The following is a 57,671-nucleotide window of genomic DNA, read 5'->3' as shown; positions in this document are numbered from 1 at the left end:
GCCCGGACCAGCGGGTGCACAATGCCGTTCAGCACGGCCAGTTGCGAGGGATTGCCGAACACCACGGAACCCAGTCTGGCCCGATCCAGCCGGCCGTCGCCGTCGAGCATTTCCGCTCCAAACGCTTCCACCACGCTGGCCAGCCCGGGCGTTCCCGGCTCGACCACGTCCCGGGCCAGCGCGTCCGCGTCCACCAGCACCGCACCGAGCTCGGAAAGGCGTGTGGCGACCACTGACTTCCCTGAGGCGATGCCGCCCGTCAAACCGATCTTCAGCATCCAACCACCCTACTAGTGGGCCCACTCCGCCAGGGTTCCCTGGGTGAGCGCAGCGAAGTCAGGGAGTCGGTGGGGCCTAGACTAGGGCGGTGCAAGAGCAAGACAGCCGGGCCACCGCCTACACCACCCTCGCGTCGGGGCCGGAGTTCCGGCACGAGATCGAGATCAAACGCTCCAGGTTCATTACCGTGCTGCGCCGCGCCGACAATGAGGACACCGCGCGGGACCTGGTGGCCGCCCTGCGCCGCGAGTTCCACGATGCCCGCCACCACTGCTCGGCGTTCGTCCTGGGGCCGGACCGGGACATCCAGCGCTCCAATGACGACGGAGAGCCCTCCGGCACGGCCGGCACCCCCATGCTGGAGGCCATCATCAAAAGGGAAACGGCGCCGGGCGTGACGGACCTCAGCGACGTCAGTGCCGTCGTCGTGCGCTATTTCGGCGGGATCCTGCTGGGGGCGGGTGGGTTGGTGCGTGCATATTCCGAGTCGGTTTCCGCGGCCCTGGAACGGGCCCCACTGGTTCGCCGCAGCCGGCTGCGGATCTGTTCCGCGTCGGTGCCGCACTCCGCCGCGGGACGGCTGGAGAACGACCTTCGCGCGGCGGGGTTTGTGATGGCGGAAACCACCTACGGAGCGCAGGACACGGTCCTTCGCCTGGCTGTGCGTGACGAGGCTGCGGAAGTTTCTGCCGCCACCGATCGCGTGTTGTCGCTCACCGCCGGGAGAACCGTGCTCACGGCGGCCGGAACGGAGTGGATCGATGTCCCGCTGCCCTGAAGTCCGTCTGGCAGACGTCGACGACCCCATGCTGGAGCGGCTGCTGGGGCTGGCGCAGCTGGACGCGGACCCTGACGAAGTCACCCCGCCGCTGGGCAACGGGACGGGCTGGAATGCCGAACGGATCGAATGGTTCCGGAAATACCACCGTGACGCCATGGCGGGCCTCGACGGCGCGTCCCAGGAGAAGAGCTGGGCCATCGTGGACGGTGGCAGGATCGCCGGCTCCATCAGGCTGAAGCGCACAAGACCCGGCGTCGTGGAGACCGGCATCTGGCTGGGCCGGAGTTTCCGGGGCCAAGGCCTCGGCGGCCTGGCCCTCAAGCTCGTGGCCGCCGCGGCCGCAGCCGCTGGTGCCACCGTGCTCGAGGCGGCAACGACTCCCGCCAACCGGGCGGCCCAGGCGCTGCTGCGTTCGGCCGGCGCGACCCTCTCCGAGGAACGTGGTTCGGTCCGCGCCCGCCTTGGGCTCCTCCAGCCTCCGGAACGTCATCAGGCCAGTCTTCCCGCAGGCATTCCGCAGGAATAGCATCAGGGGATGGACGCTGCTGTTCCTCACCCGGTCACCGAACAACAGGTCTCCCGGCTTCGTTCGGCCCTGAGGCTGCCCGTCACAACGCCCGGGGAGGCGGACTATGCCGGACAAAGCAGGGTCTGGAACGCGATGATCAACCGCCAGCCTTCACTCATCGCCACCTGCACGGACGCAGCGGAAGTCCAGACCGCGGTCCGCTTCGCGCGCGAGCACCAGCTTGAGGCTGCCGTACGTTGCGGCGGTCACAGCCTGCCCGGCTTCGGCACCAGCGACGGGGGGATGGTGATTTCTTTGGCGGGGCTAAAGGACATCAGTGTCGACCCTGCCTCCCGGAGGGTCCGGGTGGGAGGCGGCTGCCTTCTCGGAGAGATCGACCAGCACACGCAGGAATTCGGTCTCGCGGTTCCGTCGGGAGTCGTCTCGCATACCGGCATTGGAGGCCTTGCCCTCGGCGGCGGGGTCGGACTGCTTATGCGCAGGTACGGGCTGACAATCGACCACTTGATCTCTGCGGAAGTGGTGACCGCTGACGGCAATCTCCTGCACGCCTCGGCAGATGACAACACCGGGCTGTTCTGGGCACTGCGCGGAGGCGGCGGCAACTTCGGCATCGTCACGGGATTCGAGTTCCAGGCCCAGGAGGTACGCCGGGACGTGCTTGCCCTGCTGCTTGCCTGGCCTCTTGAGCAGGTCCACGAGGTTTTCGAGCGCTACCTTGACTTCGCTGCAGACGCGCCTCGCGAACTCACATCCCTGATATTCCTCTTCAACGTCCCCCGGAGCGATCCGTATCCGGAAGCGATGCATGGAGCGCCAGCCGTCGGCGTGGCCGGGATGTGGTGCGGGGACATTCCTGACGGTTTGGCGGCCGTGCTGCCCCTGCGCGAATACGGTCCACCGAGCATTGATCTCAGCGGCCCGCGGCCGTTCCTGTTCATGCAGTCGATGTCTGACGAGGAGTATCCGTGGGGCCGCCGCTACTACATGAAGACCGGCCTGATGGAAGCACTGCCACGGGCCGCCGTCGACCTGTCAGTGGAGGCCTTCGCCAATGCACCCCACCCGGCCCTGGAGATCGATTTCCACCATCTGGGTGGAGCGATCGGCGACGTGGCCGGTTCTGCTACCGCCTTCGCCCACCGAACAGCCCAGTTCGCGTACGACTTGCCGACGTCGTGGGACAACTCCGTAGACGACCAGTCCATGATCGAGTGGACGAAACGAACGGCACAAGCTCTGGACGCCTATGTGCCGGGTGGCAGCTACCTCAACGTTGAAGCGGACACGGGGCCGGAGGTGAGCCGGCGCGGCTGGGGGGAAAACTGGCAGCGCCTCGTCGCCGTCAAGAGGCAGTACGACCCCACGAACTTCTTCCACCTCAACCCGAACATCGACCCCGCCCGCGGCTGACCCTGGCGCCGGTTGGTTTGGTGCTGGCTGGGCCCCAAGCTGTCGGACAACGCCTACGCGCAAAAGGACCCCCGCCAAACGGCGGGGGTCCTTTCGTGGCTATTCAGCTGTTCCCGGTAAAGGGAGAGGCGGAATTAGTTGCCGGTCAGCTTCTCGCGCAGAGCTGCAAGAGCCTCGTCCGAAGCAAGGGTACCGGCCCCGGCGTTGGACTCGGCAGCAGGCTCGGAGGAGTAGCTGGTGGTGCCGGAATCGCTGTCACCGGACGTTGCAGCTGCAGCGTCGTCGGCAGCGTGCTGGGCAACCTGCTTCTTGTGTGCTTCCCAGCGGGTCTGGGCGTCAGCGTACTGCTGCTCCCAAACGGCGCGCTGGTTCTCGTAGCCTTCAAGCCACTCGTTGGACTCCGGGTCGAAGCCCTCCGGGTACTTGTAGTTGCCCTCTTCGTCGTACTCAGCGGACATGCCGTAGAGAGCCGGATCGAATTCGGTGGACTCGGCGTCAACGCCCTCGTTGGCCTGCTTGAGGGAGAGGGAGATGCGGCGGCGCTCGAGGTCGATATCGATGACCTTGACGAACAGCTCGTCACCAACGGAGACAACCTGCTCAGCCAGCTCCACGTGGCGGACTGCCAGTTCGGAGATGTGCACGAGGCCTTCGATGCCGTCTTCGACGCGTACGAACGCACCGAACGGAACGAGCTTGGTGACCTTACCCGGAACAACCTGCCCGAGGGCGTGGGTGCGGGCGAAGGTCTGCCACGGATCTTCCTGCGTAGCCTTGAGCGACAGTGAAACACGCTCGCGGTCCAGGTCGACTTCGAGAACCTCGACAGTGACTTCCTGGCCAACTTCGACAACCTCGGACGGGTGGTCGATGTGCTTCCAGGACAGCTCGGAAACGTGAACGAGGCCGTCTACGCCGCCCAGGTCCACGAAGGCACCGAAGTTGACGATGGAGGAAACGACGCCGGGACGGACCTGGCCCTTTTCCAGCTTGTTGAGGAACGTGGAGCGGACCTCGGACTGGGTCTGCTCGAGCCAGGCACGGCGGGACAGCACAACGTTGTTGCGGTTCTTGTCCAGCTCGATGATTTTGGCTTCGATCTTCTGACCGATGTACGGAGCGAGGTCGCGCACACGGCGCATCTCGACGAGGGATGCGGGCAGGAAGCCGCGCAGACCGATGTCGAGGATAAGACCACCCTTGACAACCTCGATGACGGTACCGGTGACAACACCGTCTTCTTCCTTGACCTTCTCGATGTCGCCCCAGGCGCGCTCGTACTGAGCCCGCTTCTTGGAGAGGATCAGGCGGCCTTCTTTGTCTTCCTTGGTGAGCACCAGGGCTTCGACGAGATCGCCAACGGAGACAACGTCTCCGGGATCAACGTCGTGCTTGATGGACAGCTCGCGGGAGGGAATGACACCTTCGGTCTTGTAACCGATGTCGAGCAGAACTTCATCGCGGTCGACCTTGACGACGGTACCTTCGACGAGGTCTCCGTCGTTGAAGTACTTGATGGTGGCGTCGACTGCTGCGAGGAAGTCCTCAGCGGTACCGATGTCGTTAATGGCGACTACGGGGGTACCGGGCTTCTCGGTGGAGGTGATGGTCATGTAGTAGGGGCTCCGTTGTGGATAGTTAGTCGGTCAGGCAGACCGCCGCGCCCACGTTATGGAACGCAGGCGCAGGTCTTCGGGCGATCGCAGGGATCTTCCGGGTCTTCCTGATTTGTGGATTCTAGAAACGCGCACGTAGTACGCGCCCACTTATTCTAGTCGCAGCGGCCAACGAGGGTCAAAGCGCATGGCAACGACCGGCCCTGGCCGAGCGTGCCTGCAATGCCGGGGCTCAGAAGTGCGTGAGGCAGTGCGTGGCGCGTTCCACCGCGAACATCCCTCGGGCCCGGAGCGCCGCGCCCCGGGTGTGTTCACGGATCCGGCCCGCCGCCGTCAGCGTCACCGGGCTGACAGCACCGAGGTAGATGGATGACAGCGCGGAGACATCCAGCGTCAGGTCCGGATCCTGCGCAGCTTCCAGACGCACGACGGCGGCCTCGCCGCCGCTGACCTCCACGGCAAACGTTCCCGCCGTGAGACCAAGCGGGTCCTGCACCTCGAGCAGCAGTCTGCCGTCCAGCGGGTAATGCCGGGCTTCCAGCGCCTGGGCCACGTCCAGGATGCGGAGCCAGAGCATGTCCCGGCTGTCTGAGGAGTCGATGCAGCGGGGATCGGCCAGTGCCCACGTGAGCGGGTCATCCAGCGGTGCTTCGTCCCACGTGATGCGTTCCACCAGGTCGATGGCGGCCAGGAACTGCCAGAGCTCCAGGTACGCCTCGTTCGTGGCCGCCACGAGGTCCACCACCTGCATGGTGTAGGGCTCGGTGTCCCAGCCAAGGAATTTGTAAGAGACGTAGCCGTCCACGGCGCCGTCGGGGCCGTAGTGCAGTGCCGCCTTGACGGCAGGATCTTCCTTGCCCTCGCGGCCCAAGGACCCTGAAGCAAGCTGGCGATACCAGTCCTGGCGGCCGATCGATCCCGGCGTCAGGCGGTGCACGCGGTCGAAAACCACCGGCGCCAGATCCAGCAGCACTCGCGGGTCCGCGACGTCCACGGTACCGACGGCGTGATGGTTGAGCCGGAACCGGGCGGTGGTGTCCACTTTCACGGTCCGTTCGAAGCTGGCCACGCCGTAGCCAAAGCGCCCATAGATGGAGCCTTCTGACGCTGTCAGGGCGGCCATTGCCAGGCCATCGTTTTTCGCCATGGCCAGGTCCTCGGACATCATCCGGCGCAGCAAGCCGCGCCGCCGATGTGAGGTCCGGACCGTCACGGCTGTGACCAGTTGCGTTTCCAGCAGCCGGCCGAAGCCGATGTTGAGTGTTTTGCGCAGGGTGCCGAAGGTTGCCACCGGTACGTTCGCGGGGAGCGACCCAGGCGCAACTTCCCGCGTCTGGTAGGCGCCGGTGAAGATCCGCCGGTCAGCTGCGTAGGTCTCCAAGGACTTGGCAACATGCTCCGGTGTCCGCGTGGATTCATGGAAGCCAAATGCGACCGCCTTCACCCATGATTCGGCGTCCGGATAACCCGCCTCGCCCTTGGATGCCGCTGGGAAGCGCCGGATTTCGTAGTCATCACTCAGTTCAGCCACACCGCCGAGCCTAACCAATGAATCCGGGGCCTGGCCAGCAGCAACACGCCCGCAGGCAGGAAGTTCCGCAGAGCCGCAGGGACATGCCTCAGAGCCGCCGCACGGGTTGCCGGAGGATGGTTTTGAGCTTTTCCGGTGCCACCTTCCGCGCGTCACTGAGGTAGATCTCGTGGTGCAGGCCGGCAAATCCGAAACCGTTGGCCGGCATGTACTCACTGTGCAGGCGGCGCAGCGTGGGGGCCTCGTCGTCGTAGCTGCCGATGTGCAGGATCTGCACCGAGAGGCCTTCATCGAGGGTCTCAAGGCGGAGCAGGTCCAGCCCCGGAGCGTTTTTCGCCGCCGCCTCCGCGATACCCTCCTGCACATCGGCGGCGCCGATCCAGCCTGGCTGATGGATCATCATGGTCCACTTCCAGCTGTCCTTCTCACCCCTGGTGAAGGCGTCCGGATCGTCTGCTGTCCACAGGCCCTCCAGCGGCCCGACGACGTAGTCCCGGCCCGCGTGCTTGCTGGCGAACTTGACGGCGTACGACACCGAATACAGGGCCTCGAGGGCGGCGGCGTAGGCGGGGGCCGTCCCCGGATTACCTTGCCCGTCCAGCATCAGGTAGCTCAGCGGAGGGACGGTAACCACCTCGAAGTCCCGGGCCCGGGGCGCGTACAGATCCTTGAACTGTTTCTTGACGTCGTACTTGTCCATCGCGCCCCGCCCATTCGTTCCCGGCAGCTCATTCGTTTCCGAGCAGCCCGTTCCAGCAGCCTAGTGGCCGGCGTCGTACCAGCTGGGGCCCACGCCGATCTGGACATCCAGCGGGACGCTGAGGTCCGCGGCGGAGCCCATCTGCTCGGTGACGAGCTTCTCCACCGCAACACGTTCGCCGGCGGCGACTTCGAGGACCAGTTCGTCATGGACCTGCAGGAGCATGCGCGACTTCAAGCCCTGCGCCGCCAGTTCAGCGTGCACGCCAAGCATGGCGCGTTTGATGATGTCCGCGGCCGATCCCTGGATGGGTGAGTTCAGTGCGATGCGCTCCGCGTTTTCGCGCAGCTGCCGGTCCGTGCTGGTGAGGTCCGGCAGGTAGCGGCGTCGCCCCTCGATGGTGGCCGTGTAGCCGTCCACCCGGGCCTGGTCCACCACTCCGCGGAGGTAGTCGCGGACGGCGCCGAACCGGTCGAAGTACTCCTTCATCAGGGTGCGGGCCTCGTCCACGGAAATTTCCAGCTGCTTGGACAGGCCAAACGAGGTCAGGCCGTAGGCGAGGCCGTAGGACATGGCCTTGACCTTGGAGCGCATGGCACTGGTGACTTCTTCGGTGGGCACGTGGAAGATGTTCGAGCCCACAAACCGGTGGAGGTCTTCGCCGTCCTGGTAGGCCTGGATCAGGCCTGCGTCGCCCGAAAGGTGCGCCATGATCCGCATTTCGATCTGTGAGTAGTCCGCGGACAGCAGGCACTCGTAGCCGTCACTGACCACAAAGATGCCGCGCACGCGACGGCCTTCCTCGCTGCGGATGGGGATGTTCTGCAGGTTGGGGTTGTTGGAGGAGATCCGGCCCGTCGCTGCCACGTTCTGCGCGTAGGTGGTGTGGATCCGGCCGTCTTCCGTCACGGACTTCTTGAGCGACTCCAGCATCTGGCGCAGCTTCGAGGACTCCCGGTGCGCCATCAGCTGGACCAGGAATTCGTGGCCGGTCTTTTCCAGCAGGTTCTTCAGCGACGCGGCATCGGTGGTGTAGCCGGACTTGATCTTCTTCGTTTTCGGCAATTCGAGTTCGTCGAAGAGCACGGTCTGCAGCTGCTTGGGCGATCCCAGATTAACCTCGTGGCCGATCGCGGCGAAGGCAAGTTCCTGTGCGTTGTCGATCACCTTGGCCAGATCGGCGATCTGCTCGTCCATGCGCGGCAGGTCAATGGCGATGCCCGCGGTTTCCATGTCGGCCAGCACGCGGCTGACGGGCAGTTCCAGGGTGGTCAGCAGGTCCCCAGCCTTGCGTTCGGTGAGTTCTGATGCGAAGTGCCGGCTCAGGGCCTGGACCACGGCCGCCACCTGGACCAGCGCGCCGGCAGCGGCGGCGTCGTCGCCGTCGAACGCCAGCTCCAGCTGGCCCGCCTTGGAGGCCTCGGACGGAACACTGACGTTGAGGTGGTGCTGGGCCAACTCGGCGAGTTCATAGGTGCGGCGGTCCGGCTGGATGAGGTATCCGGAAATTGAGGTGTCATCCACCACGCCTTCCAGTCCCAGGCCACGGCTGGACAGGGCCTTCAACGCAGCCTTGTAGCCGTGCATGACCTTTGGCGAGCTTTCATCGCGCAGCCAGTCCGCCAGGACGTTTTCGGCCGCGGCGTCCTGCGTGGCGAGGTCGACATAGACGGCGGCATCGTCGCGGACGATGGCCAGTGCGGCGGCGTCCTCGCCGATCCGCCCGGGCACCAGGTCGACGGCCACTGCGGACGTCTTGCCAGCGCCGGCCGCCAGGAAGGCACCCAGCTCGGCGGCCCCTGCGGGAGTCACGAAGTCCGGCGCGGCGATGGTTTCGCGCTCCGCAGATTCCACCTCTTCACTGCCGTACAGGGCAAAGAGCCGGGTACGGATGGTCTTGAATTCAAGTTCGTCGAACAAAGCCTCCAGCGCGGCTTCGTCCGGCCGCGGTTCCGCGAGATCGTCCAGGGTGAGCGGAAGTTCGAGATCCGTGTGGAGCCTGTTCAGGCGTCGGTTGCGTTTGACGTCCTCCACGTTTTCCCGGAGGGCATCGCCCACCTTGCCGCCGATCGCATCCAGGTGCTCGAGGACGCCCTCAAGACCGCCGTAAAGGTTGATCCACTTGGCCGCGGTTTTCGGGCCGACGCCCGGCACACCCGGGAGGTTGTCCGCGGTCTCCCCCACCAAAGCGGCCAGGTCCGAATACTGGGCGGGCGTCACAAAATACTTTTCCTGGATGGCTGCCGCGTCCATCCGGGGAATGTCGCTGACGCCCTTTCGCGGGTACAGCACAAAAACGTTGTCCGTGATCAGCTGGAAGGCGTCACGGTCGCCCGAGACGAGCAGCACCTCGAAACCGGCCTTTTCCCCCATGGCGGCGAGGGTGGCCAGGATGTCATCGGCCTCATAGCCGGGCAGTTTGATGGTTTTGATGCCCCAGGCGCCCATGACCTTGTCGATGAGGTCGATCTGGCCGCTCATCTCACGGGGCGTTTCGTTGCGTCCCCCCTTGTACTCGCTGTACTCGGCTTTGCGGTGCGTGGTGTCATCCGAGACGTCGAAGGCGACACAAATGTGGGTGGGCTTCTGTTCCTTGATCAGGTTGATGAGCATGGACGTGAAGCCGTGGATGGCGTTCGTGTGCTGACCGTTGGCGGTGGAGAACTTGTCCGCCGGCAAGGCGAAGAACGCGCGGAACGCCATCGAGTGGCCATCCAGCACCAGGAGCCGCGGCTGTCCGGTGATGGGAACCACGGGGGCTTCCGTGGCGGAAACCTGGCCTCCGGCCGGCAGGACGTTGATGTCCTGCAGGGCAGCATCAGCGTCAAGCACTGCGGTCTCGGACGGGAAAGGGGCCGGTTTGGTAGTTTCACTCACAAGTGCCAGCCTAGTTCCCATGATGGACAATTTCACGCCCGGGCCCTTCACTGAGGAATTGGTCACAGCAGGCATCCCGGCGCACCTCCACGACTGGCTCGGCAGCCTGGGCATCGGTGCCCTGGTGGTGAAGATGGGGATCCACTTCCTCGAGATGAGCCCGGAACGAACGGTGGCCACCATGCCGGTGGAAGGGAACACCCAGGTGGCAGGCATCCTGCACGGCGGCGCCCATGTGGTGCTGGCCGAAACCTTGGGATCCTTCGCCGCCGGGATGCACGCAGGCGCAGGCAGGCACGCCCTGGGCATCGAAGTGAGCGCCACCCACCACCGTGCAATCGCCGCGGGCACCGTGACAGGTACGTGCACCGCGATCCACCTGGGCCGGACACTGACAACGCATGAAATCGTGATGACCGACGAACAAGGCCGCCGCCTCTCCACCGCACGCATCACCAACATGCTGCGGGACAACGGGTCCGCGGTGGCCTAAGCGCCTCAGGCGGGAAGCTCCTAACCGGCCGGGTCCGGGGAGGTGAAGGTGTAGCGGAGCTCCACTATGCCCCGTCCCAAGGTGCGGGACGCCGTCAACTCAAGTGGCGACGTCGGGCCCTCCAATGGCAGCAGCCGTTTGCCGTCGCCCAGGACCACGGGGATGACAGAAAGGATGAGGTCATCCAGCAGTCCCGCGTTGGCGAACTGCGCAGCGAGGTTGCCGCCGCCCACCACCCAGACGTTCAAGCCGCCGGCGTGGTCCCTGAAATCCTGGATGAACTCCTCGACGGGTCCGCGGACGAACGTGATGTCCGTGCCGGCCGGGGCAACGTGCTCGTGCCGGGTAAACACATAACAGGGTGTGGAAGGGTACGGCCAGTTGCCGGGTTCGTGCTCCATCAGCCATGCATACGTCTCGCCGCCCATAACAATGCAGCCGACGCCGGCCATGAAGGTTTCGTAGCTTTCCTTGCCGCCCTCGAAGCCGTCGAACTCAAGAAGCCAGGCGAGATCATCCTTCGTTGTGGCGATGAACCCGTCGATGGAGGCCGCGACAAAATACTGGATCCTGGACATGGAACCAGAGTAGCCCTGCGGTGTGGACGGGCTGAAGGGCTACTTGCTGAAGTAAGGAATGATCAGGTACAGCCCGAACATCACAGCCATGCCGCAGAGGCCAAAGCAGGCGTAGGCGAAGTAGCGTTTGGCGCGGGGTGAGGCCTGCCGGGCGTCACCGGCGATGGCCGTCAGCCGCACGCCCAGCGAATACAGGACCACAACCGTTACTGCGGACACCAGGGTGGCACCTGCCACTGTCAAGAGTTCCAACCACTTCATCGCTGAACATCCTTGTGCTGGTTCGCCTTGGCGCGGGCCCGGGCGAAGGCTTTCTTCTTAGCAAAGCGGACGGCCTGGCCCGCTTCTTCGACTTCCACGGCGTTGTGGTGGCCCACCGCGGACTTGCGGGAGTAGGCGAACATAAACAGCACCGCAGCGGTGCCGGCGACGGCGGCAATCACCACACCCACCACGCCGGTCTTCACGAGCAGCGCGGTCAGCGCGCCCACAACGCCGGCGGCGGGAAGTGTAAACAGCCAGCCCAGGGCGATCTTGCCCACCATGTTCCAGCGCACCGTGGTGCCCTTACGGCCCATTCCGGACCCGATGACGGACCCGGACGCCACCTGGGTAGTGGACAGGGCGAAACCCAGGTGGGAAGACGCAAGGATGGCAGAGGCGGTGCTGGTCTCGGCTGCGAATCCCTGGGCAGGCTTGACCTCGGTGAGCCCGGAACCCATGGTCCGGATGATGCGCCAGCCACCTGCGTAGGTGCCGACGGCGATGGCCAGGGCGCATGCCGTGATGACCCAGAACTGCGGGCCCGAACCCGGGGACTGGGTGCCGGCGGAAATCAGCACCAGGGTGATGATGCCCATGGTCTTTTGTGCATCGTTGGTTCCGTGGGCCAGCGCCACGAGGCTGGACGTGAAGATCTGGCCGGTGCGGAACCCGCCCCGCTTCTGCGTCAGCTTGCTGCCGGTTTCAGGATCGTGCCGGGACGTCAAGGCATACGCGAGCCGCGTGCAGAGGTACGCCACAAGGCCGGCAATGAGCGGGGCGAAAATGGCGGGCAGGATGACCTTCTGCAGCAGGGTTTCCAGGTTCACGGAATTGAACCCGATGCCGGCGATGGCCGCGCCGATCAGCCCGCCGAAGAGTGCATGGGATGAGCTCGACGGCAGTCCCTTGAGCCAGGTGATCATGTTCCAGAGGATGGCACCCATAAGGCCGGCGAAAATAATGTCCGGCGTGATCTGGACACCGTCGGAGCCTTCCCGGATGATGCCGCCGGAGACTGTTTTGGCCACTTCCGTCGAGAGGAAGGCACCGACCAGGTTCAGGATTGCGGCGAGCGTCACAGCGGTCTTCGGTTTAATGGCACCGGTGGCGATGGGCGTAGCCATCGCATTCGCGGTGTCATGGAATCCATTTGTGAAGTCGAAAAATAATGCCAGTCCGATGACCAGCGCCACCATAAAGGTGATATCCACCTGTTGCCCAATCTGCAGAGTCGACGTTCAGCAGTTCCGCTACCCGCCGTGCCCTGCAACACATTATTCACCTGCAGTTCATGTGAAATGACCTGTGGAGTTAACAGAACCGGCGCGAAACCCTATCGATCGTACGCGTCCCTGGCATCAGGTCAAAAACAGATGCTCCGTGACAAACGCACCGACGGCGGCCAGTTCGGCGGGAGAGATTCCCCGGCGCGGATCGGGCGACACCGTGAGGATGCGTGGGCCCAGGAATCCGGCCCACGCTAGTGCTTCCTGTTCATAGCGGAGCTGATCGTCAATCCACACGATGCCATCCGGGGCGTTGGCCACCAGGTCCTCCTGGAGGGCGGCAAGCTTCCACCACCCCTCCCCCGTTCCGGCACCATCCGCTGTCAGGCAGGGCCAGTGGCCGCCTGCAAGTCCGATGGCGGGGCACAAGTATTCCGCGGCCATCTCCTCCCAGCTGGTGAGCCACACGCACCGGACTCCAGGCAACCGGGAAAGCCAGTTCAGCCCGTCAACCAGCTGGCCCGCATACGCCACTTCGAGCACGCCGGCGTTCGCAAGTATCCAGCCGGAACCCCATGGCGTCTTGCCCGTTGCTCCGAACGGGCAAACGACGCCGTCGACGTCCAGGTACAGGGTGACGTTCCGCACTGCCGCTCCCGGTCAGGCCGGCAAGCCCGGAGCGGCCCCTAAATGATTGCGGGGCTGCACGCATCAATGGTTGCATTGCGTGCAGCCCTTGCTCAAGGACTCGCGGATAAGCGGTGTCTCCTAGGCAGAGAAGGCCTTCGGTCCGTCGTTCTATGCCCTGGTTTGACGTGGGAGCCTAGGACGCGGGAGCGGCCTGGGGGTTGTTGACGTTGACCAGCCAGGCGGTGCCGAACTTGTCGGTGCACATACCGAAGATATCGCCCCAGGGCGCCGGTTCCAGGGGAACGGTGACCGTGCCGCCGTCGGCGGACAGCTTTTCCCAATAGCCGCGCAGTTCGGCTTCGTCGTCGCCGCTGAGCGAAACCGAAATGGAGCTGCCGGTCGCGAGGTCCATACCGTTCGGCGTGTCCGCCCCCATCAGGACCAGGCCGTTGCTGGAGGTCAGCATGCCGTGCATGATTTTGTCGGCTTCCGCCGGATCTTCGCTGGCGTGAAACTCCCCGAACGTGCTGAGGGCCAGGTCGCCGCCGAAGACGGACTGGTAGAAGGTCATCGCCTCGCGGGCGTTCTCGCGGAAGCCAAGGTAGGGGTTGAGCGTCGTTGGCATGGCCGGTTCTCCTTGAAGTACAGAACGGATTCGGATTCGGAACAGTCAACATCCTGCCGCACTTCCCGCCGCCTTCATAGGGGTTCACGGCAACCTGATGCCCCGCAGTTTTCAGGGCATAAAGCGGTATCCCACACCAGGTTCGGTGAGGAGGTGGCGGGGTTTCCCGGGATCGACCTCCAGCTTCCGCCGCAACTGGGCCATGTACACACGCAGGTAGTTGGCTTCCGTCTGGTAGGCCGGTCCCCAGACGTCCAACAGCAGCTGCTGCTGGGTCACCAGCCGGGCAGGGTTCCGGACCAGCAGTTCCAGGATGTTCCATTCGGTCGGCGTCAGCCGGACAACGTCCCCGTCCCTCGTGACCTGCCGCTGGGCCAAGTCCACGGTGAAGGAGGTAGCGGCCACCGTGGGTACCGACGCCGGATCCGGAACGCGGCGCAGGAGCGCCCGCAGTCGGGCCAACAGCTCATCGAGTCCGAACGGCTTGGTGATGTAATCATCCGCACCGGCATCCAGGGCGTCGACTTTGTCCGATGAGCCGTGGCGTGCGGACAGCACCAGTACGGGCAGGTTGCTCCACCGACGGAGTTCCCGCAGGACTTCCGCTCCATCCAGGTCCGGCAGTCCGAGGTCCAGGATGATCACGTCCGGCGGACGGTGGGAAGCGGCACGCAAGGCCGTGCCGCCGTCGGACGCTGACTCCACGGCGTAGCCGTGGGCCTGGAGCGTGATCCGGAGTGCCTTCAACAGGTGGGGATCGTCGTCGACAACCAGCACACTGGTACGGCGGCCGCCCTGCGTGCCGGAAGAATCAGCCTGGTCCGTGTTCATATGGCCTCCTGCCGCGGCTGGCCGGCCGCGTGGCGCGCACCCGGCGAGCCGGTGGAAAGGGCCAGCCTGATCACCATGGTCAGCCCGCCGCCGGGAGTTTCCTGTGCAGTCAGCGTGCCGCCCATGGCCCTGACGAACCCGTCGGCGACGGCCAGGCCAAGTCCCACTCCGGTGGCCTGGGGCCGGTCGTGGAGCCGCTGGAACGGCTGGAACATCTCCAGCACCTTCCCGGCGGGCACACCGGCGCCGTGATCGATGATCCGCAGTTCGCCGGACGGATAGCCATCCAGCGTGGCTGCCCCCATGCCGTCGGACGTGCCGGTGATGGTGATCCCCGAACCCGGCGCGTATTTGACGGCGTTTTCCACAATGTTCGCGATCACGCGGTCCAGCAGCACCGGGTCGGCTTCCACTGTGGGCATGTTGGCGGGCAGCTCCACCCGGACTGTACCGTCCGGGAGCCCGCGCAGGGCCGGGGCAACAACCTCGCTCCACCGCACGGGTCCCAGCAGCGGCCGGACGGAATCGGCGGTGATCCTTGACATGTCCAAGAGGTTTCCCACCAGCTGGTCCAGCCGGTCCGTGCATTCGTCAATGGTTTCCAGCAGCTCCCGTTCTTCCGCGGGCGTATAGGTGACGGTCCGCTGCAGCAAGCCACCGGCGGCGAGCTTGATCCCCGCCAGGGGCGTCCGCAGGTCGTGGGACACCGCCCGCAGGATCGCCGTGCGCATGGAGTTCCCTTCGGCCAGCCGCAGCACCTCGCGCCGGCTGACGGCCAGCTGGCGGCGTTCCAGCTGGGCTTTCACGTGGACCGCAAACGCACCCAGCAACCGGCTTTCCACTGCCGGCTCCTCCCTGCCGAACAGCACGAGCCGGGTGTCGGCGTCGACCGGTTCCGCGGTGCTGCCCGGCAGTCCGGTGACGCCACGCTCCCACCCGGGGATATCCCCCGCGCCGGCCACTAGCGACCAGATCCTGCCGTCTGCGCCGCGGACTCCGGAGGGTCCCGACGTCGGACCCGAACCTTGCGCTGTGCCCTCCCGGCTGCTGTACACGCCGGCACCGGTGGCACCAAAAACGTCCAGGGCCTCCGCCAGGATCCCGTCCAGGGTGTCCTCCGAACGGGAGGCGCCCAGGGCGAGGTCGCCCAGCGTCGCCGCCTCCGCCTGCGCGCGGGCAGCCTCCTTGGACCGGCGGGCAGACCCGTCCACCACCCCGGCGACCGCCACCGACACTCCCACAAAAACGGCCAGGGAGAGGAGGTCCTGGGGATCACTGATCGCCAGGTCCCCCAGGGGCGGCGTGGAAAAGTAGTTCACCAGCACGCTGCTCCACAGCGCGCCGACCACGGCAGGCCATAACCCGCCCACCAGCGCCACCGCAACGGCGCCGGCAAGCTGGATCAGGACGGCGGTGGCAACGCTGTGGTCGAAGGCTGCGAGCATCAGCTGCAGCAGGGCGGGCAGGGCTGCTGCGAGCGCAAAGCCAATGGCAACCCTGGTGCGGCCCAGGTCAGGCCGCCGGCGTGGTGCGTTCCGCTGGGGCGGGACGCGGGGAACTACCTGGACATCAACGTCGCCCGCACCGCGGACCACCCGGGCTTCCACGGTGCCGCCGGCGAACAACCCTGCCAGCACACCGGCAAGCGGTCCGCGGCGGGACTGCCCCACAACAATATGGGTGGCACTGGACTTGCGGGCGTAATCGAGCAGGGCCCGGGCCGGATCCGTCGCGGAAACGGTGTGGTAGGTCCCGCCCAGGTCTTTGACCAGCCGCCGCTGTGCCTCCAAAACCTGGGGAGACTCGCCCGCGGTACCCCCCGTGGTGCGGACGTGGACGGCCACCAGCTCGCCGCCGTCGGTCCTTTCGAGAATCCTGGCGGCGCGCCGGATGAGCAGTTCTGCGTCATCGCTGCCGTTGAGGCCAATGACTATCCGTTCCCGTGCCATGCCGCCATTCTCCCACCCGGATCCCCGCGTCCCGTGCGGGCCTTTCCCGGGGTTGGTGGCTTTGGTCATACGGACGTTAAGGATGCGTCAAGATCCGCCCGAATCCGGCTCCAGGGCGAGTGGGCAGTACTAGATTCGGCTGTGCCCGCGGTGCTGTGCCGCAGACTGAAAGGCTCCCATGACCACCATGAGCAGACCCCCTGCCGATCCCTCGGAACTCCGTGCGACGCGGAAGGCGGCCCTTGGCAGTTGGCTGCTGCATGGATTGGAGGATGCCAAGGGCACCCATCAGGGGCCGGGCGGGCTCGCGGACAAACAAAAGAAGCACCACTGGTGGCAGGTGATGTGCCTGACCGGCGTGGACTACTTCTCCACGCTGGGCTACCAGCCGGCCATCGCGGCGCTCGCGGCCGGTGCCATCTCCCCCTTGGCAACGCTTGTCCTGGTGGCCGTGACTCTGTTCGGCGCCCTCCCCGTCTACCGCCGGGTTGCCGGCGAGAGCCACCGCGGCGAAGGGTCCATTGCCATGCTGGAGCGGCTGCTCCCCAAGTGGCGGGGCAAGCTCCTGGTTTTGGTGCTGCTGGGTTTCGCGGCCACCGACTTCATGATCACCATGACGTTGTCCGCCGCCGATGCCACGGCACACCTGATCGAGAATCCGTTTGCACCGGACGCCCTGCACGGCCAGGAGGTGGCCGTAACGCTGGTCCTGCTTGCCCTGCTCGCTGCCGTTTTCCTGCGCGGGTTCAAGGAGGCCATCGGCGTCGCCGTTGTGCTGGTGGTCCTGTACCTGGGGCTCAACGTGGTGGTCATCGCGAGGTCGCTCGCGGAGGCAGCCGCCCATCCGGTGGCCGTCGGTGACTGGTGGCAGACTCTTAACACCTCCCACGGAAATCCGCTGATGGCGGTAGCCATCGCCCTGCTCGTCTTCCCCAAGCTGGCGCTGGGGCTGTCCGGCTTTGAAACCGGCGTGGCGGTGATGCCGCAGGTCCGCGGCGGCGCGGCCGACACCCAGGAGAACCCGGCCGGGCGGATCCAGGGGACCCGGCGGATGCTGACCACCGCCGCCGTGATCATGAGTTCCTTCCTGGTGACCAGCAGCTTCACCACGGTTGTCCTGATTCCCGAGGACGAGTTCCTGCCGGGCGGACAAGCCAACGGCAGGGCACTGGCGCTCCTGGCGCACGAATACCTCGGGCCGGGCTTCGGCACGGTGTATGACGTGAGCACCATCGCCATCCTGTGGTTCGCCGGAGCGTCGGCGATGGCCGGCCTGCTGAACCTTGTCCCCCGGTACCTGCCGCGGTACGGCATGGCCCCGGCGTGGGCGAAGGCAGTCCGGCCGCTAGTGCTTGTCTTCACGCTGATCGGGTTCCTGATCACCTGGCTGTTTGAGGCCGACGTCGATGCCCAGGGCGGGGCGTACGCCACCGGCGTCCTGGTACTGATGACCTCGGCTGCAGTGGCCGTGACACTCTCGGCCCGCCGGCTTCAGCAGCGCAAGCGGACCATCGGCTTTGGCATCATCACGGTGCTGTTTGTCTACACAACGGTCGCCAATATCTTTGAACGTCCCGAAGGCATCCGGATTGCCGGCTTCTTCATCCTGGGGATCATCAGCATCTCGCTGCTCTCGAGGGTGCTGCGGTCCTTCGAACTGCACGCCACGCACGTCCGGCTGGACACGCAGGCCCTGGAGTTCATGGCGGAGAACCTGAGCGGGCCGATCGGGATTATCGCCCACGAGCCGCTCCGCCAGTCGGCGGACGCTTACCGGCAGAAACTGGCCTCATCCACCGAAGCAAGCCATTTCCCGTCTGATTACCGGCCGCTGTTCCTGGAAGTCACTGTGGACGATTCCTCCGACTTCGAGACGGCCCTGGAGGTCCGGGGTGTGGTGCGGCACGGGTTCGCCGTCCTGGAAGTCCACGGACCGGTTGTGCCCAACACCATCGCCTCGGTGCTCCTGCACATCCGCGATGTGACCGGGCTGATGCCGCACGTCTACTTCCGCTGGACCGAAGGAAATCCTGCCGTGAACCTCCTGCGCTTCCTGGTGCTGGGCGAAGGCGAGATCGCCCCCGTGACGCGCGAGATCCTCCGCGAAGCCGAACCGGATGTCACCAAGCGGCCGTGGGTGCACGTGGGCTGACCGTTGACGACGGCGGGACGTCACCCCGCGAGCTGGTGGACTGTGAAGGCCGTCAGGAACCCGACGGACGCGGTCAGTCCGGTGAGGTTGTGGTGCTCTTCGAACGCCTCGGGGATCATGGTGTCGGCGAGCATCGCCAGGATCCCGCCCGCCGCGATCGCGGTAATGAAGGCGATGACGGCGTCCGGAGCGTTCTCCAGCGCCACGTACCCGAGCAGTGAGGCGAACCCGCACATGACGGCTATGCCTCCCCACACTCCAAAAATGTAGCCGGTACTGCGTCCTGCCTTCTTCATCCCGGCAGTTCCGGAAAGACCCTCGGGAACGTTGGAAATGAAGACAGCCGCAAGCATGGCCGGACTGACCGATCCCGCCGTGACGAGTCCGACGCCGAGCACTATCGACTCCGGGATCCCGTCGAGGAGGGCGCCGAAGGCGATGGCCGTGCCGCTGCCCGGGCTGTCCTGCTCCGACGGTTGCTGGCCGCCTGAGCGTTTGCGGTGTTTTGCGCCGGCCCGGGTGAGGAGCGTGTTCGCACCCACGTAGACCACGGAGCCGGCCAGGAATCCGGTCACGGTGGGCCACAGGCCCCCGCCATCAACCGCTTCGGCGACGAGCTCGAACGCCAGTGCCGAAATCAGCACGCCCGCCCCGAACGACATGATCGAGGAAACAAGTTTTGACGGGATGGCCCATTTCCACGACGCGGCGGCCCCCAGCACCAGGGCGGCACCGGCCACGGTTCCCCACATCAACGCCTGAAGCCACACCGGCATGCTGCCACCTTTCGTTCGCCCCGCACGGGACTCACCCTGCTGACTGAACCCATAGGTCCTGAACCTATCCTCCCTCGGCGTTGCACGTGCGGCGCCGTGCCTGTCTACTGGCCGGGGCGCCAATTGTCGTAGGCTCAGGAGCATGGCCAGATACTTTGATGTTCATCCCCAGGATCCCCAGCCCCGCGCCATCACGCAGGCCGTGAAGATCGTGCTCGACGGCGGGCTGATCGCCTACCCCACGGACTCCTGCTACGCCCTCGGGGCCCAGCTGGGCAACAAGGATGCGCTGGACCGGATCCGGAATATCCGCAAGCTCGACGACAAGCACCACTTCACGCTGGTGTGCAAGGACTTCGCCCAGCTGGGCCAGTTCGTGAACATCGGCAACGACGTCTTCCGCGCCATTAAGGCCGTCACGCCGGGAAGCTACACGTTTATCCTGCCGGCCACCAAGGAAGTGCCGCGCCGGCTGCTGCACCCGAAGAAAAAGACCGTAGGCGTGCGCATCCCGGACAACCGGGTGGTCCAGGCGCTGCTGGCCGAACTCGGCGAGCCCCTCCTCTCCAGCACCCTGCTGCTCCCGGACGAGGAAGACCCGCTGACCCAGGGCTGGGAAATCAAGGAACGGCTTGAGCACGAGGTGGACGCGGTCATCGATTCCGGCGACTGCGGGGCAGAGCCCACCACGGTGATCGACTATTCCAGCGGAGTGGCCGAGGTGGTGCGTCGCGGCACCGGCGACCCGTCCCGGTTCGAGTAGGCCCTTCCTCGTACGCGAGGACCGGCTGGAACGGACTCAGTCCTGTTTGCGGGCCCGGCTCGGCTGCACCCGCGGGGGCTCGCCGGGCATCTTCGGGTAGTCCGGCGGGAACGGCAGTTCGCCGAGCCCGGCCTTGAGGTCCCGCTCCCACCACTCCAACAGCACGTCGATGGTGCCCGGATGCGCCTTCATGTCTGCCCAGGGATCGCCCACGGTCCTGAGCCGCTCGGGGACCGTCAGGATGGTGAAGTCCTTGGGATCCGCGCTGCCCAGTTCGTCCCAGCTGATGGGGCAGGAGACCGGCGCATGGGCCAGCGCGCGGGGGCTGTACGCGCCGGCGATGGTCCGGTCCCGGTTCGCCTGGTTGAAGTCCAGGAACACCTTCACGCCGCGTTCCTCCTTCCACCAGGCCGTGGTGACCTTGTCCGGTATCCGCCGCTCCAGCTCGCGGGCCGCAGCGATCACCGCGTGGCGGACGTCCAGGAATTCGTGGTTGGGCTCGATGGGAGCATAGACGTGCAGGCCGCGGTTCCCGGATGTCTTGACGAACGTGTCCAGCCCGGCCTCCGCCAGCACCTCCTTCAGCGCCAGGGCAGCCGGGACGGCGTCGTCGAAGTCTGTGCCCGGCTGCGGGTCAAGGTCGATGCGCAGCTGGTCCGGGTTATCGGTGTTCGCTGTAAGGGACGGCCACGGGTGGAACACCACCGTATTCATCTGCACCGCCCATACAGCCGCGGCGGGTTCGTCCAGGACCAGCATGGGGTGCGAGCGTGCGCTCGGAAAGGTCACATTCACTGAGCGGATGAAGTCAGGTGCTCCCTTGGGCGGGTTCTTCGAAAAGAACTGGTCCCCCTCGACATTGTCCGAGTACCTCTGCAGCGCCACCGGCCGGTCACCGTTCGCGGCGATGAACGCCTCCCCCACATCCACCATGTAGCGTGCGAGGTCCAGCTTGGTCAGACCGAGATCCGGCCAGAGCACCCTGCTGGGGCTGGAAACGCGCATCTCGCGCTCGCCGTGCGGTCCCGGGACAGTGAGGGTGGTCTGTTCGCTCGCCATGGGGACAACCTACCCTGCGCCATGCGTGGCGTCAGCACCCCGGCACCCAGCGCTGCCGGTGATCCGGCATCATGGACCTATGGCCGTAGCTGAATCCCCTGTCACCTTTCCCGTCGGCGACGTCGAGGTCTCCGGCGTCTACGCCCGCCCGGACAGCCCCTTCGCCACCCTGGTGCTGGCGCACGGGGCAGGCGCCGGTATGGAGCACCCGTTCATGAGCGGTTTCACCCGTGGACTGAACGACGACGGCGTTGCCACCCTGCGCTTCAACTTCCCCTACCGCGAGGCCGGCCGGAAGTTCCCGGACCGGCCGCCGGCAGCCATCGCCGCCTGGCGCGCCGCCATGGACGAAGCCGCGCGCCAGGCGCAGGCCCACGGTGATACGGGACCGGTGTGGGCTGCCGGCAAATCGTTTGGTGGCCGGATGGCGTCCATGGCAGTTGCCGAGGGAATGGACACTGCCGGACTCGTCTACCTCGGCTATCCCCTCCACCCGCCCGGCAAGCCCGAAAAGCTCCGCGACGAGCATCTCTACGGGCTCACGCTGCCCATGTTGTTCCTGCAGGGCACGCGCGACACCTTCGCGACGCCGGATCTGCTGGAGGGTGTCATCTCCCGGATCGGTCCGTCCGCTGTCCTGGACTGGATCGACGGGGGTGACCACTCCTTCGCCGTCGCCGGCAAGAAGCGCGACGCTGCAGAGATCGGAGCGTCGCTGGCGCCCAAGGTGGCCGAGTTTATGCGGAGCCGCGGCTGACCGATCCGGCCAGCCGTAACGGCCACGTGCCCCGACCAGCTACGCAGCGTCCTCGTGCCACCAGCCTTCCCAGGCGGTGGAGGTCAGCAGGCCGGTGGGGAAATCGGTCTTACCGATCCCGCCATTGTGCGGGCGGCTGCCCTCTCCGCGGCCGGCGTCAAAGAGGAGGTTCAGGCTACTCAAAAGCAACATTATGTGTGTCCTTTCGTGTGGTGGTCTGGACCACGTTGTCCAAGTAGGAACGAGCCTAACTGCGCCATGTTTCAGCGGGTCGACGTAACGTTTCGGCGACGTATCGGACTTCTCACCTGTGCAACCAACGCAAGAAAGGCCGCCGGCGGTCCTGCGCTACATGCGGGCTTTGGTCCGGGCCGTCGGCAGTGCCGTCCAGGGATCCTCCGGCCAGGGATGCCTGGGGTAGCGGCCGCGCATCTCGGCCCGCACCTGCGCGTACGGCCCGGACCAGAACGATGCCAGGTCGTCCGTCACGGCAAGCGGCCGCCGCGCAGGCGACAGCAGGTGGAAGAGGACAGGAACCCTGCCGTCCACCAGCCGTGGGGTCTCAGCCCAGCCAAAGCACTCCTGCAGCTTGACCGCGACAACCGGCCGGCCGCCGTCGTCCGCGCGTGCCTGCCGCGGTGCTTCCTGCCCGGGTCCTGCCTGGTCCGCCGCGGCACCATCTGACCCGGCACCGCCTGGCGCCGCTCTGTCCGACACCTCGGGGTAGTCGATCCGCACCATCGATCCGCTGGGTACTTTCAGTGCCTCCGGTGCCAGCTCCGCCAGGCGGACCGCCTCCGGCCAGGGCAGCAGCCGCCGCAGGGGGTCGGTGAGGTCAATGCTGTTGGTGGCGGCGCCGCCCGCCAGTTTCTCGAGCTCCGGTCCCAGCCAGGAATCCAGCCGGGCCAGCAGGGCCGGTTCGGAAACGTCGGGCCACGGCTCGCCCAGTTCGCGGCGCAGCAAGGCGAGGCGGCGGCGCAAGGTGTCGGCCGCCGTCGACCATCCGATGGTTCCCAGCCCCTCTTTGGCGAGGGCACGGGCCACGGCGGCACGGCCTTCCTCGGCGGAGGGGCGGACGGGCGTGGAGGACAGGCTGATGGCACCCAGCCGGCGTTCCCGCCTGGCCTTCAACCGGCCCTGGCTGAACTGCGCTTCCACGGCGTCGGTCAGGAGGTGCCCGGCGGCGGCCTCGGCGGTTTCGGCGCTCAGCGGCGCGGCGGACCGGATGACCGCGCCGGTACCGGCTGCGTCCCGGCCGGCGGCGCGTGAAACTTCCGCCACGGCCAGCCACTCATGCCCGGTGAGCGGACTGCCCGCCGGCAACCCCGCACGCGTGCCGGACGACAGCAGGTACCGCGCCGGGCCATCGCCCGGGACGCACCGGGCCACGCGGTCCGGGAACGCCAGCGCGACGACGACGCCCACCGCCTCCGCGGCCGTCACCGGCGCGGACCTCACCAGGGACGCAATGGCGGATTGCACGATGGCGGCGCCTTCAGTCCGCGCAATGCCCTCCAGCCGGCGGACGTCCTCTGCCCAGCGCCTGGCGGCGGGGTCCTTTCCGGCGCGCAGGCCGGACAGGAGCCGGGTGAGGTCGGCCCCCGGGGCCCGCTGGTCCCCGGCTACGAGCGCCACCGCTTCCGCTGCGGCGCGGTGACCTACGGCCGCTGCGCCGTCGAGCAGTGCGCGGGCCAGCCGGGGATCGGCCGGGACCCGTACCAGCGTCCGCCCCAGTGCGGTGGCGTGCCCGTCCCGCCCCACGGCTCCGAGTTCGCGCAGCACCTCAATAGCCTCGCCCATGGCTGCTGCGGGAGGTTCATCCGGAAGCGCCAGCCCGGCGCCGCCCGGTGATCCCCAGCAGGCCAGGACCAGCGCAGCACCGGTCAGGTCCGCGACGGCGATTTCCGGCGTCACGTGTGCCGGCGCGGCACCATAGGTCCTTTGGTCGTAGCACCGGACCACCCGGCCCGGGCCCTGCCGTGCGGCCCGGCCGGCCCGCTGTTCGGCTGATGCCCGGGAGCAGGAAACAGTGACCAGCCCGGACATCCCGCGGCTGGCATCACGGCGGGGTTCGCGGGTCAGCCCGGAATCGATGACGAGGCGCACTCCAGGGACGGTCAGGGATGACTCGGCCAGGTCCGTGGACACGATGATCCGTGCCGGGCCGCCGGGCCGGCGCCCCGAAACTGCCTGGTCCTGTTCGGCCGGGCTCACCTGGCCGTGGAGCTCCAGCACGTCGGTTCCGGGGGCAGCCCGGCCGCGGAGGCGGGCCGCCACATAGGAAACCTCCCAGGCTCCCGGGACAAAGACCAGCGCATCGGTGCCAGCGTCCTGCCCCACCGCCGCAGTATGGGCCTGCGCGGCTGTATCGGCCACGTGGTCCAGGAACGCGCGTGTGACCCCACGGTCATCCAGCCGCGCCACGGCGGCCGGTACCCACTCCACTGCCAGGGGGTACAGCGCTGAGGGGCAGTCGACGACGGGAGCCGGCCCGCCGTCGTCGTCCGCGGTCCTCGCCTGTCCTGTCTCTGCATTCGCGGCTGCGCCCCCGATCAGGGCGGCGAAGCGGGGCGCGTCCAGGGTGGCGGACATGGCCACCAGCGTAAGGTCGCCGCGGAGCTGCCGAACTTCGACGAGCATCCCCAGCAGCAGGTCGGTTTCGAGGCCGCGTTCGTGGACCTCGTCCAGGATGACCGCGCCAGTGCTTTCCAGGCCGGGATCATCGAGCAGGCGCCGCAGCAGGATGCCTGGTGTGACAAACTCCACCAGCGTGGCGGGCCCGGCCTGGCGTTCACCGCGGACGGTGTACCCCACGCGGTCTCCGATCCGGCTGCCGTCCAATGAGGCCAGTCGCCGGGCGGCGGCACGCGCTGCGACCCGCCGCGGCTGGGTGACCACCACCCGCTTGGCCATTCCTGCAGGCGCGGCAAGGTTGGCGAGCAGCGGCGGGACAAGCGTTGTTTTGCCGGTGCCGGGCGGCGCCTGCACCACAGCCGTACCCGCCGCACCGCCGGCGCGCAGCACAGAGGACAACTCGGCCAGCGATTCGGCGAAGGCAAGACCGGTGCCGATGACCGCCAGATCAAAGGTGCCGGCACCAGAGGTGCCAGCAGGGACGGCGGCGGGGTCGGTGGGCGATGTCACCCGTCCATTGTCGCCGCTAACCGGCGCCGCCGTCAGCGCAGGTGCGGTGGGATGGGTCAGACTGGAGGTCGTCGACCACGAAAGCAGGACTTCCCTTGATCAACCTCCAGCAGGACTCCGAAGGCTTCATCCGCATGAAGAGGCACTTTCCCGCCACTGCCACCGTGACCGTCACGTTCAGCGACGGCTCCCAGGAGCCATTCTCCGGCCGCCGGCTCAACGAGCTCTACGACGACGCCCTCGCGGTGTTCCGCGCCCAGAACCAGCTTGATGCCAAGGGTTTTTCCCGTGGTCCGCAGAAAAAGGTGCAGACCACTATCGAGTTTGTCCCCGTCCGGCCCGGGATGGGGCAGTAACCCGGGCCACCGCGCCAGGCGGCTCCAGGGCCAGCGGACCACGTATGTTCACCGCGCCGGCTGGACCACCATCGCCGAACCGCCACCGCGCCGCAGGGGCTCGGCAACCGCGGTCATGCTCTTGCCAGGCCCAAACTCGATGGCTGTCGCGGCGCCGATCTCCGCAGCCGACGTGAAAGCGTCCCCTGCGGGCACCAACTTGTGACCGTATGGTGCCAGGGCGTCTCCATAGGCCTTGATGAAGTCCGGCTCTGCCGTGACGTTGGGGGTGTTGCGCTGGGACGCACGCGGGGCCGCCAGCGAGTCCAAAATACTCATATCCAGGTCCACCCTGTTCAGGATGGTCTGCAGCACCGTGGTGATGATGGTCGATCCGCCGGGGGAACCGAGCGCCAGGAACGGCTTCTCGTCCTTAAGGATGATGGTGGGCGACATCGAGGACCGTGGGCGCTTGCCCGGCTCGATCCGGTTCGGGTCCTCGGGATTGGTCGACGTATAGGAGAAGTCGGTGAGCTCGTTGTTGAGCAGGAACCCGCGGCCGGGCACCACGATGCCGGAACCGCCGGTCTGCTCGATGGTGAGGGTGTACTCCACAACGTTCCCCCACTTGTCAGCGACCGTGAGGTTGGTGGTTGAGATGTTTTCGGTGTCCTTCTCGTTTGCGGCCGCTGCAGGCGAAACCGTGCACGCACCGTCGTACGATGCCACGTCCCCGGCAGGTACGGGCTTGATTGCCGCCGTCGCGGGGTCAATGGCGCACGCCCGCTCCTTGCCAAACACCGGGTCAGTGAGGGCTTCGGTGGGGACGTCGGCAAATGCCGGGTCCCCGAGGTACTTGCCGCGGTCTGCGAAGGCGAGCGCGCTGGCCTCAAGGTAGTGGTGCAGGGCGGCTGGTTTTGCCGTGGGCGACAAGTCAAACGGTTCCAGGATGTTCAGCGCCTCGCCCACTGTTGTGCCACCGCTGCTGGAGGGCGCCATGCCGTAGACGTCGTAGCCGCGGTACTCCACATGCGTGGGCTCCTGGTCCAGCGTCCTGTAAGCGGCGAGATCCGCCGTCGTCAGGTATCCGGGAAGGGCTGGAATGCTGGTGGGCGGTTCCGTCACCGGAGGCACCCAGGCGGGGTCTTTCGGCGGAGCCTGGACCGTTGCCGCGATCTCCGTCGCGAGTTGTCCGCCGTAGAAGGCATCCGTTCCCTCCTTCGCGAGGAGCCGGTACGTCGTGGCGAGGTCCTTGCTGTGGAAAATACTGCCGACGGCGGGAGCGTCACCGCCGGGCAGGAAGAGACTCGCCGTGGCGGGGAAGGCCGAGAACCGTACTTTGTTGTCGAGCGTCTGCTGGCGGAATGTTTCGTCCACCACGAAGCCGCGGTTGGCCACCCTGATGGCAGGTTCGAGGGCCTCGTCAAGGTCCAGCGTGCCCCAACGCTCCAGCGCCCGTTCCCACGTCGCCGGCGTTCCGGGGACGCCCACGGAGACGCCGCTCGAGACGAGCTCTGCGAACGTGTATACGACGCCGGTGGCCGGATTCACGAACGCAGTGGTCGGCATCGTTGCCGGAGCCGTTTCCCGGCCATCGATGGTGCCCACTTTGCCGGACTTCGCGTCGTAGAACACGAAGTATCCGCCTCCGCCGACGCCGGCGCTGTACGGCTCGGTCACACCCAGGGTCGCGGCCGCGGCGACGGCGGCATCCGCCGCATTGCCGCCGTCGCGCAGGACCTCGATAGCCGCAGCGGACGCCTCCGGGTCAACGGTGCTCACCGCCCCGCCGTAACCGGTAGCCACCGGTGTCTTATCGGTCGCGCGGGGATCTGCGAACGCGGGACTGGTCACCGCCCCACCCGTCACGCTCAAGGCCAGAACAGCCGTTACGGCAGCTAATTGACGTCGCACACTAGGCATGATCTCTCCCAAGTCGGGGTGTTGCGCAGGGTGGGTTTGCGCCACGATACTCTGCCCTGTTGGGACTCTCAAGGCTTTTTTGCGCCGGGGCCACGGCTTCAGGCCGGTGTGCCGGCTTCGGTGGTGGCTGTGTCGGCCGGCGAGCGCCGCCGCCGGCTCGCCAGCAGGAACGGCACGGCGAACAGCTCGATCACACCGCTGATGGCCAGCGAAAGGGGGTAGCCGTATAGGTCCGCTGCCCGGCCCATCAGCGGCTGCACGACAATTCCGCCGCTGGATCCCATGAGTGAATCGAAGCTGAGCACCGTTGCCCGCTGCTTTGAAGCAATCATGTCGTTCAGATAGGCCTGCCGCACCGGGGTGCCCGCCGCTGAGATCAGGGCCCACAGCACCAGCAGCAGCAACGCCACCCAGAACACACGCGTAACGCCGAGGGCCACCAGGATCAAGGCGCCCATGCTGCTGCTCGCTACCAGGACCGTGGTGCGTTTGCGGACCAGGCGCCGGACCATGGGCGCCAGCCAGCCGCCCACCACCTGGGCCCCGGCCACAATGCCCGCCGCGAGGCCGGCGACAGAGTAGGCGCGCGGGTCACCGAAGAGCTCCAGCAGGTAGGGCTGCAGGGCATAGAAAACATAGATCCCGACGCCGGCGCTGAAAGGCGCTGCGAGCATGATGTACCGTACGGGCGGGTTTTTCAGGCCGTTGTCGATGGAGGCGGACAGCACGTCCCGGCTCGCCTTGAGCGGATGGGGAGAACGTTCCGGAGTGAAGCCCACATCGCGCATCAGCCAAAAGGCCACCCCGAACATCGCCAGGAGCACTCCAACGCGCAACAGGAACGGCACGCCGAGGTCGGTGGCCTGGGCAATCACGCCGCCGGCCGTCGAACCGACGAGCATCGCGATGCCAGAGACCATCAATCCCCGCCCGAACACTGCCTCCAACTCGCCGTCGTAGCCGGAGAAACGCAACGCATCCACCAACCAAGCCTCCACGGCCCCGGAGAAGAACGTGAAGCCCAGGCCCAGAAGGACCGACACCACTGCCCAGGCCCAGAAGGGAGCGGACAACTGCCAGAGCAGGTAGTACAGGTAGGTGGAGGCAGCCAGGGTCACCGTGCCGAGCAGGAATGAGACCCGGCGTCCCCAACCGTCCGCGATGACCCCGGTAGGTACTTCGAACAGGACCATGCCGGCCGTGAAAAAGGCGTTGGCCGCGAATGCTTCCAGGTTGCTCAGCCCGGCATCCAACAGAAAGAGCGTATTGATGCCCCAGATGAAGGAGGCCGCAAGGGTGTTGCCCAGCGTCAGGGTGAGGTAAATGCGCTGGATCTTCCGCGCGGCGGCGTTCATGACGATCCGTTCATGAGCCGCTGGGCACCGGGTCATGCCGGAGGTACCGGCGCCGGAACCGGCCGGTCCCGGCAGTCAGCGCCCGCAGCTCCACAGCGTACTTCAGCAGTTCCTGGTCCGGGACTTCCGCGCTGATTTCGGTCAGCTCACTGCCGGAGGTGGCCGTGCCGGTGAGCCGTCCGCGGCGTGCTGAGAGATCACTCATCACGGCCCCCACGTGCGCCTCGGACACGGTGATGCTGACCGCGGAAACCGGCTCGAGCAGCTGGATACGACCGGCCGCGGCGGCCTCCCGGAGCGCCAGGGCCCCCGCCGCCTGGAAGGCGGCGTCGGAAGAGTCAACGCTGTGGGCCTTGCCGCCCACCAGCGTGACGCGGAGGTCCACCACGGGGAACCCGGCAGCCAGCCCTTTCTGCATCTGCGCACGCACCCCTTTCTCCACGGAGGAGATGAACGTTCCGGGGATCACCCCGCCCACCGTTTTGTCGACGAATTCGAACCCGCCGCCACGGTCCAGCGGCTCCACGTCGATGTCGCAGACGGCATACTGCCCGTGGCCGCCGGACTGTTTGACGTGCCGGCCGTGGCCCGTTGCCGGGGCGGCGAACGTTTCCCGCAATGGCGTCACTACGTCAATGGTGTGCAGCTTCACGCCCTGGTCGCGCAGCCTGTCCAGCACCACCTCGGCATGGGCCTCCCCCATGCACCAGAGGATCAGCTGGTGTGTTTCCGCGTTCCGCTCAACCCGCAGCGTGGGATCGCCGGCGGCCACCTTCGCCAGGCTCCGGGCCAGCGCGTCCTCGTCACTGCGCGAGTCCGCCTCGACGGCCACCGGCATCAGCGGCTCCGGCATCTCCCAGGTGGCCAGCAGGAGCGGCTGGTCTTTCGCGGAAATGGTGTCCCCGGTTTCGGCGCTTCCCAGTTTCGCCACCGCGCAGATGTCACCGGCCACGCAGTGCGCAACGGGACGCAGGTTGGGGCCCAGCGGAGAATACAGGTGCGTAACGCGCTCGTCGGTGTCGTGGTCCTGATGGCCGCGGTCCGCGAGCCCGTGCCCGCCGACGTGCACCGGAGTGTCAGCACGCAAAGTACCCGAAAATACACGCGTCAGGCAGACCCTCCCCAGGAACGGATCAATGGTGGTGCGGACCACCTCGGCCGCCAGCGGCCCGTCCGGGTCACAGGCCAAGGCCGCCGCTGGAGCGCCCGCCAGGTCAGTCACCCCAGGAAGGCCGCCCTCCACCGGCGACGGGAAGCCCCGGGTCAGGACTTCCAGCAGTTCGGCCGTGCCGAGTCCGGTGACAGCCGAGGCCGGCACCACCGGGAAAAAGGAACCGCGGGCGACGGCGGTTTCCAGGTCCGCGATGAGGACATCGGTATCGATGTCCTCACCACCCAGATAGCGGTCCATCAGGGTCTCGTCCTCGCTCTCGGCGATGATCCCTTCGATGAGCCGGCCCCGGGCGGCTTCCGACGCCGCGCGCTCGCCGGCGTCAACGCCCCGGGAACCGGCGGCCGGCTCCCCGGCGGAATAGTCAGAGACTGTGCCCGTCAGCAGTCCCAGCAGCCCACTGGTTTCGCCGCCGGACCTGACCGGGACGTACAACGGCAGCACCGCGTCGCCGAACGCCTGCTGGCAGGCGGCCAGGACGCCGTCGTAATCTGCCCGAGGGTGGTCCAGGCGGGTGATGACCACAGCCCGCGGCATCCCGAGGCTTTCGCATTCGCCCCAGAGCGCCGTAGTGGTGGCGTCGATTCCGTCAACGGCGGAGACAACAAAGAGGGCGGCGTCCGCAGCCCGGAGCCCCGCCCTAAGTTCGCCGATAAAGTCCGGATATCCCGGAGTATCCAGCAGGTTCACCTTGGTCCCGTCGACGAGCAGCGGAACCAGGGACAGCGTGACCGACCGTTGCTGCCGCACTGCCGAAGGGTCAGAATCGCTGACGGTGGTGCCCTCCGCGATGGAGCCTTTACGTGAAATCATGCCGTGGGCGGCCAGCATTGCTTCGATCAGCAAGGTCTTCCCGGCTCCCGAATGCCCCACAAGCGCCACGTTGCGCACCTGTTCCGGATCTGTTGCCGCGATGCCGTGCGGAGCATCTGCCCGGCGTACCTCCGGCCCTCCCCGCCCCGGTGTCCGTGCTGCGTCCTTTGCGGCTTTCACTGACATGGGAACCTCCTGGCGTCTTTGCCATGCACCGGGCCGAATCGTGTTTCTCTGATTCGACACCCTGGCGGGCGCAAGGGCAAGAGCACGCGCCGGGACGACGTGGCCGCGGCGGAGGATAATGGCAGCCAGAGCCCAAGAGTCCGTGCCACTGTGAGGGGGTCCCATGCAGCCGGTTCCGCGCATCACAGTGGAGGTTCCCGTCCTCACGGTTGGTGCGGGCCCGTCCGACTACGAGGCGCTGGCCAGTTATGTCAATGCCCTGCGCAGGCCGCAGGGGCTGCACCTGACGCTGCTGCATATCGGCATCCTGGCGGATTTTGCGCAGGACGTCGCGGACTGGACCAGGGGGATGACCTCGGCCGGTGAAGCCGCCCGGCGCACGGCGGGCTGGTTGCAGGGCCTGCCCGTTCTCGACGGGTTTGCGGGCACCTCGGAACAACTGATCGTGCTGGGCGGCGGCGGCATCTCCGGGCTCGAAGTGGATGTGCCCGATCGCGTACACGACTACCAGGTGTCCCTCGTGCAGGGCCTGCATGATCTCCTGGACCGGCTGCTCGTGGACAATGTGGACGACTTCATCCTCAGCTCCCCGGCACTGGGCTACCGGTACCCGCACTGGGTGCCCCATGTCGCCGTCGGCCGTCCCCTGTCGCGGGATCACCGGCCGCGGACGATTGCCCCGCTGGACGTCGTTTTTGGCCCGTCGCGGATCAGGAACGGCCGGTTCCTCACGGCTGACTGAGCTCTTTGCGCCTTACTCAATTGCCCCGGGCGTTGTCGGCTCAGCCCTGAATGAGGGCGGGGCGGTCCAGGACGAGTTTGGTGGTGTGCTCCGCATACGCCGTGGGGGCGTCGTCGAAGTGTGCCAGATGGCTGGTGACCTTCTCTGCCGGGAAGTTATTGGTGTGGACCCAGTCCAGGAGTTCGGGCAGGACAGCGCGGGGATGCGAGACGCCCAAATGCAGCGTGATGTCGTTGGCGTACATATGCATCAGCGGAATCCCGGTGTTCGTGCCCACGTAGTAACCCACGGCCGTGCAGATCCCGCCGGGCGCGGTGGCGCGGATGGCGTTGCGGATCCCGCCGGTGCTGCTGGAGGCCTCAACGACGACGTCGTACCCCGCTCCGGGGACGGAGCCCTTTTGGATCGCGGGTGCGAGGCGGCCCCGAGGGACTCAGCGACCTCCAGCCGCCGCTGGCTCGTGTCCACCTAATCGACCACCGAAGCGCAAGCTTGCCGGTACTGAGGAAATTCAGTTCACGCCTGAGCGGCCCGTTCTGTGGTTCCGTGGCGAAACGTAGTGGCCTCTGGCGGCGCCTTCAGCCCGGGACGCCACCCACGATACGGGCGGCGACGGCGTCGGCGAATTCGCTGGTGCCAGACGAGCCGCCCATGTCCTTTCTCGAATGGGCCCGCAGGGACTTTAAATGTCAGACCCTCGCAAGATGATGTGAGTATGAAAGAGAGCACGGCAGTGGAGGCGTTGGAGGCCATCAAGGCCTCTGTCGCTGCGCTTGCTGCGGTGATTCCTGGCGCGGGCCCTACCGGTCAAGATGATCCGGATCCGCTGCGGCAGCAGTCTGACCGCTGGCTGGACACCCTCGCGGGGGCTGCCCGGCTGCAGGCTGCCACGGCTGCCCTGGTGGTCCACGCCGCAGCCGGGTTCGCCAACACGACCCGGACGATGGCCTCCCCGAACGCGCTTCCGCAGGGCCGCATCGCTCAGGAGATGGCGGTAGTCGCTGAGGTCGCGTGCGTCCTGGCGGTCAGCGAGCGGACGGCCGGTGCGCTCCTGTCCGAGGCCCACGAACTGACCACCACCCTGCCGTTGACGCTGGCCGCCCTGCAAGACGGGAACATTTCGTGGCAGCATGCCCGGGCCATGGTCGACGAAACCGCCAGCCTGAACCCGGCTGGCGCCGCCGCCCTGGAAGCCCACTTCCTGGACCCGGACGCACCCAACCCGGCACAATGCTGTCCCGCGGGGGAACTCGTTCCGTCCAGGTTCCGGCACAAAGCCCGGACCTGGCGCGAACGCCACCACCCGGACAGCATCGAAAAACGCCACACCAAAAGCGCCCTGGATCGCCGGCTGGAGTTCGCCCCGGACCGGGACGGCATGGCCTGGCTGAGCGCGTACCTCCCCGCGGACCAGGCGGCCGGGATCTGGGACCGCACCACCACGGCGGCCCGCGCCCTCCAAGGACCCCATGAGGACCGGAACCTGAGCCAAATCCGCGCCGACGTGGCCGCCGGGTGGCTCCTTGGCGGCACTGCGGAGCACGTGCCGTCACCGTCGGCGCAGGTTCTGGTGACTGTGCCGGTGTTCGCCCTGATGGGCCTCACCGACGAACCCGCCATGCTCGACGGATATGGGCCGATCCCGACGTCGATGGCCAGCCGGCTGATGGCCGAAAGTTCCTCGTCGTTCCACCGTGTCTTGACTGATCCCCGCGACGGGGCGCCGCTGGAGATCGGACGGACCAGCTACCGCATCCCCGTCAGCATGCGGCAATGGCTCCGTCTGCGGGACGGGAAATGCCCGTTCCCCGGCTGCAGCAACCAGTCTCTGGACAATGAGGCCGACCACCTCCTCGCCTGGGCCGACGGCGGCACCACCGGCATCAGTAACCTGGGCCAGCCATGCCGCAGGCACCACAGGCTGAAACACGCCACAGCTTGGACACCCGCCGGGGCGAGCGCCGGCAAGCCTCCCGGCTGGATCTCCCCCACCGGCCGCCAGTACGCCAGGGAACAGCAGGACTGGGAACCACCCGATTGGCCACCCGAAATCCTGAACCAACGATGGCACCGGGAAGTTGGTCCTGCCCTGCCCGAAGACATCCGGCCCGAAGACATCTTGCCCGGCGAAGCGCCTAAGGAGCTGCGCCCGGTAGATCCCTTCCTGGAGTGGAGCTGGCAACAGGCGCCGGTCGACGAGCCATGGCCGGAGTGGAGCATCCCCCAAACGGTCTAGCTGGGCCTATGCAGGAATCACCGCTACTGCCGGTCAAGCGCGTCGAGCAGCCGTTTGACCGAGCCTCCAAGGTTCCATTCGACGGCGAGACGCTCCAGCTCGGCGCGCGATTCGCCGTCGACGGGGTGCAGCTGTGCTCCCGCATCCTCGAGGGTGGGAAGCGGGAGGTCGCGCACGATTTTCACAACCGTTGGCGCGACCGTGAGGTAGTCGGCGGCCGCGGCCAGCTTTGACCGAACCGAGGCGGATACCCCGCCTCCCCCGTCGGCGGCTGCAGCGAGCAAGTTCTCCAGTGTGCCGTACTCGCCAAGGAGCGAAGCAGCGGTCTTCTCGCCGATGCCGGCAACGCCTGGCAGCCCGTCGGAGGCGTCGCCGCGAAGGGTCGCGTAATCGGCATACTGTTCGGGCAGCACGCGGTACTTCCCGACGACGACGGCGTCCGTCACGACTTCGAGGTTCCTCATCCCCCTCGCGGTGTAGATCACCCGGACCTGACGGTCATCGTTGACGGTCTGGAAAAGATCACGGTCGCCGGTGACCACATCCACGGGGAGGTCTGCGTGGCTGGCATAAGTACCGACGACGTCGTCGGCCTCGTGTTCCGCGACCCCCACGATGGCGATGCCGGCGAGTTCGAGCACGCGGCGGATCATCGGAAGCTGCGCCTCGAGCGCGTCCGGGACGACCTCGACGTCGGGGGCATTCGACACAAGTTCGGCAACCCGGTGCGACTTGTAGGTCGGGATGAGGTCCACGCGCCACTGCGGACGCCAGTCGTCGTCCCAGCAGGCAATCAGATGCGTTGCCCCGTAATCCGTGGTGAGGCGGGCGATCATGTCCATCAGGCCGCGAACCGCGTTCACAGGCGTTCCGTCAGCACGGCGGATCGTGTCCGGCAAGCCATAAAAGGCGCGAAAGTACAGTGACGCAGTATCAAGCAGCATCAGGCGGTGTGGCATACCTGATCCTGACACGGAAGCAGCTGCCGGGCTATGAGAATTTACCGGCGACAGAACGCTCCCATGGGGTTACGATGCCTCTATCGGTTCAAGCAGCGGGCCAACCTTCTGTGTTTGTGAGGTTTCCCTGTGGCCGAAGATGCACCCGTAAAGGAAGATGCACCCGTAAAGACTGCGCCCCGAGTGCCCATGAAGCAGGCTTCGGACCCGCACCCGCCGCCACGTCATCACGACGACGAACGGAACGGCCCCGCCGCAGCGGCTGACCGGGATGCTGCTCCCAACCCCTATGGCTTCGACCGAGAGCACTGGCCGGGCCCGTGAGCCCGGGTGGTGGTCCTGCGATGAGCGCGCGAACTCCAGGCTGACGACATGCCCCACGTCACCGTCAATGGTGTTGATCTCTACTACGAAGAGAGCGGCCAAGGGACACCAATACTGGGCGTGCACGGAACACCCAGTTCGGCTGTGATGTGGGCGGACGCCGCAACCGAACTCGCCCGGCATGGCCGCTGCATCATCTACGACCGCAGGGGTTTCCACCGCAGTGCCCCGCCGCGGCCGTTCGCGACCTTGGACCTCGTGGATCATGTCGACGACGCAGCCGCAGTCCTGGCGGCGCTCCGTGCCGGGCCGGCAATCGTGATCGGCCGCAGCACAGGCGGCCTGATCGCCATCGAACTTTCCCGCCGTTTCCCGGACAAAGTCAAAGCGCTGGTCCTATTGGAACCGGCGTTGTTCACCATCGCTCCGGATGCAGACGCCTGGGCCCGCGGCCTGCGCCGCCGTGTGCTTGAGCGCACGGACGCTCAGCCCGGGCTTGCCGCCGAGATTGTGATCCGGGAAGCCCTGGGGGATGCGACGTGGGAGTCGCTTCCCGCAGGGCTCAAACAGATGTTTGCCGACACGAGCCACGCTGTCCTGGCCGAAATCAACGGCCACGGCCTGGATCTCAGCGACGATGCTCTGGAACTGAACGAGGAGCAACTCGCCGGGATCCGCCGGCCCACCCTGATTGTCTCCGCCGAGGACTCCCCCGAGGCCTGCCGGTCCGTGAACGCCAGGTTGTCGGGTGCACTGCCCTTCACCCATACGGTGCTGGTCCCGGGCGGGCACCTTATTAATCCTGCCCATCCGGCTGTCGTGGACTTCATCGACCGGAACGCCGGACCGGACTCTTGGGCCTAGAAAGGTTGCCTTGATCCCGGCGGCTGCCCGGACCGTCCCCGCCGTCGGGGAGAATAGACAGCATGACCCTTACGACCTTCGCCCTGATCCGCCATGGCCAGACAGACTGGAATGCGCAGCGTCGGCTCCAGGGAGCCACCGATATTCCGCTGAACGACGTCGGCCGTGGGCAGGCGCGTGACGCCGTCGACGTCCTGTCAGAGTACGAGTGGGATGCGATCGTGTCCTCGCCGCTTAGCCGTGCCGCGGAAACCGCCAGCGTGATTGCGGACGGGCTGGGGCTGAGCGTTACGCGGCACATTCCGGCGCTGGCCGAACGCAGCTTCGGACCGGCAGAGGGGTTGCAGGCCGGCCCCGAGCTGGAGGCCCTGCGCATACCCGGTGGTTACCGCGGCGCCGAAAGCGAGGAAGACGCGGCCGCGCGCGGGTTGGGTGCACTGGAAGCGCTGGCCGAAGAATTCCCCGCCCGCCGCGTCCTTGTGGTCGCCCACGGCACACTCCTCCGGGTGAGCCTTAACCGGGCCATCGGCCGCACATTGCACAGGATCGACAACGCGGTGCTGAACCTTGCCCACCACCATGCCACCGAGGGCTGGCACCTCGAATACTTCAACGGCGAGCGCGTAGTGGCTGCAGCCCAGGGCTGATAAACCTAGGCGTCCGCCGTAACCTCGAACGTTTGGATGGTCCTGCGCTCCAGCCGCGGAATGAGCTGTGCAGCCCCGATCCGCTCGATGTGTTCAGAGTTGCCGGCCGGCGCCGCGGTGGTCTTGACCGTGACATCGGCGCTGGATAGCGTCGCGACCATGGGCACCATCTTTGGGGGCATGGCGGTCAGCCTCGATGGCTACATCCGTTCAGAGAGCGGGGACCTGTCATGGCTGAACGATGCCATGGCCAAGAATGAGGATTACGGATTCGAGGCAACTGAGCGCAGAACCGGGGCCTATGTCATGGGTGCCAATACCTACCGGGAAATGGCGGCAATGGGCAGCCGGGGCTCCGCGGTTCCCACGTATGTCCTCTCCCACGATGAAACTCTGGCCACGGGACGGAACACGCACCTGTACTCCGGAGATTTGCGCGATCTTGTCGTCCGGATAAAGTCCGCCATCCCTGCGGAGAAGGACATTTGCGTGTTCGGCGGCGGTCAGCTCATCACTGAATTCATCGAGTTGGGTCTGCTGGACGAACTGGGCGTCGCCATCGTGCCGGTCATCCTCGGCGGCGGAGTGCCCTTCTTCGGCAGGATGAGCGAATGGAAAAAGCTTGCGCTCCGGGAGTGCCGCTCCTTTCCGTCCGGCATCGTGCTGCTGAACTACCAACTGACCGGCCCCACCGGCTAACGGGAACCGGCGCAGCCGAACCAAGCGGAAGCTGCCCTATTCAACACAACCCCGGCCAGCTACACTCAGAGCCGAGAGTCCGTGACAGCATCCGGACATTGGAGAGAAACGGAGGTGGTTTTGATGACTGCTACAGCCACGCGCCCAGTGCGCCCCGCACGCATCAAACCCATCACCACCGTCTCCAGCATCCGCACGGCGTAAGAGCCCAACACACCAACGGACAGGCCTAACGGCCGCAGGGCTGCGCTGATTCCGGAGTCTGGAGACCTCTCCCAAGGACTCACCTTGAACAATTCCTCAGGCACCAGCCTGGACAGCTACTCCCCACCAACCTCCGACTCGATCCCTGGGCCCGAAGGGCCCACAACGTATGGCTACTCCCCCGCCGTCGCCGGCTATTTTGACGCCCACCAAACCCAACACCGGACCCACCACCCAGCGAACCAACACAGCGAGCGCGGACGGGTGGTGCGCCTGGACCGCAACCTCGTGCTCACAGCCGTTGGCGGCGAACTACTCCACCTGCCGTACCCGCTCGACGCCGGCGTTCCGGTCACCGGCGACTGGGTCTGGATCGGGCCCAACCGCGCGGGCGGCCGCCAGATCACCGGGATCCTCCCGCGCCGGTCTGAGCTCAGCCGGAAGCGCGCCTTTGAAGATTCCTCGGAGGCCCAGGTACTGGCCGCCAACATGGATGTGGTGGGTGTAGTGGTCCCGGTGGACCGGCCGCTCACGCACAACCGCCTCGAACGCACACTCGTGGCAGCCTGGGATTCCGGGGCGGTTCCGCTCGTGATCATCACCAAAGCCGACCTTGCGGACATAGCGGACGACGTCGTCGGGAAGGTCATCCTGCAGGCGGCGGGCGTGGACGTGGTCACCACGTCAGCCGAGAACGGCGACGGGATCGATGCGCTGCTGGAGCACCTGCCGCCACACGGCACGCTGGTCCTCCTCGGCCCGTCGGGCGCCGGCAAGTCCACCCTCATCAACGCGCTGGCGGGACGCGAGGTCCAGCACACCCGCGAGGTCCGCTCCGGCGACTTCAAAGGGAAGCACACCACCACGTCCCGGGAACTCGTGCCGCTGCCTAACGGAGCCGTCCTCATGGACACTCCGGGCGTCCGGGGATTCGGCCTGTTCGACGCCGATGAAGGCCTAGGCGAGATGTTCGGGGACGTGGAGGAACTCGCCGGCCTGTGCCGGTTCTCCAACTGCGCCCACCAGCAGGAGCCCGGCTGCGCCGTGCAGGCGGCGTTGGTGGACGGGACACTGGACGAACGCCGCTGGCTCAGCTACGGCAAACTCCAGCGCGAACTCGCCGCCCTGGCCCGCCGCACAGATGCCGCCGCCCGCCGGGCCTACCAGCGCGAGTGGCACCAAAGGGTGGTGGTGGCAGGGAAATCGCAGCGTTCCGCAGAGCGTGACAGTTCCGAGCGGCGGGAGGAGCAACGGTCCAAACGCAAGCGGCGCTGAGCCGACGGTTCAAGGCCACAGAGCCTTGTCATTGCCATAGAGACGGGGCATGGCCTTGGGCTCGTCGGACAATTGTGATCTTGCACCGGGCGCTCGCCGCCGTCGCGGGGCCTGACCGGATCCATGGCTCAGTGGCTGGCCGGGACACCAGGCTGCTCCTGGACGCGGGCCTGGTTGACGCCAACGACGTAGCGGCCAGGCTCAGCCGGCGGCTGTCAATCGCGGCGCCTGCGCGGGAAAGCCGCCGCCTGGCTGGATGGCCTGCTCTCCGGCGACGCGACGCTGCTGTGGTCGACCTGACGGACGAGCTGGACGATCCGGTTGATGTGCTGTTTGGTGTGCAACTCGGTGGCGGCACGGACATCAACCGTGCCCTGGCATACTGCCAGGACCAGATCGCCCGGCCCGCCGAGACCATCCTGGTGCTCATCAGCGACCTCTACGAAGGCGGCATTGCCGAGGAGATGCTACGGCGCGCGGCCACGATCGTGGGGTCGGGGACGACCATGATCGCGCTTCTGGCCTTAAGCGACAGCGGCCATCCGTCATTCGACTCAGACCATGCGCTGCCCTGGCCGGAATCGGCGTCCTGGCCTTCGCCTGCATGCCGGACCTGTTCCCGGATTTGATGGCCGCGGCCATTGAACGGCGGGATGTGGGCGAGTGGGCCGCCTCCCAGGATATTCCGACGAGCCACTGATCCAGCGGATAGTCAGCTTGCGTCGGATTCCCGAGAGGGTCTAGTTCCGTTCCTTTGGGAACCTCGATCAGCTGACGGCGCGGATCCTGACGGCGATGAACTGGCGGCCCGGAAGCTCCACCCGGAACCTTCCTTCCACGGTGCCGGGAAGGGTGCCCACCGTCATGTTCCAGGTGTCGATGATGTCCACCTGGTACTTTCGCCCGGCGGGCATCACGAAGTTCCGGTAGGTGGGCTGGTTGAAGCCGAAGTAGCTGAGTTCGTACTCGTGCCGGATGCCCGCGGTGGGTACGTCCCAAGTGCTGGGCAGTGGGTCAAGGAACCCGCCGGGGGTCTCCTCCTGGATGCGCCGCAGGAAGGCGATGCGCTCGGGGCTGCTGCCGTGAAACTCCCCGCCCTTGGCCCACCACAAGACGTCCTGTTCATGCATGTATGTTTCGCCATGGCCCACATAGCCGCCGCGGATGGCACCTTCCCAGAACCGCCGGGTCATTTCCTCGCCGGTGATGTTTCCCCAGCCCTGGTCGATGTTGCCCTCGTAGGCGCACTCGTCGATGACCACCGGCTTCTGCCAGCGGTCCCGCCACTCCCCTGTGAACTCGGCGGTCTTGTGCACGTCCTGGCGCTGGATGCTGCTGTGCGTGATCCACGGCCGGCTGTAGTCGTAGAAGTCGTGGCAGTTGTGGATGGAGAGCAGGTGGCCGCTGGGGTCGTTGGCCTGGACGATGCCCGCGAAGCGCTCCCAGTCCTCGGTGGTTTTGCGGAACAGCAGGTCGTATTCGTTGGCCAGGGACCACCAGATGTTCCGGTGCGACGCCAGCCGGGCCACCACGTATTTGAGGTAGCGGTCATCCTGGCCCGGGCTCATGGTGGAGAAGCCCCAGCGGTCGTAGGCGTGGAAGAGGATGAGGTCCGCTTCGATGCCGAGTTCGTCCAGCTGGCTGATGCGCTGTTCGAGGTGGCGGTAGAACGCCGGGTTGGGCCGCTCGTAGTCGAAGCCGCCCGCCAGGGAGCCCTCGAACGGGTACAGGTCCGGTTCGTTCTCGTTGAACAGGTACGACTTGGGAAAGACGCACATCCGCATCTTGTTGAACGGGCCTGCGGCGAGCGTGTCCAGAGTCTGCTTTTCCAGGGCGTCGCCCTGGTGGGTCCAGGCGTAGGCCGTGGTGCCGACCGGCAGGTAGGGGGTGCCGTCGTCGTACGCGAAATGGAAGGTGTTGGCCACCCGAACCACGCCCCTGGCACCGGCTGCGGCGTCCGCTGCAGTGAACGAGCCGGTGACGCCGTCCAGCGAGCGGGCGTTGCTGGACGTGCTGAAGGTCCAGCCCCCTGCTTCCGGGACCAGGAGCCTGACCCTGTACGTCCCGTCGCCGTCGTAGAAGCCGGGGACGCTGAGCACCTTGCCGGAGGGGGCAGTGAACACGGCCCGGAGTTCGACGTCGGTGAACGGGTTGCCGTGCGAGGGCCCGGCGAAGGTGATTTCGAAACGTTCCCGCGCTGCCGCCGTCGTGGGCAGGACAACGGCGGCACTGCCTTGCTCCACGGTTTCCGGCTCGTAGCCGGCGGCCGGGGCGGGAACGTCGACGGCGGCTGCCGCGGTGCGCTGGGCCACGGTGTCCTCCGGCTCCAGCTCGCTGATCAGGCGGAGGATCTCCGCCACCTCTTCAGGTTTCCCTTGCAGGGCGTCCTCGGTGCCCAGGATCATGCCCACCTCGTGGAAGTAGAGGGTGTGCAGCAGGGGGTTGTCGGCCAGCGTGGGGACGTGCTGGCTCAGGATGCGGTTGCCTTCGGCGTGCCGCATCACAAAATACAGGGGGCTTTCAGCGGTGAAAGTTGTCATCGGGGCCTTCTTGATTTCGGGACTCGGGAGTTCTGGACTTCGGAGTTCAGGAGTTTGCGGGGGTTCGGGCGGAGCGGCCGTCGCTGAGGGCAGCCAGTGCGGCTGCGATGTCCGCTTTGACCGCGGGCTGGGTGAAGAGCAGGCTCTGGTCAAGGGTGGTCTGCCGGTACCAGACGGTGTCCTTTCGGAACGCGGCAGCCCCGGCCGGATCATGCGCATCGATGGCCTGCCATACTGCGGCGTAGGCTGCGGGGTCGTCCATGATGTCCGCCAGTGGGGAGTGCAGCGAGACGGCGCCGGGTTCCGCTGCCGGCTCGGCGTCGGGAACGTCCCAGCTGTGCTGGCCTGACCCCACAACAAACTCCGCGGAGCGGTCAGGGAGCGAGACCAATGCGGTGGTGCCGGGCGGCACGGTGGCGTCCACCAGGATCCGGTCCCCGGCACGCCGCCAGGCGACCCGGGCCAGTCCGTAGGGCGTCTCGTGCGACGTCGAAGCGTGCGTCAGGCTGTTCAGCGGGCGGGGCGCGATGCGCAGTTTCCGGTACCCGGGCGCGGCCGGTACCAGGCCGGCCACGGTGCGGTGCATCCAGTCGGCGATGGCGCCCAGCGCGTAGTGATTAAAGGACGTCATTTCGCCGGGGTTGACGCTGCCGTCCTCCAGGATGGAGTCCCAGCGTTCCCAGATGGTGGTGGCGCCCTGCGTCACCGGGTACAGCCAGGAGGGGCATTCGGTCTGGGTCAGCAGCCGCTCGGCGGCGTCCAGGTGTCCTGTGACGGTCAGGGCGTCGGCAATCAGGGGCGTTCCGACGAATCCGGTGGCGATCCGGTAGCCGCCCAGGCGCGCGAGCTCGGCGAGCCTGTCACCGAGCGCCTGGCGCTGGGACGGGTCGGTGCTGATGCCGAACATCAGAACCAGGGAGTATGCGGTCTGGGCGTCCGAAACCATCCTGCCGGCAGGCGTGACGTACTCGGCCAGGACTGCCTGCCGGGTCTCCTCGGAGAGCGTCGCGTAGGTGCCGTGATCGGCGTCGTTCCCCAGTACGGCGGCCGCCTGGGCCACCAGGTCCAGGGACCGGAACAGGTAGGCGCTGGCCACGATGTCGCCGTGGGTGCGGGCAGCACCTGGCTTGTCCGGCGGCGCGGCGGGGTCGAGCCAGTCGCCCAGCTGCATCTGTCCCTGCCATAGCCCGCTGCTGTCCCGGACCTTCAGCAGCGCATCGGCCCAGTCCCGCATGCTGGTGTACTGCCGGCGGAGCAGGCCGGTGTCCCCGAAGCGTTCGAACAGCACCCACGGGACCACCGTCGCGGCGTCGCCCCATGCAGCCACCGGCGATTCGAGCATGCCCAGCACCGACGGCACGATGATGGGGACCACGCCCTCGCGATGGCCCTGCTCGAGCGCGAGGTCCTGCAGCCAGGACCCGAGGAAGCCCAGCGAGTCGTACAGGTAGCTGGCGGTGGGGCTGAAGACCTGGATGTCGCCGGTCCAGCCGAGCCGCTCATCACGCTGCGGGCAGTCGGTGGGCAGGGCCAGGAAGTTGCCGCGCATCCCCCAGAGGGCGTTTTCGTGCAGCCGGTTCAACAGCGGATCGGAACACTCGAACCAGCCCGTGCGGCGCATGTCGTTGTGGATCACGACGGCGGTGATCGCCGCCGGGTCCAGCTCGCCGGGCCAGTTGTCCACCTGGGCATAGCGGAAGCCGTGGAACGTGAAGCGCGGTTCCCATTCCTCCTCGCCGCCTCTCCCTTCGCCGTTTTCCGCAACGCCGCTGCCGGCAAGCGTGTAGGTATCGGTGGCGGCCGCCTGGCGCAGCGGGCGGAGGGACAGTTCACCGTCTTCAAGTACTTCGGCATGCCGGAGGGTGATGGTGCGGCCGGCCTCGCCGGTCACGCGGATCCGAAGGCGGCCCACCAGGTTCTGGCCGAAGTCCAGCACCGTGGCGCCGGAGGGCGTGGTCAGGACATCCCTGACGGGCAGTTCCTCGATGCGGCGTACGGGCGGGGCGATGGCCGGCGTGGCCTTAGCCCAGTCTCCGCCGGTGACCGTCGCGGGGAGCCAGTGGGCGTCGTCGAAGCCTGGTTCGGACCAGCCCGCTTCGGCGCGGCGGGCGTCGAAGGCTTCGCCGGCGTAGATGCCGCTGGAGACCAGCGGACCGGCGGTGGTGGAGCGCCAGTCAGGTCCGCTGGACACGGTTTCCCGTGTGCCGTCTGTGTATTCAAGTTGCAGCTCCACCTTCACGGCAGGCTGCTCACCGTAGACGGGCTTGGCGAAGCCGTGGAAGCCGTACTTTTCGGTAAACCAGCCGCCGGCCAGCCAGATGCCAATGGCGTTGGGGCCTGGCGTCAGGAGTGCGGTGACATCCGTTGTCTCGTGGTTGAGCCGGTCCGCGTAGGCCGTCCAGCCCGGCTTGAGGACATGGTCATCCACCTCCGTGCCGTTGATTTCGGCCTGGTAGACGCCGTGTGCGGTGGCGAAGAGGGTCGCTTTGGCGAGGCCCTCCCCCACTGTGAATTCGTACCGCAGCTGGCCGGGCTGGCCCAATGGCGGTTCCTCCCCCGCCGGGGACGGCAGGCCGATGGCTTCGGCCTGCCAGGGACCGTCAACGAAACCGCCCACCAATGCCAGAGGCGCGCTCCAGTCCGTCGTGCCGCCGTCGTTCCCGGTGACCCGGACTTCCACCTGCACGCAGTCCCCGGCGGCGATGGACCCGAAAGGCCACTCCACAAGGACCGAGTCCGGGCCGTCCTGCACCACGGACTCCACTGCGCCGCCGCGGGTGATCCGCAGCTCGGCCTGCGACTGCTGCCAGCCGGTACTGTCCGTGGCGGTGACCCAGCTGAGCCGGGGCCGCGGCTCAGCCACGAACGGGGTGTCAGCCCGGTACTCCGCCGTCAACCGGCTGACGGCGGCCTGCTGGCGGATGGCTGACTGCGGTGTCAGGGACGTGGATGTCACGAAGAAGGCCTTTCGGGAAAGAGGTGGATGAAGGCTGGTCCGGCCGCGCTGAGCCGGCCTGCACGCGGTCCTTGCTGGGTTGGCGTTCCTAGCTGGGTTCGCGACCGGAGCTGCGGAACCAGTCGAAGGCCACGGTGCCGCGGCTGGCGAAGACGCCGGACACCCGGCCGGTGAAGGACGCGGCGGTCTCGGCCGAGAGGTAGCGCCCGTCCAGTTCGGCGAGGGTCACCGCTTCGCCGTTGATGACCGCCTGCAGCGCCATGGTGTCCGAGCTCAGGTGGCTCAGGCCCGCGCCGCCTTCAGGCTGGCGGGTCTCGATCCGGAGCTCCAGCGGCCCGGCGGGCGCGGCGCGGGTCCAGCTCTGCTCGATCGAGGAGATCCTGGCTCTGGCGGTGACCGTGGTGCCGTCCGTCTCGATGGAGCAGTGGTGGGTCTCGTCGTAGCGCACGGCCAGGCCTCCGGCGCCATTCCCGGACTCGGTCCCTGTCCTTGTCCCTGTCCCTGTCCCTGACTCCGACGATCCCGCGTCCACCAGCGCGGAGATGGTCTCCACCTGGTACCGCTGGCGGCGGCCAAGGAATGCCGGGCGGGCGTCGTCCAGGCTGGTGCCGTCACTGGTCAGCGTGAGGCGGCCGGGGTCCTTCTCCGTGGAGGCGAACGCACCGGGGAAACGCCGCACGGCGATCCAGCCGCCGTCGAGCTCGGCGTCCGCAAAGTCATCCTCAAACCCGCCGCCGCCGGGACGGGGATTAAGGATGACAGGTTCAACCACCGGCCAGCCGTCCTCCCAGGTGACGGGGGTGATAAAGGTTTCGCGGCCGAGGGCGGAGAACGCGCGGGTCATGCCCTTGGGGCGCATGCCCAGGAGCACCATGGCCCAGCCGCCGTCGGGCGTCTCCACGAGGTCGCCGTGGCCGGTGTTCTGGATGGGGCGGTCGGTGCTGCGGGCGCTCAGGATGGGGTTGGCCGGGTTGCCCTCGAAGGGCCCGGCCGGTGAGGTTCCGCGGGCGATGCTGACGCTGTGCCCACGCTCCGTGCCGCCTTCGGCGATCATGAGGTACCAGTAGTCGCCGCGACGGTAGAGGTGCGGCGCTTCGGGAAACATCAGGCCGGTGCCGGACCAGACGCTGCGGGGCTCCTCCAGGGCCTTGCCCGCCTCGAGGTCCACGCGGACTTGGAGGATGCCGCCGTGCTCGTGGATGTTTCCGGTGACGGTGTCCAACCCGGAGTAGGTCATGTAGGCGGTGCCGTCCTCGTCCCAGGCGAGGTCCTGGTCGATGCCGATGGCGCCTTCGATGACCAGTCCGTCACTCCACGGTCCCGCGGGGTCCGTGGCGGTGAACACCAGCGTGCCGCGAGCTATGGCGTCGGTGACGGCCACGTAGAACAGGCCGTTGTGGAAGCGGATGGTGGGTGCCCAGGCACCGCCCAGGGTGGGCACCTCGCGGGAATCCAGCTGGCCTTCGCGGTCCACCACGTGGCCGATCCGGGTCCAGTCGACCAGGTCGGTGCTGTGGTAGACGGGGATGCCGGGCAGGTATTCGAACGTGGAGGTGGCCAGGTAGTAGTCCCCTCCCACCTTGACGATGCTGGGGTCCGGGTTGAAGCCGGGGATCAGCGGGTTGGGCAAGTTCATGCTGCTCCCTCCTGGGAGATATCGGTCAGGGTTAGGGTAGTTTCGAGCGGCAGGTCGGTCACGGAGGTGCCGATGCGGAGGGTGTAGTCGCCGGGTTCGTAGGTCCAGTCTTTGTCCCAGTAGGCCAGGAGTCGGGTGGGGACGTCCAGCAGGGCGGTGACGGTTTCGCCCGGTCCGGCCCATACAGGGGTGGAGCCGATGAGCCAGCGGACCGGACGGTCGACGGCGGAGCCTGGCTTTTCGGCGTACACCTGCACCACGTTCTTGCCGGGCCGGCTGCCGGTGTTCGTCAGGGTGACGGTTACGGGCACGACGGCGCCCGGTGCGGCTTGGGCGGGGACATCCACCAAATCCACGGTCCAGTCCGTGTAGCCGAGCCCGTGGCCGAATTCGTACGCCGGGGTGGTGCCGGTTTTGAGCCAGGCGCGGTAGCCGATGTGGATGCCTTCGTCATAGGTCAGCGTCCCGTCAGCTGCGGGCGTGACGTTGATGACGGGAACGTCTTCCTGGGTGGCGGGCCAGGTGGTGGGCAGCCGGCCGCCGGGTTCGCTGGCGCCGGTGAGGATGTCCGCGAGGGCGTTACCGAATTCCTGGCCGCCGAAGTAACCGATCAGGGTTGCCGCCACCTCGTCCCGCCACGGCAGGAGGACCGGCGAGCCGGAGTTCACGATCACCACGGTGCGCGGGTTGGCGGCGGCAACGGCGTGTACGAGCCGGTCCTGCAGGCCGGGAAGCTCCAGCGAGGTCCGGTCATAGCCTTCGGATTCGACGCGGGAGTTGGTGCCCACCACAACGACGGCGATCGCGGCCGCGCGGGCAGCCTCCACGGCCTCGCGGATCAGGGCGTCGGGGTTGCTGCAGTCCGCTTCCACGCCGATGGTGATGGCCAGCGCGTTGGACAGGGCCCCGGCACGGTCCCCCGTGTCCAGTTCAATCCGGACCTGCAGCTGTACCCCGGCCGTTGCCGTGATTTCCACGGACGCCGACGGTGGGGCCAGGAACGCCGCACCCAGGTCGGTCCCGGTGGCCTCGATGGTTGCCTCGTGGGCGAGGACACCGTCCACGAAGATCCGGCCATGGCCCACGGTGGAGAAGCCCAGCTTGACCGGACCTGTTTCGTCCGGCGTGTAAAGCGTGTGGAACTGGACCATGGAGGACGCTTCGATGGGAGCGTCCCCACCGAACCAGACCAGCGCGGTGGAGCGGCGGTCCTCGGCAAACAGTTCTCCGCCGTTGGCATCGAGGAAACGCACCCGCACGCCGGGCGCGCCGGTCACCGGGTTGGTGATCTGTTCCAGCGGGAGTTCGGCGATGCCCTCCTGCACTACGGCGCCCACGCTGTAGCTGACGTTGTCCGTTCCGAACGCGGCACGGATCCCGTCCAGCGGGGTGACGATCTTCTCCGGGACCACGGTGGCGGAGCCGCCGCCCTGGGTGCGGGCGTACCGGGCGTTGTGCCCGATCACCGCGACTGACTTGACGCCGGACTTCCCCACCGCGACGGTTTTGAGGGAGGCAGGATCCAGCGGCAGCACGCCGTCGTTCTTCACCATTACGGTGCCCGCGGCGGACGCTTCGCGGGCGAAAGCGATGGGGTCTTCCCGGTCAGCAGGCTCAGCCTGGACCGCCTCGAAGCCCTCCAGGGCACCTACCCGGGCGGCGAGCTGGAGGATCCTCAGCACCTTGCGGTCGATCGCCGCCTCGGCGACCTGGCCGGACTTGACGGCCACCACCAGCGCCGCGCCCCAGGGCCCGGCGGGGCCCGGCATGGCGAGATCCTGGGATGCGTTGGCGCTGTTGATGCTGCGGACGGCTGTCCAGTCGCTGATGACCACGCCGTCGAAACCCCACTCGGTATTCAGCGGGGTTTCCAGCAGGTCGTTCTCGGTGGCGGTGGCGCCGTTGATCGAGTTATAGGCACTCATCACCAGCCAGGCCTTGGATTCGACGATGGCCTTCTCAAACGCGAGCAGGTACAGCTCGCGCAGCGGCCGCTCGTCCACGTTCACATCCACCGTGAACCGGTCGGTTTCGGAATCGTTGGCGATGTAGTGCTTCGGTGTGGCGCCGACGCCGTTGCGCTGCACGCCGGACACGTATGCGGCGGCGAGTTCGGCCGTCAGGACGGGGTCCTCGCTGAACGCCTCGAAGTGGCGGCCACCCAAGGGTGAGCGGTGCAGGTTAATGGTGGGGCCCAGGACAACGTCAACGCCTTTGCGGCGGGCCTCGACGGCGGACGCGGCGCCCAGCCGGTCTGCGATGGCCGGATCCCAGCTGGAGCTGATGGCAGCGGCGGACGGGAAGTTCATGGACGGCTCGCGCTCATCCCACACCTCGCCCCGGACCCCGGTGGGGCCGTCGGAGAACAGCATGCGGCGCAGGCCGATCTTTTCCAGCGGCCAGGTGGTCCAGAAGTCGCGGCCGGTCAGGAGCCGGACCTTCTCTTCGAGGGTGAGTTCGGCGAGCAGGGACTCCAGGCGAACGTCCGTGGCGCGGTGGTCTGAGGTGAGGGTTTCCATGACGGCTTTCCTAGCTGTTCCGGTGGCGGAGGTATCGATGCTCATGCTGTGGCACCGGCAGTGACGGGTGTTGCGGTAGCGGCGCTGTCGGTCCCGGCGCTGCCCGTCCCGGCGCTGTGGGCGGCGATGGTGTCCCGGTACCAGTAGGCGCTCTGCTTGGGGATGCGGGTTTGCGTGCCGTAGTCCACGTAGACCAGCCCGAAGCGCTTGTCGTAGCCCTCGGCCCATTCGAAGTTGTCCATAAAGGACCAGGCGAAGTAGCCGCGGACGTCCACGCCCGCGGTGATCGCCTCGCCCACCGCGGAGATGTAACCGCGCAGATAGTCGATGCGCCGGGGGTCCCGGACTTCTCCGTTCGGGTCCACATAGTCGTGGAACGTCACGCCGTTCTCGGTGACGTACAGCGGCAGCTTGGTGTATTCGGCGGCCACCCGGGCGAGGACTGCCTTGAGGGCTCCGGGTGTGTTGGACCAGCCGAAGGAGGACGGCGCCGGCTGGACGTGCGTCCAGTTGGGCGTGCCGTCCGCGCCGGGACCCGCGGAGACCAGCATGTTGGTGTAGTGGTTGACGCCCGCGAAGTCGCCCGGCGCGGAGATGATATCCAGATCGCCTGGCTGGACCAGGTCCCCGGCTCCGGCCCCTTCACCCGTGGCGGTCAGGCCGTACTTGCCGTACGCGGCGATGGTGGAATCGGCGTAGCGGCCCCGGTAGACCGGGTCCAGGAAGATCCGGTTGCTTACGGCATCCCAGTAGTCGGTGGCGTCGCGGTCCGCCTGGGAGTCGGTGGCCGGGTTCAGGTTGCCGATGATGTTGGTGATGCCCAGCTTGGTGCCGGGCCGGCGGGTGCGGAATTCGGCCAGGGCCAGGCCGTGGGCCAGGAGGAGGTGGTGCGCGGCGGGCACGGCCAGGCTGTCGTCCTTGAAGCCGGGGGCCTGCATGCCCCACGAGTGGCCCAGGAACGCCGCGCACATCGGTTCGTTGATGGTGATCCAGTGTTCGGCGAGGTCGCCCAGGGCGTCGGCCACCAGTCCGGCGTAGTCGCCGAAGCGGTACGCCGTCTGCCGGGCCGGCCAGCCGCCGTCGTCCTGCAGTGCCTGCGGCAGGTCCCAGTGGTAGAGCGTGACATAGGGGGTGATGCCGCGGGCAATGCAGCCTGCCAGCAGGTCCCGGTAGAAGCGGACTCCCTCGGCGTTCAGCGGGCCTGTGCCGGCGGGCTGCAGGCGGGACCAGGACAGCGACAGGCGGTAGGACGGAATCCCGAGCTGGGCCATGAGGTCCAGGTCCGTTTCCCAGCGGTGGTAGTGATCGCAGGCAATATCGCCGTTGTCACCGTTGATGGTGGTGCCCGCCTGGTGCGAGAACGTGTCCCAGATGCTGGGGCCGCGGCCACCTTCGTTGACCGCACCTTCGATCTGGTACGCGGCGGTGGCCACGCCCCAGGCAAAGCCGGCGGGGAAGGTTGCACCGGAGGATAGCTGAGGGCGTGGGGAGGCTGCTGGCTCCGTCATGGGCGCGCCTTTCATATGGTGTGGACTGTGGTGGGAACGTGGTCAGGCGGCGCCGGCTTGGAGATCCTGCTCCTGCTGGAGTTCCAGGAGCCGGAGCCTGTCTTCGCGGTGCTTTGCCTGCCGGTCGGGATCCGGGATCGGGGCGGCCATAAAGAGCCGCTGCGTGTAGGGGTGCTCGGGTGCACCGGTGACCTGCTCGCCGTCGCCCCATTCGACAATTTCTCCGTGGTACATCACGGCCACGCGGTGGCTGAGGTGCCGCACCACGGCGAGATCGTGGGAGACGAAAAGGTAGGCCACGCCGGTGCGTTCCTGGATCTCGATGAAGAGCTCCATCACGCGGGCCTGCGTGGACAGGTCCAGGGCCGAGACGGGTTCGTCGCAGACGATCAGCTTCGGGTCAAGGGCCAGTGCGCGGGCGATGGCCACGCGCTGGCGCTGGCCGCCCGAGAACTCACGCGGCAGCCGGTGCGCCGCCCCGTGCGGCAGCCGGACCTGGTCCAGCAGCTCGGCCACGCGCTTGTTGGCGGCCTGCCGGTCCACCTTCCGGACGGTGAGCGGTTCGGTGAGGATCTGTTCGATGGTCATGGACGGGTTCAGGGACGTATAGGGGTCCTGGAACACCACCTGAATCTCATGGCTGAGTTCCTTGCGCTGGGCGCGGCTGGCTTTGGAGATCTCCTGGCCGCGGTACTTGATGCTGCCGCCGGTGACGGGCGCCAGGCCCAGCACGGCGCGGCCCAGGGTGGTCTTGCCGGAACCCGACTCACCCACCAGGCCCACGGTCTCGCCCGGGCGGATGTCCAGGGAGACGCCCCTGAGCGCTTTGAACGGTGCGCGGCGGAAACCCTTGAGGGGATATTCGACCACGACGTCCTTGATGTCGAGCAGTGACTCGGTCATGGCGTCACTCCATTCAATGTCTTGGGCCGGGCGGCTGGAGTTTCGCCGGCGGCCTGGCCGCCGGCGGGATCTCCGGCGCCGAGCGGTCCGCGGGGAGCGGTGTCCTCGAGGATGGCTTCCAGCAGCTGCCGGGTGTACGGGTGTTGGGCGTCGTTGAAGATGGCGCGGACGGGGCCGGTTTCCACCACACGGCCGGACTGCATCACCGAGACCCGGTCGCAGAGATCGGCCACTACGCCGAAGTTGTGCGTCACCAGGATGACGCCCATGTTCAGCTCCGCCTGCAGCTCGCGGAGCAGGTTCAGGACTTCGGCCTGCACGGTCACGTCAAGGGCGGTGGTCGGCTCGTCGGCGATCAGCAGGTCCGGTTCGCAGGACACGGCGCCGGCGATCAGGACTCGCTGGGCCATGCCGCCCGAGACCTGGTGCGGGTAGGAATTGAACGTGCGTTCCGGGTTGGGGATGCCCACCTTGGCCAGCAGCGCGAGCGCGCGTTTGCGGGCCTCCGCTTTGGAGATTCCCAGGCAGACGCGCATGGGCTCCATCAGCTGGCTGCCGATGGTGAACGCGCCGTCCAGGTTGGACATGGGTTCCTGCGGGATGTACGCGATGCGTTTTCCGCGGACCTTGGTCATCTCCTTCTCGGAAAGGTGCGCCAGGTCCTTGCCCTCGAAGAAGATGGAGCCGCCCGTGATGCGTCCGCCCTGCGGCAGGAGCCGGAGGATGGAGAAGGCTGTCTGGGTCTTGCCGGAACCTGATTCGCCCACCAGGCCGTGGACTTCGCCGCGGCGGACGGCCAGGCCAACGTGGTTCACCACGTGGGTGGTGGAACCGTCGGCCTGGTCGTAGCCAACGCCTAGGTCAGTGACTTCCAGAAGCAGCTCGCCGACTGTTTTGGTGGCTGCGCCGGTCGGCTCTTCGGGATGTACGACGGCGGCCTCGCCGCGTTTCGCTGCTGCCTCGGCAACCGCGGTGGCGGCATTGGTGGTGGCGGCCTTGCGCCGCTTGACGGGCCCGCGGCTGCGTTCCAGTTCATCGCGCATGGCGTTGGCCAGGAGTGTCAGGGCGATGCAGACGAGCCCGATGATCAGAGCGGGCCACAGGACCAGCGTTGGCGACTTGAAAATGTTGATGAAGCCGTCATTGAGCATGCTGCCCCAGGTGGGGATGTTGAGGTCGCCCAGGCCCAGGAATTCGAGGCCTGCCTGGATGGCAATGGCAATGCCCAGGATCATGGCGGACTGGATGATGACGGGCGCCCGGACCACTGTGAGGATATGGCGGCCGATGATCCGGAAATCGCTGAGTCCGGAGACTCGGGCCGCGTCCACATACAGTTCGTTGCGGACGGCGGTCACCGAGGCGTAGACCAGCCGGAAGTAGGCGGGCGAGAGCATGATGCCGAAGATCATCATGGACAGCCACATGGACGGGCCAAGGACTGCACGGGCGGCCAGCAGCACCACCATGCCGGGAAGGGCCATCAGCAGGCCGGTGAGCCAGGAAGCTGCGGAGTCGAACCAGCCCCCGTAGTAGCCGGCGATCAGGCCGCCGGTAACGCCCAGCACCAGCGCTACCACGAGGGCAACGAGTGCCCCGGCGAGGCTGAACTGGCCGGCGAAGAGCAGCCGGCTCAGGACGTCGCGGCCGGCACTGTCGGCACCCAGCAGGTGCTCGGATCCGGATTTGGCGAGCACATCCTGCAGGCTGGCGGTGCTGGGGTCATGGGTGGCGAGCAGTGGCGCCAGGATGGAGGCAAGTGCCACGATCAGCAGGACCAGCAGCGATGCCGCGCCGGTGGGGTTGGTCAGGAGCTTGCGGAACAGGGAAACCTTGGCTGCCGTGACGGGCAGTGCGATGGGAGTTTCGATCATGACAGCCGAACTTTCGGATTGAGCCAGCCCTGCGCGAGGTCGATGATGAGGTTGACGGTCACCACGATGGCGGCAGTCGCGACGACGACTCCCATCACGACCGGGATGTCGCCCTGGCCGGTGGCGGTGACGGTGATCTGCCCGAGACCGGGCAGCGCGAAGATCTGTTCCACAATGACGGCACCGCCGAGCAGGCCGATGAACTGCACGGCCAGCACAGCGAGGGCAGGACCGCCGGCGTTGCGCAGCACGTGCTTGTAGACAACGCGGTTGAAGGACAGGCCGCGGGCGCGGAGCGTCCGGACGTAGTCCTGGCGGAGCGCGTCAATGAGGGAACCGCGGACCTGTTGGACGATCGCCGCGATGCAGCCGATGGAAAGGGCGATGATCGGAAGGGTGACGGTGGCTGCCCAGCCGCCGAACGACGTCGTAATGGGGACGTAGCCGGTGGCCTTGAACCACTTGAGGTTCAGGGCGAAGAGGGACACAAGCCCCAGGGCGATGAGGAAGCCCGGGATGGCGTGGCCCAGGACGCCGACGAGCTGCGCCACCCGATCCACCGTGCCGCGGCGGACAGCGGCCAGGACGCCGAGAACCACGGAGATAACCGCCGCGATGATGGTGGCGCCGAGGACCAGGGAGAGGGTCACGGAGACACGGCCGGTGACGCCGGCGGTCACCAGCTGGCCGTTGAACCAGGACCGGCCAAGATCGCCGGTCAGGGCGCTGGTGAGCCAGTCCCAGTACTGGACCAGGAGCGGGCGGTCCAGGCCCAGCTGGCTGGCTTTCAGCGCAACCTGGGCATCGCTGGCGGTGGGTCCCACGATGCGGCGGGCGATGTCGCCGCCGCCGGCATACAGCAGCAGGTAGGCGACCGTGGTGATGACGAACAGCAGGAGGACACCGGAAAACAGGCGCCGCAGCACGAATCGGTACATTCGAAAATCCTTAGGGAAGGTTCCTGGGCTGCCGGACCGGACCGCTGTTGTGCGGCCCGGTCCGGAAGCTGTCCGCTAGGAGGCGGGGGTGAAGGACCAGAGGAACGGGTAGGCGTTGCCCGTCTGGACCTCGACGTTGGTCTTGGCGTCGGTCACGAAACTGGACTGTGGGCGGAACCACGGGGCGAACCAGGCCTGCTCCACGATGTACTTGTTCAGTTCCTTGGCCGCGGCCTTCTGCTCGTCCGCAGATCCAACGTGGATCTTGTTGACCAGCTCATCTACCTTGGGATCCTCGTAGTTGTACGGGTTCCAGGGGGCGTTGGCGGTGAGCTTCATATTGATCAGCTGCCAGTCGGACTGCTGCTCCAGGATCATGTAGCTCACGCCGTACTTCGGTGCCAGGAGGTCAGCGATGAAGTTGTTGCCGGTATCGGTGAACTCCGCAGTGATGCCAACATCCTTGAGCTGCTGGGTGATCAGCGCCGGAATGGTGTTGCCCAGGAGGGCCGAGGACGGCAGCGTCAGGGTCAGGCCGCTGGCGTAGCCGGCCTCGGCCAGCAGTGCCTTGGCCTTGGCGGGGTCGTAGGCGTAGCGGGAATCCAGCGACTTGTCATAAGCGTCCGACGACGGCGGGAACACCTGGGCGGTCTGCTCGCCGTGGCCCTGGCCGATGGACTCCAGCAGCGCTTTCGTGTCGAACGCGTAGTTTAGTGCCTGGCGGACGCGGACGTCCTTGAGTGCAGGGTTGGTGGTTCCGGCGCGGTCGAAGATCAGGAGGCCGGACCAGTTCAGCTGGAGCGGGTTGACCTTGTAGCCTGCAGCCTCGATCTCCGTGAGCGTGTTGTTGTCAATGGTGTTGGCGCCGTTCAGGGTGCCGGACTTGATGGCGTTCAGCAGGGACGTCTGGTCGAGGTAGACGTTCAGGACCAGCTGGTCGTAGTGGACCAGGTCCTTGGCCCAGTAGTCCGGGTTGCTCTTGTACGTGTAGGAGGTGCCGGTGACGGTGGCCGCGGTGTCCAGGATGTACGGTCCGGAACCAACGGGGTTGGTGGCGATGTCCGCGTTGGCGAAGGAGGCCGGGCTCTGCATAAACGACGCGTCCTTGGACAGGTAGTTCAGGAACGCCGGGTCCGGGGCGGAGAGGGTCAGTTCCAAAGTAGTGGCGTCGACGGCCGTGGCCGACTTCAGAGCCGCAAGGAACTGGGCATCCGGGGAGGTCCCGGCCTTGAAGCGCTCGAGGTTCTGTTTGGCGGCGTCGGCGTTGAAAGCGGTCCCGTCGGTGAACTTCACGTCGTCGCGCAGCTTGAGGGTCAGGACAGTCTTGTCGTCGTTGTACTTCCACTCCGTCGCCAGCATGGGCACCAGCGTGCCGTCCGGTTCCATGCGGAGCAGGGTGTCGTACACGGCCTGGTAGAACGGCGAGAGATTGGCGAACTCGGACTGGCTGGCATCGAACGTCTTGGGCGACTGGATGGCGCCGAGGGTGAGGGTTTGTGAGGACTGTTCTGCGGAGGCATCTCCACCGGCGGAGCAGCCGGCGAGGCTCAGGGCTACGGCGGCAACAACGGCGGCCATTCGCTTGGATCGGAACATCATTGGTCCCTTTCACGGTCAGTGGCGGTCCACCATGGACTGCCATTGGGAAAGACCGTAACATGAAAACCTAGTGGGTACTAGGTTTTTATTTCCCAATTTTGAATCGTCACGAAATGTGACGCCACCCACAGCGGTTGACCAATTGGTTTCAAGCGCACAGGAACGAGCTTGTTAGGGTTACGTGATGACTGACACACCAGCCGGCGCAGTGGCTGAAGCGCCACGGCGGGGCCGTCCGCGGGGCAGCTACGCTAAGACCGAGGCCCGCCGGCAGGAGATCCTGACCGCCGCCTTTGAGGTGTTTTCGACGTCGGGCTACCGTGCGGGGTCGCTGAGGGACGTGGCGGACAAAGTGGGCCTGAGCCAGGCCGGCCTGCTGCATCACTTCCCGAGCAAGGAGGCCCTGCTGGAGGCAGTCCTGACCCTGCGGGACGAGGACTCGGTGGTCCGCACACGGTCCCTGACCGCCAAGGGGATCGACATGTTGCGTGGCCTGGTGGAGCTCACGCACTACAACACCACCATCCCCGGCCTCGTCGCCCTCTACTGCGTCCTGTCCGCTGAGGCCACAGACCCTGACCACCCGGCCCACGGCTATTTCCAACGGCGCTACGCGTGGGTGCGCGGCACCATGACCGAGGCCTTCGCTGAGATGCAACGGCTCAGCCAACTCCGGCCGGGCATCGTTCCCGCCGCCGCTGCCCGCCAGCTCGCGGCCCTGATGGATGGCCTGCAAGTGCAATGGCTGCTGGACAACGGGTCCGTGGATATGCCGGCCGAAGTGGCAGCGTTCCTCGAAGCCATCACCACGGAAAAGTTCTAAGCCGAAGCATCACAGCGCCACCCCCTTACAGCGCTGTCAGGCCGCCGTCCACTGTGAAGACTCCCCCGGTTGCGTAGGAGGAGTCGTCGCTGGCGAGGAACACCATGATCCCCTCCACGTCCGCGGCCGTGCCGGGCCGTCCCAGCATGGTGGAATCTACCAGGCCTGCGCGGCTGACGGGGTCGTCCGCGATGGCCTGCACCAGCGGCGTCTCGGTGTAGCCCGGAACCACGGTGTTGACGCGGATCCCGGCCTGCGCGTAGTCCGCCGCGACCACGCGGGCCAAGCCATGGACCCCGGCCTTGGAGCTTGTGTATGCCGTGAAGGTCTGGCCGCAGCCCACCACGGCGGTAGGGCTGCCGGTGCAGATGATGGAGCCACCGCGGCCTTCCATGGCCCGGACGGCGTGCTTGAGGGTCAGGAAGGCGCCGCGCTGGTTGATGCTGACGGTCCTTTCCCAGACCGCAAGGTCCAGTTCACCCACCTTGGCATCCTGGCCGAAGAGCTGCACTCCGGCGTTCGCCACCACCACATCCAGCTGCCCGCCTCCGGCCACGGCGGCGTAGGCGGCAGTCACGCTGTCCTCGTCCGAGATGTCCATGCGCAAGGCCCGGGCCCGCGGGGAGGCTGTGGCCTCGGCGGCCCGTTCGGCGGCCGCCATGTTGATGTCGGCGAAGTAGACGGTGGCCCCTTCGGCCACGAAACGCTGGGCCACGGCCAGGCCGATGCCCGATCCGGCTCCAGTGACCAGGGCTGTTTTTCCTTCAAGACGCAGACCCATGGGGTCTCCTTTCGTTGGTGTGACACCGCCCCCGGGGCGGCGCAAAAGTATTGTCCGCGGTTCAGTGGTTCAGTGGTTCAACGGACGGCTGGAAAGCGGACGGCTGGAAAACGGACGACGCCGGCCGACCAGGGGCCCAGAGTGAGCCGCCCAGCGGCCGTGCCGCCGTCGTCGTCGTCGGCAGTGAAGGCCATGGCCGAACCCCGGTCCTGCCCAAAAACCCTGCATTCGCCGTCCACGGCGGCTGTGCCGTCCGGAAGCCGGACCCCCACGTCTAGGGCGGATGCGGAGAGATTCCCGGCAAAGAGGGCGAGCCCGCGGGATGTCACCACGGGATAGAGCGTCAATGAAGATTGCCCCTCGTTGTGGACCGACAGCACGTCGCTGCCCCGGAGGGCGGCGAGCTCTTTCAGGAGTTCGCCGGCTGGATTGAGCCGGCCGCCGGAGTCGGAAATCCCCCTCGGGCCGGAGGCCTCGAAGTAGGCGACGGATTCCACTCCGTCCACCGTGAGCGCACCGATGCTCGCCAGGGTCCACGCCGCGGCAAAGGGTTCCGCCTGGAGTTCATCCGCTTCGGCCTCGGGGGCTGCGCCGGACGTGGATACGGCATTGAAGCGCGGCAGCAGGGTCACCGGCCCCACATGCACGGGCCTTCCGCAGCCCAGACGGAGTGCGTTCTGCGCCACAAGCCGTTGCATGGGAACGGAATCGATGATGTGCGCGGTCTCGGTGCTGTGCATCTGCGGCGTGATGCTGAAGGTCAGGGCGTCGGAGTCCGACGGCGTGCGGCCGCTGTTGCGGTTGAGTTCCGTGAAGTGCGAACGGACACCGGCAAGGAGCTCTCCACGGAAGCCGGCGGCATGAAGTGCAGATTTGAGTTCCGGCCAG

At 66.9% G+C, this 57,671-nt stretch carries 48 protein-coding genes and 1 pseudogene (1 of these 49 running past the window's edge); 16 read left to right on the top strand and 33 right to left on the bottom strand.

Translation table 11 applies throughout. From position 1 onward, the window contains the following. On the bottom strand, positions 1-278 hold the beginning of the coding sequence (coaE, locus tag V6M49_RS05960; protein ID WP_332760549.1) for a dephospho-CoA kinase. The gene continues 937 nt to the left of window position 1, outside the view; 278 of the gene's 1,215 nt are visible here — the first part of the coding sequence; its start codon is at positions 276-278; its stop codon lies beyond the left edge, outside the window. Positions 279-367: 89 nt separating this feature from the next. Here coaE and V6M49_RS05955 point away from each other — a divergent pair, with 89 nt between their 5' ends. From V6M49_RS05955 to V6M49_RS05945, 3 genes are read left to right on the top strand one after another with little or no spacing between them, the layout of a single operon-like run. Then, a complete protein-coding gene (locus V6M49_RS05955; RefSeq protein ID WP_332760548.1) occupies positions 368-1,057 on the top strand; it encodes a YigZ family protein in 690 nt (229 codons plus the stop codon). Next, on the top strand, positions 1,041-1,586 hold the full coding sequence (locus V6M49_RS05950) for a GNAT family N-acetyltransferase (protein ID WP_332760547.1): 546 nt from the start codon (positions 1,041-1,043) through the stop codon (positions 1,584-1,586). The genes V6M49_RS05955 and V6M49_RS05950 overlap by 17 nt, the downstream gene beginning before the upstream one ends. A 9-nt stretch (positions 1,587-1,595) precedes the next feature. Further along, the gene (locus tag V6M49_RS05945; RefSeq protein ID WP_332760546.1) at positions 1,596-3,002 is read left to right on the top strand and encodes an FAD-binding oxidoreductase; all 1,407 of its coding nucleotides are present in this window, start codon (positions 1,596-1,598) and stop codon (positions 3,000-3,002) included. 134 nt (positions 3,003-3,136) lie between these two features. Here V6M49_RS05945 and rpsA read toward each other — a convergent pair whose 3' ends face one another. The 4 genes from rpsA to polA form a co-directional block, all read right to left on the bottom strand. Further along, on the bottom strand, positions 3,137-4,615 hold the full coding sequence (rpsA, locus tag V6M49_RS05940) for a 30S ribosomal protein S1 (RefSeq protein WP_056339708.1): 1,479 nt from the start codon (positions 4,613-4,615) through the stop codon (positions 3,137-3,139). A 235-nt stretch (positions 4,616-4,850) separates the two neighbouring features. Next, positions 4,851-6,140, bottom strand: coding sequence for a GNAT family N-acetyltransferase (locus tag V6M49_RS05935; RefSeq protein WP_332760558.1), 1,290 nt, complete (start codon positions 6,138-6,140; stop codon positions 4,851-4,853). Between the two features lie 97 nt (positions 6,141-6,237). Continuing rightward, positions 6,238-6,849: a GyrI-like domain-containing protein gene (locus V6M49_RS05930; RefSeq protein ID WP_332760545.1), complete on the bottom strand. Its 612-nt coding sequence runs from the start codon at positions 6,847-6,849 to the stop codon at positions 6,238-6,240. A 60-nt stretch (positions 6,850-6,909) separates the two neighbouring features. Next, positions 6,910-9,552 (bottom strand): DNA polymerase I, encoded by a 2,643-nt coding sequence (gene polA / locus V6M49_RS05925; protein WP_442959698.1) that lies wholly within the window; start codon positions 9,550-9,552, stop codon positions 6,910-6,912. 193 nt (positions 9,553-9,745) lie between these two features. On the opposite strand from polA, the gene V6M49_RS05920 reads away from it, so the two are divergent. After that, a complete protein-coding gene (locus V6M49_RS05920) occupies positions 9,746-10,219 on the top strand; it encodes a hotdog fold thioesterase (RefSeq protein WP_141140553.1) in 474 nt (157 codons plus the stop codon). 20 nt (positions 10,220-10,239) lie between these two features. Here the strand turns inward: V6M49_RS05920 and V6M49_RS05915 are convergent, their stop codons facing one another. The 7 genes from V6M49_RS05915 to V6M49_RS05885 form a co-directional block, all read right to left on the bottom strand. Beyond that, positions 10,240-10,797 (bottom strand): dihydrofolate reductase family protein, encoded by a 558-nt coding sequence (locus V6M49_RS05915; RefSeq protein WP_332760543.1) that lies wholly within the window; start codon positions 10,795-10,797, stop codon positions 10,240-10,242. 39 nt (positions 10,798-10,836) lie between these two features. Continuing rightward, on the bottom strand, positions 10,837-11,058 hold the full coding sequence (locus V6M49_RS05910; protein WP_141140551.1) for a hypothetical protein: 222 nt from the start codon (positions 11,056-11,058) through the stop codon (positions 10,837-10,839). Continuing rightward, on the bottom strand, positions 11,055-12,272 hold the full coding sequence (locus V6M49_RS05905) for an inorganic phosphate transporter (protein WP_141140550.1): 1,218 nt from the start codon (positions 12,270-12,272) through the stop codon (positions 11,055-11,057). Before V6M49_RS05905 ends, V6M49_RS05910 begins: the two co-directional genes overlap by 4 nt. Before the next feature lie 147 nt (positions 12,273-12,419). Further along, positions 12,420-12,935 carry an HAD domain-containing protein gene (locus V6M49_RS05900; protein ID WP_332760542.1) on the bottom strand — a complete coding sequence of 172 codons (516 nt, stop codon included), beginning with the start codon at positions 12,933-12,935 and terminating at the stop codon, positions 12,420-12,422. 175 nt (positions 12,936-13,110) lie between these two features. Then, positions 13,111-13,542 (bottom strand): VOC family protein, encoded by a 432-nt coding sequence (locus tag V6M49_RS05895; RefSeq protein ID WP_141140548.1) that lies wholly within the window; start codon positions 13,540-13,542, stop codon positions 13,111-13,113. Between the two features lie 111 nt (positions 13,543-13,653). Next, entirely contained in the window at positions 13,654-14,373 is a 720-nt protein-coding gene (locus V6M49_RS05890) for a response regulator (RefSeq protein ID WP_141140547.1), read from the bottom strand. Beyond that, positions 14,370-16,322 carry a DUF4118 domain-containing protein gene (locus tag V6M49_RS05885; RefSeq protein WP_332760541.1) on the bottom strand — a complete coding sequence of 651 codons (1,953 nt, stop codon included), beginning with the start codon at positions 16,320-16,322 and terminating at the stop codon, positions 14,370-14,372. Before V6M49_RS05885 ends, V6M49_RS05890 begins: the two co-directional genes overlap by 4 nt. A 178-nt stretch (positions 16,323-16,500) precedes the next feature. On the opposite strand from V6M49_RS05885, the gene V6M49_RS05880 reads away from it, so the two are divergent. Beyond that, positions 16,501-18,474: an amino acid transporter gene (locus V6M49_RS05880; protein WP_332760540.1), complete on the top strand. Its 1,974-nt coding sequence runs from the start codon at positions 16,501-16,503 to the stop codon at positions 18,472-18,474. A 20-nt stretch (positions 18,475-18,494) separates the two neighbouring features. Here the strand turns inward: V6M49_RS05880 and V6M49_RS05875 are convergent, their stop codons facing one another. Then, positions 18,495-19,250, bottom strand: a complete 756-nt coding sequence (locus tag V6M49_RS05875; RefSeq protein WP_332760539.1) for a ZIP family metal transporter — start codon at positions 19,248-19,250, stop codon at positions 18,495-18,497. 142 nt (positions 19,251-19,392) lie between these two features. Here V6M49_RS05875 and V6M49_RS05870 point away from each other — a divergent pair, with 142 nt between their 5' ends. Beyond that, complete coding sequence (locus V6M49_RS05870; RefSeq protein ID WP_058932553.1) at positions 19,393-20,013, top strand: L-threonylcarbamoyladenylate synthase; 621 nt, start codon at positions 19,393-19,395, stop codon at positions 20,011-20,013. Between the two features lie 36 nt (positions 20,014-20,049). Here the strand turns inward: V6M49_RS05870 and ligD are convergent, their stop codons facing one another. Next, positions 20,050-21,072, bottom strand: coding sequence for a non-homologous end-joining DNA ligase (gene ligD / locus V6M49_RS05865; RefSeq protein ID WP_332760538.1), 1,023 nt, complete (start codon positions 21,070-21,072; stop codon positions 20,050-20,052). Positions 21,073-21,151: 79 nt separating this feature from the next. On the opposite strand from ligD, the gene V6M49_RS05860 reads away from it, so the two are divergent. Beyond that, entirely contained in the window at positions 21,152-21,829 is a 678-nt protein-coding gene (locus V6M49_RS05860) for an alpha/beta hydrolase family protein (RefSeq protein ID WP_254748461.1), read from the top strand. A 39-nt stretch (positions 21,830-21,868) separates the two neighbouring features. Here V6M49_RS05860 and V6M49_RS05855 read toward each other — a convergent pair whose 3' ends face one another. Beyond that, the gene (locus V6M49_RS05855; protein WP_332760537.1) at positions 21,869-22,021 is read right to left on the bottom strand and encodes a hypothetical protein; all 153 of its coding nucleotides are present in this window, start codon (positions 22,019-22,021) and stop codon (positions 21,869-21,871) included. A 156-nt stretch (positions 22,022-22,177) separates the two neighbouring features. Then, positions 22,178-24,973: an ATP-dependent helicase HrpB gene (hrpB, locus tag V6M49_RS05850; RefSeq protein ID WP_332760536.1), complete on the bottom strand. Its 2,796-nt coding sequence runs from the start codon at positions 24,971-24,973 to the stop codon at positions 22,178-22,180. Positions 24,974-25,068: 95 nt separating this feature from the next. On the opposite strand from hrpB, the gene V6M49_RS05845 reads away from it, so the two are divergent. Next, positions 25,069-25,329, top strand: coding sequence for a hypothetical protein (locus tag V6M49_RS05845; RefSeq protein ID WP_141140541.1), 261 nt, complete (start codon positions 25,069-25,071; stop codon positions 25,327-25,329). A 48-nt stretch (positions 25,330-25,377) separates the two neighbouring features. Here the strand turns inward: V6M49_RS05845 and V6M49_RS05840 are convergent, their stop codons facing one another. The 3 genes from V6M49_RS05840 to V6M49_RS05830 form a co-directional block, all read right to left on the bottom strand. Next, positions 25,378-27,231 (bottom strand): gamma-glutamyltransferase family protein, encoded by a 1,854-nt coding sequence (locus V6M49_RS05840; RefSeq protein WP_332760535.1) that lies wholly within the window; start codon positions 27,229-27,231, stop codon positions 25,378-25,380. A 98-nt stretch (positions 27,232-27,329) separates the two neighbouring features. Next, a complete protein-coding gene (locus V6M49_RS05835; protein WP_141140539.1) occupies positions 27,330-28,586 on the bottom strand; it encodes an MFS transporter in 1,257 nt (418 codons plus the stop codon). Positions 28,587-28,596: 10 nt separating this feature from the next. Next, positions 28,597-30,756 carry an elongation factor G-like protein EF-G2 gene (locus tag V6M49_RS05830; protein WP_332760534.1) on the bottom strand — a complete coding sequence of 720 codons (2,160 nt, stop codon included), beginning with the start codon at positions 30,754-30,756 and terminating at the stop codon, positions 28,597-28,599. A 163-nt stretch (positions 30,757-30,919) separates the two neighbouring features. On the opposite strand from V6M49_RS05830, the gene V6M49_RS05825 reads away from it, so the two are divergent. Next, complete coding sequence (locus V6M49_RS05825; protein WP_141140537.1) at positions 30,920-31,498, top strand: hypothetical protein; 579 nt, start codon at positions 30,920-30,922, stop codon at positions 31,496-31,498. 40 nt (positions 31,499-31,538) lie between these two features. On the opposite strand, the gene V6M49_RS05820 is transcribed toward V6M49_RS05825, so the two are convergent. Beyond that, positions 31,539-31,775, bottom strand: coding sequence for a hypothetical protein (locus tag V6M49_RS05820; protein WP_332760533.1), 237 nt, complete (start codon positions 31,773-31,775; stop codon positions 31,539-31,541). A gap of 438 nt (positions 31,776-32,213) precedes the next feature. Here V6M49_RS05820 and V6M49_RS05815 point away from each other — a divergent pair, with 438 nt between their 5' ends. Beyond that, the gene (locus tag V6M49_RS05815; protein WP_141140535.1) at positions 32,214-33,734 is read left to right on the top strand and encodes an HNH endonuclease signature motif containing protein; all 1,521 of its coding nucleotides are present in this window, start codon (positions 32,214-32,216) and stop codon (positions 33,732-33,734) included. A 23-nt stretch (positions 33,735-33,757) separates the two neighbouring features. Here the strand turns inward: V6M49_RS05815 and V6M49_RS05810 are convergent, their stop codons facing one another. Further along, complete coding sequence (locus V6M49_RS05810; RefSeq protein WP_332760532.1) at positions 33,758-34,693, bottom strand: 5'-3' exonuclease; 936 nt, start codon at positions 34,691-34,693, stop codon at positions 33,758-33,760. Between the two features lie 372 nt (positions 34,694-35,065). Between V6M49_RS05810 and V6M49_RS05805 the strand changes: the two genes are divergently transcribed. Beyond that, positions 35,066-35,881, top strand: coding sequence for an alpha/beta fold hydrolase (locus V6M49_RS05805; protein WP_332760531.1), 816 nt, complete (start codon positions 35,066-35,068; stop codon positions 35,879-35,881). 62 nt (positions 35,882-35,943) lie between these two features. Continuing rightward, positions 35,944-36,528, top strand: coding sequence for a histidine phosphatase family protein (locus V6M49_RS05800; RefSeq protein ID WP_332760530.1), 585 nt, complete (start codon positions 35,944-35,946; stop codon positions 36,526-36,528). A gap of 5 nt (positions 36,529-36,533) precedes the next feature. Here the strand turns inward: V6M49_RS05800 and V6M49_RS05795 are convergent, their stop codons facing one another. Continuing rightward, positions 36,534-36,689, bottom strand: a complete 156-nt coding sequence (locus V6M49_RS05795; RefSeq protein ID WP_332760529.1) for a hypothetical protein — start codon at positions 36,687-36,689, stop codon at positions 36,534-36,536. On the opposite strand from V6M49_RS05795, the gene V6M49_RS05790 reads away from it, so the two are divergent. From V6M49_RS05790 to V6M49_RS05780, 3 genes are all read left to right on the top strand, one after another. Continuing rightward, on the top strand, positions 36,688-37,227 hold the full coding sequence (locus V6M49_RS05790) for a dihydrofolate reductase family protein (protein ID WP_332760528.1): 540 nt from the start codon (positions 36,688-36,690) through the stop codon (positions 37,225-37,227). The two genes, V6M49_RS05795 and V6M49_RS05790, sit on opposite strands and share 2 nt — an antisense overlap. A 288-nt stretch (positions 37,228-37,515) precedes the next feature. Then, entirely contained in the window at positions 37,516-38,706 is a 1,191-nt protein-coding gene (gene rsgA, locus V6M49_RS05785) for a ribosome small subunit-dependent GTPase A (RefSeq protein ID WP_332760527.1), read from the top strand. A gap of 80 nt (positions 38,707-38,786) precedes the next feature. Next, the gene (locus V6M49_RS05780) at positions 38,787-39,335 is read left to right on the top strand and encodes a VWA domain-containing protein (protein WP_332760526.1); all 549 of its coding nucleotides are present in this window, start codon (positions 38,787-38,789) and stop codon (positions 39,333-39,335) included. 138 nt (positions 39,336-39,473) lie between these two features. On the opposite strand, the gene V6M49_RS05775 is transcribed toward V6M49_RS05780, so the two are convergent. From V6M49_RS05775 to V6M49_RS05735, 9 genes are all read right to left on the bottom strand, one after another. Beyond that, entirely contained in the window at positions 39,474-41,246 is a 1,773-nt protein-coding gene (locus V6M49_RS05775; protein WP_332760525.1) for a DUF5605 domain-containing protein, read from the bottom strand. Positions 41,247-41,292: 46 nt separating this feature from the next. Further along, entirely contained in the window at positions 41,293-44,202 is a 2,910-nt protein-coding gene (locus V6M49_RS05770; protein WP_332760524.1) for an alpha-L-rhamnosidase, read from the bottom strand. Between the two features lie 88 nt (positions 44,203-44,290). Continuing rightward, entirely contained in the window at positions 44,291-45,838 is a 1,548-nt protein-coding gene (locus tag V6M49_RS05765; RefSeq protein WP_332760523.1) for a glycoside hydrolase family 43 protein, read from the bottom strand. Further along, positions 45,835-48,402 carry a beta-glucosidase family protein gene (locus V6M49_RS05760; protein WP_371706665.1) on the bottom strand — a complete coding sequence of 856 codons (2,568 nt, stop codon included), beginning with the start codon at positions 48,400-48,402 and terminating at the stop codon, positions 45,835-45,837. The genes V6M49_RS05765 and V6M49_RS05760 overlap by 4 nt, the downstream gene beginning before the upstream one ends. Then, positions 48,399-49,865 (bottom strand): GH1 family beta-glucosidase, encoded by a 1,467-nt coding sequence (locus tag V6M49_RS05755; protein ID WP_332760522.1) that lies wholly within the window; start codon positions 49,863-49,865, stop codon positions 48,399-48,401. Before V6M49_RS05755 ends, V6M49_RS05760 begins: the two co-directional genes overlap by 4 nt. A gap of 42 nt (positions 49,866-49,907) precedes the next feature. Beyond that, entirely contained in the window at positions 49,908-50,768 is an 861-nt protein-coding gene (locus V6M49_RS05750; protein ID WP_332760521.1) for an ATP-binding cassette domain-containing protein, read from the bottom strand. Continuing rightward, positions 50,765-52,642: a dipeptide/oligopeptide/nickel ABC transporter permease/ATP-binding protein gene (locus tag V6M49_RS05745; protein WP_332760520.1), complete on the bottom strand. Its 1,878-nt coding sequence runs from the start codon at positions 52,640-52,642 to the stop codon at positions 50,765-50,767. The genes V6M49_RS05750 and V6M49_RS05745 overlap by 4 nt, the downstream gene beginning before the upstream one ends. Then, on the bottom strand, positions 52,639-53,580 hold the full coding sequence (locus V6M49_RS05740) for an ABC transporter permease (RefSeq protein ID WP_141140526.1): 942 nt from the start codon (positions 53,578-53,580) through the stop codon (positions 52,639-52,641). Before V6M49_RS05740 ends, V6M49_RS05745 begins: the two co-directional genes overlap by 4 nt. Positions 53,581-53,655: 75 nt before the next feature. Then, positions 53,656-55,179: an ABC transporter substrate-binding protein gene (locus V6M49_RS05735; RefSeq protein ID WP_246848513.1), complete on the bottom strand. Its 1,524-nt coding sequence runs from the start codon at positions 55,177-55,179 to the stop codon at positions 53,656-53,658. 184 nt (positions 55,180-55,363) lie between these two features. Here V6M49_RS05735 and V6M49_RS05730 point away from each other — a divergent pair, with 184 nt between their 5' ends. Then, positions 55,364-56,002 carry a TetR/AcrR family transcriptional regulator gene (locus V6M49_RS05730; RefSeq protein ID WP_141140525.1) on the top strand — a complete coding sequence of 213 codons (639 nt, stop codon included), beginning with the start codon at positions 55,364-55,366 and terminating at the stop codon, positions 56,000-56,002. A 25-nt stretch (positions 56,003-56,027) separates the two neighbouring features. On the opposite strand, the gene V6M49_RS05725 is transcribed toward V6M49_RS05730, so the two are convergent. Next, the gene (locus tag V6M49_RS05725; RefSeq protein WP_141140524.1) at positions 56,028-56,783 is read right to left on the bottom strand and encodes an SDR family NAD(P)-dependent oxidoreductase; all 756 of its coding nucleotides are present in this window, start codon (positions 56,781-56,783) and stop codon (positions 56,028-56,030) included. Between the two features lie 77 nt (positions 56,784-56,860). Further along, positions 56,861-57,671, bottom strand: a pseudogene (locus V6M49_RS05720) (hypothetical protein); the annotation flags it as partial.

Source organism: Pseudarthrobacter sp. (assembly GCF_036675385.1).
Classification (GTDB): domain Bacteria; phylum Actinomycetota; class Actinomycetes; order Actinomycetales; family Micrococcaceae; genus Arthrobacter.
Note: the sequence above shows the minus strand (reverse complement) of the source record. Positions and strands in the feature narration are given on the sequence as shown.

Excerpts from the sequence above, each read along its gene's own strand:
- V6M49_RS05950 (WP_332760547.1), top strand. The coding sequence starts at position 1,041 with ATGTCCCGCTGCCCTGAAGTCCGTCTGGCAGACGTCGACGACCCCATG.
- V6M49_RS05735 (WP_246848513.1), bottom strand. The coding sequence starts at position 55,179 with ATGATGTTCCGATCCAAGCGAATGGCCGCCGTTGTTGCCGCCGTAGCC.
- rpsA (WP_056339708.1), bottom strand. The coding sequence starts at position 4,615 with ATGACCATCACCTCCACCGAGAAGCCCGGTACCCCCGTAGTCGCCATT.
- polA (WP_442959698.1), bottom strand. The coding sequence starts at position 9,552 with ATGGCGTTCCGCGCGTTCTTCGCCTTGCCGGCGGACAAGTTCTCCACC.
- V6M49_RS05840 (WP_332760535.1), bottom strand. The coding sequence starts at position 27,231 with ATGCCTAGTGTGCGACGTCAATTAGCTGCCGTAACGGCTGTTCTGGCC.
- V6M49_RS05815 (WP_141140535.1), top strand. The coding sequence starts at position 32,214 with ATGAAAGAGAGCACGGCAGTGGAGGCGTTGGAGGCCATCAAGGCCTCT.
- V6M49_RS05895 (WP_141140548.1), bottom strand. The coding sequence starts at position 13,542 with ATGCCAACGACGCTCAACCCCTACCTTGGCTTCCGCGAGAACGCCCGC.
- V6M49_RS05875 (WP_332760539.1), bottom strand. The coding sequence starts at position 19,250 with ATGCCGGTGTGGCTTCAGGCGTTGATGTGGGGAACCGTGGCCGGTGCC.
- V6M49_RS05760 (WP_371706665.1), bottom strand. The coding sequence starts at position 48,402 with ATGAGCATCGATACCTCCGCCACCGGAACAGCTAGGAAAGCCGTCATG.
- V6M49_RS05880 (WP_332760540.1), top strand. The coding sequence starts at position 16,501 with ATGACCACCATGAGCAGACCCCCTGCCGATCCCTCGGAACTCCGTGCG.
- V6M49_RS05855 (WP_332760537.1), bottom strand. The coding sequence starts at position 22,021 with ATGTTGCTTTTGAGTAGCCTGAACCTCCTCTTTGACGCCGGCCGCGGA.
- V6M49_RS05915 (WP_332760543.1), bottom strand. The coding sequence starts at position 10,797 with ATGTCCAGGATCCAGTATTTTGTCGCGGCCTCCATCGACGGGTTCATC.
- V6M49_RS05830 (WP_332760534.1), bottom strand. The coding sequence starts at position 30,756 with ATGTCAGTGAAAGCCGCAAAGGACGCAGCACGGACACCGGGGCGGGGA.
- ligD (WP_332760538.1), bottom strand. The coding sequence starts at position 21,072 with ATGGCGAGCGAACAGACCACCCTCACTGTCCCGGGACCGCACGGCGAG.
- V6M49_RS05930 (WP_332760545.1), bottom strand. The coding sequence starts at position 6,849 with ATGGACAAGTACGACGTCAAGAAACAGTTCAAGGATCTGTACGCGCCC.
- V6M49_RS05805 (WP_332760531.1), top strand. The coding sequence starts at position 35,066 with ATGCCCCACGTCACCGTCAATGGTGTTGATCTCTACTACGAAGAGAGC.
- V6M49_RS05835 (WP_141140539.1), bottom strand. The coding sequence starts at position 28,586 with ATGAACGCCGCCGCGCGGAAGATCCAGCGCATTTACCTCACCCTGACG.
- V6M49_RS05945 (WP_332760546.1), top strand. The coding sequence starts at position 1,596 with ATGGACGCTGCTGTTCCTCACCCGGTCACCGAACAACAGGTCTCCCGG.
- V6M49_RS05740 (WP_141140526.1), bottom strand. The coding sequence starts at position 53,580 with ATGTACCGATTCGTGCTGCGGCGCCTGTTTTCCGGTGTCCTCCTGCTG.
- V6M49_RS05745 (WP_332760520.1), bottom strand. The coding sequence starts at position 52,642 with ATGATCGAAACTCCCATCGCACTGCCCGTCACGGCAGCCAAGGTTTCC.
- V6M49_RS05825 (WP_141140537.1), top strand. The coding sequence starts at position 30,920 with ATGCAGCCGGTTCCGCGCATCACAGTGGAGGTTCCCGTCCTCACGGTT.
- V6M49_RS05790 (WP_332760528.1), top strand. The coding sequence starts at position 36,688 with ATGGGCACCATCTTTGGGGGCATGGCGGTCAGCCTCGATGGCTACATC.
- V6M49_RS05750 (WP_332760521.1), bottom strand. The coding sequence starts at position 50,768 with ATGACCGAGTCACTGCTCGACATCAAGGACGTCGTGGTCGAATATCCC.
- V6M49_RS05755 (WP_332760522.1), bottom strand. The coding sequence starts at position 49,865 with ATGACGGAGCCAGCAGCCTCCCCACGCCCTCAGCTATCCTCCGGTGCA.
- V6M49_RS05920 (WP_141140553.1), top strand. The coding sequence starts at position 9,746 with ATGATGGACAATTTCACGCCCGGGCCCTTCACTGAGGAATTGGTCACA.
- V6M49_RS05725 (WP_141140524.1), bottom strand. The coding sequence starts at position 56,783 with ATGGGTCTGCGTCTTGAAGGAAAAACAGCCCTGGTCACTGGAGCCGGA.
- V6M49_RS05870 (WP_058932553.1), top strand. The coding sequence starts at position 19,393 with ATGGCCAGATACTTTGATGTTCATCCCCAGGATCCCCAGCCCCGCGCC.
- V6M49_RS05730 (WP_141140525.1), top strand. The coding sequence starts at position 55,364 with ATGACTGACACACCAGCCGGCGCAGTGGCTGAAGCGCCACGGCGGGGC.
- V6M49_RS05795 (WP_332760529.1), bottom strand. The coding sequence starts at position 36,689 with ATGGTCGCGACGCTATCCAGCGCCGATGTCACGGTCAAGACCACCGCG.
- V6M49_RS05910 (WP_141140551.1), bottom strand. The coding sequence starts at position 11,058 with ATGAAGTGGTTGGAACTCTTGACAGTGGCAGGTGCCACCCTGGTGTCC.
- V6M49_RS05860 (WP_254748461.1), top strand. The coding sequence starts at position 21,152 with ATGGCCGTAGCTGAATCCCCTGTCACCTTTCCCGTCGGCGACGTCGAG.
- V6M49_RS05800 (WP_332760530.1), top strand. The coding sequence starts at position 35,944 with ATGACCCTTACGACCTTCGCCCTGATCCGCCATGGCCAGACAGACTGG.
- V6M49_RS05890 (WP_141140547.1), bottom strand. The coding sequence starts at position 14,373 with ATGAACACGGACCAGGCTGATTCTTCCGGCACGCAGGGCGGCCGCCGT.
- V6M49_RS05810 (WP_332760532.1), bottom strand. The coding sequence starts at position 34,693 with ATGCCACACCGCCTGATGCTGCTTGATACTGCGTCACTGTACTTTCGC.
- V6M49_RS05885 (WP_332760541.1), bottom strand. The coding sequence starts at position 16,322 with ATGGCACGGGAACGGATAGTCATTGGCCTCAACGGCAGCGATGACGCA.
- V6M49_RS05775 (WP_332760525.1), bottom strand. The coding sequence starts at position 41,246 with ATGACAACTTTCACCGCTGAAAGCCCCCTGTATTTTGTGATGCGGCAC.
- V6M49_RS05765 (WP_332760523.1), bottom strand. The coding sequence starts at position 45,838 with ATGAACTTGCCCAACCCGCTGATCCCCGGCTTCAACCCGGACCCCAGC.